Origin of the sequence: Psychromicrobium xiongbiense, assembly GCF_030271165.1 — a bacterium.
GTDB lineage: Bacteria > Actinomycetota > Actinomycetes > Actinomycetales > Micrococcaceae > Renibacterium > Renibacterium xiongbiense.
The window spans coordinates 1-54,488 of sequence record NZ_JASSZH010000040.1; the positions used below are offsets into that span (position 1 = coordinate 1).

43 protein-coding genes and 2 riboswitches are annotated in these 54,488 nt (G+C 62.7%); of the genes, 33 read left to right on the forward strand and 10 right to left on the reverse strand.

What is annotated here, in order from left to right; genetic code table 11:
* Positions 1-28: 28 nt before the first annotated feature.
* Positions 29-481: a TM2 domain-containing protein gene (locus QQM37_RS13075; protein ID WP_285728056.1), complete on the reverse strand. Its 453-nt coding sequence runs from the start codon at positions 479-481 to the stop codon at positions 29-31.
* Positions 482-846: 365 nt separating this feature from the next.
* Here QQM37_RS13075 and groL point away from each other — a divergent pair, with 365 nt between their 5' ends.
* Together groL and QQM37_RS13085 are read left to right on the forward strand one after the other, a co-directional pair.
* The gene (gene groL / locus QQM37_RS13080; RefSeq protein WP_285728057.1) at positions 847-2,484 is read left to right on the forward strand and encodes a chaperonin GroEL; all 1,638 of its coding nucleotides are present in this window, start codon (positions 847-849) and stop codon (positions 2,482-2,484) included.
* Between the two features lie 189 nt (positions 2,485-2,673).
* Positions 2,674-4,239 carry a PucR family transcriptional regulator gene (locus QQM37_RS13085; protein ID WP_285728058.1) on the forward strand — a complete coding sequence of 522 codons (1,566 nt, stop codon included), beginning with the start codon at positions 2,674-2,676 and terminating at the stop codon, positions 4,237-4,239.
* Between the two features lie 10 nt (positions 4,240-4,249).
* Here the strand turns inward: QQM37_RS13085 and QQM37_RS13090 are convergent, their stop codons facing one another.
* Positions 4,250-4,702 (reverse strand): PPC domain-containing DNA-binding protein, encoded by a 453-nt coding sequence (locus tag QQM37_RS13090; protein WP_285728059.1) that lies wholly within the window; start codon positions 4,700-4,702, stop codon positions 4,250-4,252.
* The gene (locus tag QQM37_RS13095; protein WP_285728060.1) at positions 4,699-5,718 is read right to left on the reverse strand and encodes an adenosine deaminase; all 1,020 of its coding nucleotides are present in this window, start codon (positions 5,716-5,718) and stop codon (positions 4,699-4,701) included. The genes QQM37_RS13090 and QQM37_RS13095 overlap by 4 nt, the downstream gene beginning before the upstream one ends.
* A 366-nt stretch (positions 5,719-6,084) precedes the next feature.
* Here QQM37_RS13095 and QQM37_RS13100 point away from each other — a divergent pair, with 366 nt between their 5' ends.
* The 9 genes from QQM37_RS13100 (at position 6,085) to pglX (ending at position 20,993) form a co-directional block, all read left to right on the forward strand.
* Positions 6,085-7,344: a metal-dependent hydrolase family protein gene (locus QQM37_RS13100; protein WP_285728061.1), complete on the forward strand. Its 1,260-nt coding sequence runs from the start codon at positions 6,085-6,087 to the stop codon at positions 7,342-7,344.
* A gap of 78 nt (positions 7,345-7,422) precedes the next feature.
* The gene (locus QQM37_RS13105) at positions 7,423-9,036 is read left to right on the forward strand and encodes an ABC transporter substrate-binding protein (protein ID WP_285728062.1); all 1,614 of its coding nucleotides are present in this window, start codon (positions 7,423-7,425) and stop codon (positions 9,034-9,036) included.
* A 53-nt stretch (positions 9,037-9,089) separates the two neighbouring features.
* Positions 9,090-10,112 (forward strand): ABC transporter permease, encoded by a 1,023-nt coding sequence (locus tag QQM37_RS13110; protein WP_285728063.1) that lies wholly within the window; start codon positions 9,090-9,092, stop codon positions 10,110-10,112.
* Between the two features lie 3 nt (positions 10,113-10,115).
* On the forward strand, positions 10,116-10,913 hold the full coding sequence (locus QQM37_RS13115) for an ABC transporter permease (RefSeq protein ID WP_285728064.1): 798 nt from the start codon (positions 10,116-10,118) through the stop codon (positions 10,911-10,913).
* Entirely contained in the window at positions 10,910-12,580 is a 1,671-nt protein-coding gene (locus tag QQM37_RS13120; RefSeq protein WP_285728065.1) for a dipeptide ABC transporter ATP-binding protein, read from the forward strand. Before QQM37_RS13115 ends, QQM37_RS13120 begins: the two co-directional genes overlap by 4 nt.
* 1,061 nt (positions 12,581-13,641) lie before the next feature.
* Entirely contained in the window at positions 13,642-14,277 is a 636-nt protein-coding gene (locus tag QQM37_RS13125; RefSeq protein WP_285728095.1) for a DUF1819 family protein, read from the forward strand.
* 74 nt (positions 14,278-14,351) lie between these two features.
* The gene (locus tag QQM37_RS13130; RefSeq protein ID WP_285728066.1) at positions 14,352-14,882 is read left to right on the forward strand and encodes a DUF1788 domain-containing protein; all 531 of its coding nucleotides are present in this window, start codon (positions 14,352-14,354) and stop codon (positions 14,880-14,882) included.
* Positions 14,879-18,397, forward strand: coding sequence for a BREX system P-loop protein BrxC (brxC, locus tag QQM37_RS13135; protein ID WP_285728067.1), 3,519 nt, complete (start codon positions 14,879-14,881; stop codon positions 18,395-18,397). The genes QQM37_RS13130 and brxC overlap by 4 nt, the downstream gene beginning before the upstream one ends.
* Before the next feature lie 16 nt (positions 18,398-18,413).
* Positions 18,414-20,993, forward strand: a complete 2,580-nt coding sequence (pglX, locus tag QQM37_RS13140; protein ID WP_285728068.1) for a BREX-1 system adenine-specific DNA-methyltransferase PglX — start codon at positions 18,414-18,416, stop codon at positions 20,991-20,993.
* A gap of 35 nt (positions 20,994-21,028) precedes the next feature.
* Here the strand turns inward: pglX and QQM37_RS13145 are convergent, their stop codons facing one another.
* On the reverse strand, positions 21,029-22,183 hold the full coding sequence (locus QQM37_RS13145; RefSeq protein WP_285728069.1) for a BREX-1 system adenine-specific DNA-methyltransferase PglX: 1,155 nt from the start codon (positions 22,181-22,183) through the stop codon (positions 21,029-21,031).
* Positions 22,184-22,244: 61 nt separating this feature from the next.
* Here QQM37_RS13145 and QQM37_RS13150 point away from each other — a divergent pair, with 61 nt between their 5' ends.
* From QQM37_RS13150 to QQM37_RS13225, 16 genes are all read left to right on the forward strand, one after another.
* Positions 22,245-23,462, forward strand: a complete 1,218-nt coding sequence (locus QQM37_RS13150; protein WP_285728070.1) for a tyrosine-type recombinase/integrase — start codon at positions 22,245-22,247, stop codon at positions 23,460-23,462.
* A 100-nt stretch (positions 23,463-23,562) separates the two neighbouring features.
* Entirely contained in the window at positions 23,563-24,513 is a 951-nt protein-coding gene (locus tag QQM37_RS13155; RefSeq protein WP_285728071.1) for a BREX-1 system adenine-specific DNA-methyltransferase PglX, read from the forward strand.
* On the forward strand, positions 24,510-25,754 hold the full coding sequence (locus QQM37_RS13160) for a Shedu immune nuclease family protein (RefSeq protein WP_285728072.1): 1,245 nt from the start codon (positions 24,510-24,512) through the stop codon (positions 25,752-25,754). Before QQM37_RS13155 ends, QQM37_RS13160 begins: the two co-directional genes overlap by 4 nt.
* The gene (pglZ, locus tag QQM37_RS13165) at positions 25,751-28,264 is read left to right on the forward strand and encodes a BREX-1 system phosphatase PglZ type A (protein ID WP_285728073.1); all 2,514 of its coding nucleotides are present in this window, start codon (positions 25,751-25,753) and stop codon (positions 28,262-28,264) included. Before QQM37_RS13160 ends, pglZ begins: the two co-directional genes overlap by 4 nt.
* 32 nt (positions 28,265-28,296) lie before the next feature.
* Positions 28,297-30,444 (forward strand): BREX system Lon protease-like protein BrxL, encoded by a 2,148-nt coding sequence (gene brxL, locus QQM37_RS13170; RefSeq protein ID WP_285728096.1) that lies wholly within the window; start codon positions 28,297-28,299, stop codon positions 30,442-30,444.
* A 10-nt stretch (positions 30,445-30,454) separates the two neighbouring features.
* Positions 30,455-30,808: an ArsR/SmtB family transcription factor gene (locus QQM37_RS13175; RefSeq protein ID WP_285728074.1), complete on the forward strand. Its 354-nt coding sequence runs from the start codon at positions 30,455-30,457 to the stop codon at positions 30,806-30,808.
* Positions 30,805-31,785: a TIGR03086 family metal-binding protein gene (locus QQM37_RS13180; RefSeq protein WP_285728075.1), complete on the forward strand. Its 981-nt coding sequence runs from the start codon at positions 30,805-30,807 to the stop codon at positions 31,783-31,785. The genes QQM37_RS13175 and QQM37_RS13180 overlap by 4 nt, the downstream gene beginning before the upstream one ends.
* A gap of 26 nt (positions 31,786-31,811) precedes the next feature.
* Positions 31,812-32,291: an SRPBCC family protein gene (locus tag QQM37_RS13185; RefSeq protein WP_285728076.1), complete on the forward strand. Its 480-nt coding sequence runs from the start codon at positions 31,812-31,814 to the stop codon at positions 32,289-32,291.
* Positions 32,292-32,336: 45 nt separating this feature from the next.
* A complete protein-coding gene (locus QQM37_RS13190) occupies positions 32,337-33,818 on the forward strand; it encodes a hypothetical protein (protein ID WP_285728077.1) in 1,482 nt (493 codons plus the stop codon).
* Positions 33,800-35,245: a hypothetical protein gene (locus QQM37_RS13195; protein WP_285728078.1), complete on the forward strand. Its 1,446-nt coding sequence runs from the start codon at positions 33,800-33,802 to the stop codon at positions 35,243-35,245. Before QQM37_RS13190 ends, QQM37_RS13195 begins: the two co-directional genes overlap by 19 nt.
* A 22-nt stretch (positions 35,246-35,267) precedes the next feature.
* Positions 35,268-36,206 carry a ribonuclease HI family protein gene (locus QQM37_RS13200; RefSeq protein ID WP_285728079.1) on the forward strand — a complete coding sequence of 313 codons (939 nt, stop codon included), beginning with the start codon at positions 35,268-35,270 and terminating at the stop codon, positions 36,204-36,206.
* 96 nt (positions 36,207-36,302) lie between these two features.
* The gene (locus QQM37_RS13205) at positions 36,303-37,901 is read left to right on the forward strand and encodes a radical SAM protein (protein ID WP_337250253.1); all 1,599 of its coding nucleotides are present in this window, start codon (positions 36,303-36,305) and stop codon (positions 37,899-37,901) included.
* A gap of 16 nt (positions 37,902-37,917) precedes the next feature.
* Positions 37,918-38,229 (forward strand): hypothetical protein, encoded by a 312-nt coding sequence (locus QQM37_RS13210; protein WP_285728080.1) that lies wholly within the window; start codon positions 37,918-37,920, stop codon positions 38,227-38,229.
* A complete protein-coding gene (locus tag QQM37_RS13215) occupies positions 38,210-39,061 on the forward strand; it encodes a prolipoprotein diacylglyceryl transferase (protein WP_285728081.1) in 852 nt (283 codons plus the stop codon). Before QQM37_RS13210 ends, QQM37_RS13215 begins: the two co-directional genes overlap by 20 nt.
* On the forward strand, positions 39,058-39,579 hold the full coding sequence (locus QQM37_RS13220) for a hypothetical protein (RefSeq protein ID WP_285728082.1): 522 nt from the start codon (positions 39,058-39,060) through the stop codon (positions 39,577-39,579). Before QQM37_RS13215 ends, QQM37_RS13220 begins: the two co-directional genes overlap by 4 nt.
* A gap of 100 nt (positions 39,580-39,679) precedes the next feature.
* Positions 39,680-39,985 carry a hypothetical protein gene (locus QQM37_RS13225; protein ID WP_285728083.1) on the forward strand — a complete coding sequence of 102 codons (306 nt, stop codon included), beginning with the start codon at positions 39,680-39,682 and terminating at the stop codon, positions 39,983-39,985.
* An 18-nt stretch (positions 39,986-40,003) separates the two neighbouring features.
* Here QQM37_RS13225 and QQM37_RS13230 read toward each other — a convergent pair whose 3' ends face one another.
* The 5 genes from QQM37_RS13230 to QQM37_RS13250 all read right to left on the reverse strand — a co-directional run bounded on the left by QQM37_RS13230 (position 40,004) and on the right by QQM37_RS13250 (position 47,337).
* Complete coding sequence (locus QQM37_RS13230; protein ID WP_285728084.1) at positions 40,004-41,500, reverse strand: sensor histidine kinase; 1,497 nt, start codon at positions 41,498-41,500, stop codon at positions 40,004-40,006.
* 2 nt (positions 41,501-41,502) lie between these two features.
* Positions 41,503-42,213, reverse strand: a complete 711-nt coding sequence (locus tag QQM37_RS13235) for a response regulator transcription factor (protein WP_285728085.1) — start codon at positions 42,211-42,213, stop codon at positions 41,503-41,505.
* Between the two features lie 78 nt (positions 42,214-42,291).
* Positions 42,292-42,951 (reverse strand): cadmium resistance transporter, encoded by a 660-nt coding sequence (locus QQM37_RS13240; protein ID WP_285728086.1) that lies wholly within the window; start codon positions 42,949-42,951, stop codon positions 42,292-42,294.
* 221 nt (positions 42,952-43,172) lie between these two features.
* The gene (locus tag QQM37_RS13245) at positions 43,173-44,819 is read right to left on the reverse strand and encodes a DNA repair helicase XPB (protein ID WP_285728098.1); all 1,647 of its coding nucleotides are present in this window, start codon (positions 44,817-44,819) and stop codon (positions 43,173-43,175) included.
* A 31-nt stretch (positions 44,820-44,850) separates the two neighbouring features.
* Entirely contained in the window at positions 44,851-47,337 is a 2,487-nt protein-coding gene (locus QQM37_RS13250) for a helicase-associated domain-containing protein (protein ID WP_285728087.1), read from the reverse strand.
* 161 nt (positions 47,338-47,498) lie between these two features.
* Between QQM37_RS13250 and QQM37_RS13255 the strand changes: the two genes are divergently transcribed.
* Together QQM37_RS13255 and QQM37_RS13260 are read left to right on the forward strand one after the other, a co-directional pair.
* A complete protein-coding gene (locus QQM37_RS13255; RefSeq protein ID WP_285728088.1) occupies positions 47,499-47,885 on the forward strand; it encodes a cold-shock protein in 387 nt (128 codons plus the stop codon).
* Positions 47,886-47,891: 6 nt separating this feature from the next.
* Complete coding sequence (locus QQM37_RS13260) at positions 47,892-48,416, forward strand: DUF3027 domain-containing protein (protein WP_285728089.1); 525 nt, start codon at positions 47,892-47,894, stop codon at positions 48,414-48,416.
* Positions 48,417-48,452: 36 nt separating this feature from the next.
* Here QQM37_RS13260 and serC read toward each other — a convergent pair whose 3' ends face one another.
* Positions 48,453-49,583: a phosphoserine transaminase gene (gene serC, locus QQM37_RS13265; RefSeq protein ID WP_285728090.1), complete on the reverse strand. Its 1,131-nt coding sequence runs from the start codon at positions 49,581-49,583 to the stop codon at positions 48,453-48,455.
* Between the two features lie 235 nt (positions 49,584-49,818).
* Between serC and QQM37_RS13270 the strand changes: the two genes are divergently transcribed.
* From QQM37_RS13270 to QQM37_RS13285, 4 genes are all read left to right on the forward strand, one after another.
* Positions 49,819-50,514: an iron-dependent transcriptional repressor DtxR gene (locus QQM37_RS13270; protein ID WP_285728091.1), complete on the forward strand. Its 696-nt coding sequence runs from the start codon at positions 49,819-49,821 to the stop codon at positions 50,512-50,514.
* A gap of 101 nt (positions 50,515-50,615) precedes the next feature.
* Positions 50,616-50,780, forward strand: a riboswitch (cyclic di-AMP (ydaO/yuaA leader).
* Between the two features lie 98 nt (positions 50,781-50,878).
* A complete protein-coding gene (locus tag QQM37_RS13275) occupies positions 50,879-52,102 on the forward strand; it encodes a peptidoglycan DD-metalloendopeptidase family protein (protein WP_285728092.1) in 1,224 nt (407 codons plus the stop codon).
* 241 nt (positions 52,103-52,343) lie between these two features.
* Positions 52,344-52,514: riboswitch (cyclic di-AMP (ydaO/yuaA leader) on the forward strand.
* Positions 52,515-52,516: 2 nt separating this feature from the next.
* Positions 52,517-53,254 carry a C40 family peptidase gene (locus QQM37_RS13280; RefSeq protein ID WP_285728093.1) on the forward strand — a complete coding sequence of 246 codons (738 nt, stop codon included), beginning with the start codon at positions 52,517-52,519 and terminating at the stop codon, positions 53,252-53,254.
* 90 nt (positions 53,255-53,344) lie between these two features.
* The gene (locus QQM37_RS13285; RefSeq protein ID WP_285728094.1) at positions 53,345-54,097 is read left to right on the forward strand and encodes an NlpC/P60 family protein; all 753 of its coding nucleotides are present in this window, start codon (positions 53,345-53,347) and stop codon (positions 54,095-54,097) included.
* Positions 54,098-54,488 lie beyond the last annotated feature (391 nt).

Below are 54,488 nucleotides of genomic sequence, written 5' to 3' on the forward strand. Positions count from 1 at the left end.
TTCGATGAGGTGCAGTACACCCGTGGAATCAGTCTTTGAGCGGGACGCCGTTGACGTCCGTCTTGAACCCATCCACGCCGCACAGGATCAGGATGCCTTCAATGAATCCCCACAGGCCGGCGATGCCGAAGGTGACAATGCTCAGAATGAGCTGGATGACACCGATCTTGGTGTAACCAAGGTAGAAGCGGTGGATGCCGAGGCTGCCCAGGAAGATGCCGAGGAGCCCGGCAACGATCTTGGACTTCTGCTCGTAACCAGCGGCATACGGCTGTGCATAGCCGGGCTGGGTGTAGCCCTGCTGCTCGTAGCCAGCCTGGGGCGCCTGCGGCTGCGCATACTGTGCTTCCGGGGCGGGCGGAGTTCCGTAGCCCGGAGCGGGTGCGTCGTAGCCGGGCTGGGTGTAGCCCGGGGTGGCCGGGGGAACATTGGCCGACTCAGGGTTGGGGTTGTAGCCAGGGTTCTGGGGAGTTTCGCTCATAATTGTCCTTTCACAGTGATGACACAGTCGACGGTAGTCGACTGGCCGCGCTGACTGAAGAGCAACGCACCATCAAGCCGTACTGTGACGGAGGAAGTGCGGAGGCCAGGTGGTAGAAAAATCGGCGGAGTGCCGGAGCCGCTTGCCACGTTCGCTTGCACTCTCACCCCTCGAGTGCTAATTATTGAGTTAGCACTCTCCCGTCTCGACTGCTAAATGGTCGACGGCGGGCAGGGAAGGCTGGTGGGCGAGGCGTTGAACTTCAGGCACCGATTGCCGGGGGCGCAACGCCGTCCGTCGCGGGCGTCGCACTGGCTTGGTATCTGTGAGTTTCTCTGATACGTCCCGAAAGGACTGAAGCCTCCATGGCCAAAATCATTGCATTTGATGAAGAGGCGCGTCGCGGCCTCGAGCGGGGTCTGAACATCCTCGCCGACGCTGTCAAGGTCACCCTTGGCCCGCGCGGCCGTAACGTCGTGCTCGAAAAGAAGTGGGGCGCCCCCACGATCACCAACGATGGCGTGTCCATCGCCAAGGAGATCGAGCTCGAGGACCCTTACGAGAAGATCGGCGCTGAGCTGGTCAAGGAAGTTGCCAAGAAGACCGACGAGGTCGCTGGCGACGGTACCACTACCGCCACCGTTCTGGCTCAGGCTCTGGTGCGTGAAGGCCTGCGTAACGTTGCAGCCGGTGCCGATCCGCTGAGCCTCAAGCGCGGCATCGAGAAGGCTGTGGCCGCCGTCACCGAGCAGCTGCTTTCTGACGCCAAGGAGATCGAGACCAAGGAAGAGATCGCCGCCACCGCGTCCATCTCCGCCGCTGACACCCAGATCGGCGAGCTCATCGCCGAGGCTCTGGACAAGGTTGGCAAGGAAGGCGTCATCACGGTCGAGGAATCCAACACCTTCGGCCTGGAGCTTGAGCTCACCGAGGGCATGCGCTTCGACAAGGGCTACATCTCGCAGTACTTCGTCACCGACGCAGAGCGCCAGGAGACGGTTCTGGAAGATCCGTACATCCTGATCGTGAACTCCAAGATCTCCAATGTGAAGGATCTGGTTCCCGTTCTGGAGAAGGTCATCCAGTCCGGCCGCGCACTGCTGATCATCGCTGAAGACGTTGAGGCTGAGGCTCTGGCCACCCTGATCGTCAACAAGATCCAGGGCCGCTTCAAGTCCGTTGCCGTCAAGGCTCCCGGTTTCGGTGACCGCCGCAAGGCTCAGCTCGCCGACATCGCCATCCTCACCGGTGGCCAGGTCATCGCCGAAGAGGTGGGCCTCAAGCTGGAGAACGCCACGCTCGACATGCTCGGACAGGCACGCAAGGTCGTTGTCACCAAGGACGAGACCACCATTGTGGAAGGTGCTGGCGACCCCGAGGCGATCGCTGGCCGCGTGGCCCAGATCCGTGCCGAAATCGACAACACCGATTCCGACTACGACCGCGAGAAGCTGCAGGAGCGCCTGGCCAAGCTGGCTGGCGGCGTGGCAGTCATCAAGGCCGGTGCCGCCACCGAGGTGGAGCTCAAGGAGCGCAAGCACCGCATCGAGGATGCCGTGCGCAACGCTAAGGCTGCCGTCGAAGAAGGCATCGTCGCCGGTGGTGGTGTGGCCCTCATCCAGGCTGGCAAGGTCGCCTTCGACAGCGCAGCGATCACCTCGCTGACCGGCGACGAGGCCACTGGCGCCAACATCGTCAAGGTCGCCATCGACGCTCCGCTCAAGCAGATCGCTATCAACGCAGGCCTCGAGGCCGGCGTTGTGGTGGACAAGGTGCGCGGGCTGCCCGCCGGTCACGGCCTCAACGCCGCAACCGGTGAGTACGTGGACCTGCTGGCTGCTGGCGTCAACGACCCGGTCAAGGTGACCCGTTCCGCTCTGCAGAACGCCGCCTCGATCGCTGGCCTGTTCCTGACCACCGAAGCTGTGGTGGCGGACAAGCCGGAGAAGAAGTCCGCTGCCGTTCCCGGCGGCGACGACATGGGTGGCATGGGCGGTTTCTAGTCCCAGAGCTATCGGTGAAGGCGCTCCCGCTTCTGCGGGGGCGCCTTCCGCGCATCCGGCCTAGGCCGGACAAACCCGGCCCAGGCCGGACAAACACCGCTAGGCCGGACAAACCCCTCGGGGCGGGTGTCTCAAGCACAGGCGCTACAGTGAAGGGCAACGACGGAGGAAAGCAGGAGGCGCAGCGCCATGAAACTCGCGGAGCTGATGGCGCGTGAGGACTTCGGCCTGAGCGCAGTGGTGCTGGTCCCCGAGGCCGTAGGACGCACACTCGCGGAACCCTACATCACCGATCTGCCGGACCCCAGGCCCTTTCTCTCGGAGGGCGATCTGGTCCTGACCTCGGGAATGTGGCTGACCCATCCCGGCGGCACCGAGCGCTTCGTGTCAGCGGCGGCTGAGCGGCGGGTGGTTGCCGTCGTCATCGGCCTCCTGGCGATCGGTAGCCTGCCAGAGGCACTCATTGAGGCCTGCCGGGCACACCAGGTCACCCTGCTCACGGTGCCCAGCCATGTCTCGTTCAAGTCGATTGCTGAGGCGGTCCATGGTGAAGCGCAGAGCGAGGCGCTCCTGGAGCGCAGCATCGCGGTCAACCGGCGGCTCCGCCATCAGATGGGGCGCGATGACGCAGCCCAGACCGCGCTGGACCTGCTGGGCGAGGAATTCGGCATCGACGCCTACACAGTCGATGGGGCAGCCCAGCTCACCGCGCGGCACGGCCAGGACCTGGACCTGCCGTTCATCGCCACGTTATGGGCCCGGATGCTCAGCTCCCGCACCAGGGAGACGGTGACGCTCTCCGATACCTCGGGCCGGACCCTCTCCGTCTGGCCGCTCGAGCTGGCGGGAGGTCAGTTCGGTGGCTTTGTGGCCGCCCACGGTGATCACCGCCAGTGGCGTTCCGAGGTTCTCATGGTGGTCGATGTCGTCATTGGAGCGCTGCGCTTCGATGCGGAACTGGCTGCCCGGCGCAGGCAGCTCCGCAACGGGCACGTGGTGGAACTCGTCGAAGCGCTGAGTGCGGATTCGATCTCTCCCGGGGATCTGTCCGCCCATTTGCGGCTGGAGGGGGCCAATCCTCTGGAGCCGTTCACGGTGGTGGTGGCCCGGGCGGACGAGGACACGGTGCCCTTGCAGGCGCTCCAGGCTCTGGTGCGGGGGTTGTTCCCGCACCACGTGGACCGGATGGTGGATTGCTCCACGGAGGATTCTGCAGTGCTGCTGGTCAACGGCGAGACCGGGCCCGAGGGGATCAGCGTGGACCCTGAGGGACGCGAGACACTGATGATCTGGTGCGCGGGACGCCGGGTGCGGATCGGGGTCAGCGATCCCGTCCCCCGGGCGAGTGGCCTGGCCGGGGCGGTCCGCCAGGCGCGTCATCGGCAGGAGACGGCGACCGGCACCTCGGAACTGGTGATCGCCCTGACCGACGCGCTGGTCGATTCGCATCGTGGGCTGTTGGAAGCGACCAGCCGCCAGGCTCGCAGGCAGTTCTCGCAGACCCTGCTCAGCCCCGTCCTGGAGTACGACCGCCGGCACGGCAGCGCCCTGCTGGAGACCCTGGAAGTGTTCCTGGACAGCTGCGGGGTCTGGCAACGAGCCGCGGAAACCCTGTTTCTGCATCCCAACACACTGCGCTACCGGATGGCCAGGGTCGAGGAGCTCACCCACCGGGACATGGCGTCGATGGGTGACCGGGTGGATCTCTACCTGGCGCTGAACTGCCTCAGGGACACGGCTGAAGAACCTAGCTGATCTGTAGCACCTAGCTGATGTGGAGCACGGGGACTCCGTATTCTCCGGCCGGCCGGCTCAGCGTGGGGGAGAGAAGCTCCTCCAGCACGATCTCCGCCACATAGTGGGTCTCTGCGGAAAGCACATGACCGGAGTAGGCGGCGGAGCGGTGCGCCTTTTCGCCGACCGCGGCGTGGAGGTGCACGCTGTGTGTGCCCTGGTCCGCATCGAAACTGACCGTCCCGTTGCCCATGCCTTCGGTGTGGTGGAGGGTGACGGCATCGGGCATCGGGGCATCCCAGTTGCTGGGCTCACCCTCGGTGCCGATCATGGTCACAGTGCGGAAGGCACCCAGAAACACTGGGATGCTGGCCTGACGGATGCCGTGCTGACGGCAGGCCTCCGCGATCGATTCCAGGACGTCGTCGCCCGGGTCCAGGACCAGCAGAATCCGGCGGCCCAGTTGTAGTTCGGTACTGTTCATCGGGTGGCATCACGCTCTGCGGGTGCGGCCTGCTGTGTTGCACAGGCATCAACCAGAGCGCAGAGCCGATCCTTCTCCGCCTCGGGGAGGAAGGCCGAGCGGAAGGAATTGCGGGCCAGCCGCGCCAGGTCCGTCGTGGAGAGCCCCAGTGCGTGTTCCAGGGCGGCGAAATTGTCATCAACATAGCCTCCGAAGTACGCGGGATCGTCGCTGTTGACGCTGACCAGCAGGTTCTCCTCCAGCATCCGGCGCAGGGGATGCTCGGCAAGATCGGGCGAGGCCGTTTTCAGGCTCAGGTTGGACAGTGGGCACACGGTCAGCGGGATCTGCTTGTCCCAGAGCGCGGTCACCAGGGCTGGGTCCTCCAGCGCACGGTTGCCGTGGTCGATGCGTTCCACCTGGAGCAGGTCAAGTGCCTGCCAGACGTAATCGGGGCCGCCCTCCTCGCCGGCATGGGCCACCCGATGCAGGCCCTCGGCGGCGGCCCGGGCATATACATCGGTGAACAACGATGGCGGGAAGCCGATTTCCGAGGAATCCAGGCCCACGCCGATGAACTGGTCCCGGTAAGGCAGGGCGAGGCTGAGCGTGTCCTGCGCAGCTTCGGGGCCCAGATGGCGCAGGAAGCACAGGATCAGCTCTGCGGAGATGCCCAGGGTCTTGCGCCCCTGCTCGAAGGCTGCAGAGAAGCCCTCGAAGACTGCGGCCAAGGGCACGCCGTTCTCCAGATGGGTCTGTGGATCGAAGAACGCCTCCACATGCTGGACGCCCCCGGCCTTCGCCCGCTGGAGGTAGCTGTAGGCCAGATCGTAGAAGTCCTCTGCCGTACGCAGGACGGAAAGATTGGCGTAATAGATGTCCAGGAAGGACTGGAGATCGCTGAACACGTACCGGGAGCGCAGCTCCGCCGGATCAGAACTGGGCAGAGCAAGGCCGTTCCTGCGGGCCAGGCTGACCAGCAGTTCGGCTTCCAGGGTTCCCTCGAGGTGGACATGCAGTTCAGCGGTGGGCCACACACGGGCCTCCTGGTTCGCTTGGACGTGCCGCACCAGGACCTCAGGTGCGGCATCTGGGTGCGGCAGTGAATCCGCGTCAGCGGTGCTGTCAGCGGAACGCAGCTCACTCAGACAGAGTCAGCTAAGCACGGGGGCGTCCTCCGCGGCATCGTGGCTTTTGCCAAGATTGTGGGCTCCGGTCGGGGGATCTTTGGATGATTCGGCAAAGGTCAGGGGGTGCGGTGGCCGTCTCTGACCTCGTCTGAGCGCACTCGTAGCGGGTGTCACTTGCCGATATCACTGAAAATTGGCAGGAGCCGCGAATCATCTCCTCTGTTTTGACGTGGAATCCACCGGTGCGAGGTGGTTGGATGAGGACGATAGGCCATGACTAACCCACAACTCTTCCAGGAGGGTGCGCCCGTGAACTCCGCCGCAAACACCGCGCCCGAGGTGCAGCAGCTCGACGGCATCCCGCTCTGGGACGGCGTCTCCAGCGTCGGGCCGGCGACACTTCGTTGGCGCGGCGACCGCATCGAGCAGGTCACCGCGGATTCCACCGCGCCTCGGAGCGAACTGAGCATCATCCCCGGGCTGGTTGACACTCACGTGCACCTCGGATCTTCGGCAAGCGCAGTCAAGGGCGACTGGGTGTCCTGGCCGCTGATCACCCCGCCGGAAGAGCGCGCCCTGCACATTGCTGCCAATGCGCAGCAGGCGGCACGGGGAGGCGTGACCACACTGCGCGATCTGGCCGGAGATGAACTTCAGCTCTCCGTATCCCGCGCCTTTGACTCCGGTATCCTGGCGGGCCCACGCCTGCTGGTGAACGGCCAGGTCGGCATGACGGCCGGTCACGGAGACCTGTTCATCCCCCCGCACTACCCTCACCGACCCCCCGTTGCGGACAGCCCGGACGAGTGCCGCAAACTCGTCCGGCACTGGGCCCGCGTGGGCGCCCATGGCGTGAAGATTTACACCAGCGGTGGCGTCCTCTCGATGGGGGACCGGGTGGGGTGGCGCAACCAGACGATGGCGGAAATCCTGACCACGCTGGACGAGGCTCACGCCCTGGGCCTGAAAGTTGCTGCACATACCCATAGCAGCGAAGGGGTCGACATCGCCCTGGAGGTGGGTGTCGATTCCATCGAGCACGGCACCGGGGTCACCTCGGCCCACTGGGAGACCCTGGTGGCCCGGAACCTCCCGGTGGCTCCGACCCTGCTGATCAACGACGCCATCGCCGATGGGCGCGTCCCGATCTCCGCGGAGGCGCAGGCCAAAGCGCAGGAGGTCGTGGCGGATCGCAATCGCAATTTTGCCGGGGCCGGCGCGGCGGGGGTCCGCTTCGTCCTGGGCACGGATGCGAATGGCTTCATGGTCCGCTTCGGCGACCAGCATGAAGAAGTCCGGCTGATGGCTGAGATGTTCGAATGGTCCGCTGAACGGGCGCTGCAGGCTGCAACGTCCGATGCCGCCGATGCCGTGGGGCTCGGTGCCTCGGTGGGTCGCCTGCAGGAAGGCTACGGGGCAGACTTCATCGTGCTCCGCGGCCGGCCGTGGGAGACCATCGATGACCTGCGTCCGGAAAACATCGTGGCCGTCGTCTCCCGTGGCGTCGTCGTCTCCGGCTCACTTCCGCTCTAAATCACTCACCTGCGCTCCCGCCGGATCTTGAGACCGCATCTTGATCACCGGCGGGGGCACCCGCGAAGGACACACACCGTGAAACTCTCTCTCCAGGCCGCCCCTCAGGGGCTGCTCCGCACCGGGGCTCTTGCCCTGGCTGCCGTTTTTGCCGCCGGCATGCTGGCCAGCTGCTCCTCGGGATCCTCCGATGCCTCGTCCACCGCGACCAAGGACGAAGCAGTCTTCGCCCTCAAGGAGGATCCGGGCTGCCTGGATCCCCAGCAGGTCACCCTGACCACGGCTCTGAACGTGAGCCGTCAGATGGTCGACTCTCTGCTCGATCAGGACCCGAAGAGCGGGAAGATCGTCCCCTGGCTCGCCACCACGTGGAAGTCCAATGACACGCTGACCGAGTTCAGCTTCACTCTCCGCGATGGCGTGACCTTCAGCGACGGCTCCGCGCTCACCGCAGACGCCGTCAAGGCCAACTTTGATGCACTGGCAAAGCTGGGACCGGCGAAGGCCTCGCTGGCCTCGCAGTACCTGGCCGGCTACACAGGCACCACGGTGACCGATCCCAAGAGCTTCAAGGTCACCTTCTCCGCACCGAACGCCCAGTTCCTGCAGGGCTCCACCACCACCACCCTGGGCCTGGTGGCGCAGAAGTCCACCGAGGCCACGGCGGATCAGCGCTGCCAGGGCATTGTGGGCAGCGGCCCCTTCACCCTGACCTCCTACACCAAGAATGACTCGGTGAACATCGCCCAGCGGGCCGGCTACAACTGGGGCTCCGAACTGCGCGGCCACCAGGGCGTCACGTACGTCAAGAGCGTGCGCTTCCCGATCATCGCGGAGAACAGCGTGCGTACCGGCGGCCTGGCCTCGGGCGAATTCGACCTGATCCAGGATCTGCCCTACGCCGATGAGGCACGGTTCACCAATGACAAGTACCATCTCTTCGCGGCCGCCAACCCCGGTGTGCCCAACAGCCTGATCGCCAACACCACCAAGGGATTCCTGGGGGATGTGAACGTGCGCAAGGCGCTCATGATGGGCACCAACCGCCAGGAGATCAACGACCTGACCGGTTCCAGGAGCGGCAAGGCACCCACCAGCGCCCTGACCTCCAGCACCCCCGGCTACACCAGCCAGGCGGATCTGATGAAGTTTGATCCGCAAGGTGCCAAGGCGCTCCTGCAGAAGGACGGCTGGACCCTCGGCTCCGACGGGTACTTCGCCAAGGACGGCAAGAAGCTCACCCTCACGGTGACCGCCTTCTACGCCCAGGATGTCTTCGAGGCGGCCCAGATCCAGCTCAAGAAGGTCGGCATCGACCTGCAGCTGAAGATGGTGACCTCCGGTGATTTCTTCGGTGCGATCGCCAGCGGCAACTACGAACTCATCGGTGGCGCGCTGACCCGTACCGACCCGGATGTGCTGCGTGTGCTGCTGTCCAAGAACGCCAAGTCACACTGGGGCATCATCGATGACCCGCAGCTGGAGGATCTGCTGGCCAAGCAGGCACAGACGGCTGATACCGCGGCCCGCCAGAAGCTCATTGACGATGCTCAGAAGCGCATCATCGACCAGGCCTACCTGGTGCCGCTGCTGGAAACCGTGCAGTTGCACGGCGCCAGCGCCAAGACCACAGGGCTCGTTTTCGATTCCGCCTCGCGGATCAACCTGTACGACCTGCGCGTCGCACCCTGAGTGCGGCCTCGCACCGACTGGTCTGACAGGGATATATCCAGCAAGGAGAAGTTGTGAACGCGCGCCGATCCTCTTCGGGATCCGGGTGGCCCGGGGTACTGAAATCCGTGGGTCTGAAGGTCCTGCAATTCGTCTTCGTCGTGTGGGCGACCTACACGGTGACCTTTGCCCTGATCCACTTCCTGCCGGGTGATCCGGTGCTGGCGGCACTTTCGCTCAAGGGCGGAGAGGCCACCAGCACCGACCCTGCGGTGCTCGATGGGTTGCGCAAGCAGTACGGCCTGGACGGCTCGCTCTGGGATCAGTACATCCGGCATTTTGTGGCGCTGCTGCACGGTGACTTGGGCATCTCCATTGCAACCGGCCAGCCCGTGGCCACCATGGTGGCCCGCGTGCTGCCGAACACGGCCGCCATCGCCGGTCTGGCATTGCTGATCGGCATCCTGCTGGCGGTGGCGGTCACCTACTTCGCCTTTGTCACCAAGAGGGCGTGGCTGCGGCAGACTCTGCTGCAGCTGCCCCCGCTGGGCGTGGCCATCCCCGCGTTCCTGATGGGTCTGGTGCTGCTGAGCATCTTCTCCTTCGGCCTGGGCTGGCTCCCGTCCTCGGGGACCAGGAACCCGCTCAGCGTAGTGCTGCCCTCGATCACGCTGGCACTGCCGGTGGGTGCGATTTTCTTCCAGGTGTTCTCTGCCGCGGTGTTTGAAGCCGCTGGCGGTGCCTATGTGTTCACCGCGGTAGCGAAGGGTCTGCCGGAGCAGCGGATCTTCTTCCGTCACGTGCTGCGCAACGCCATGCTGCCGTCGGTGACCATTCTGGGCTTGCAGATCGGCTACCTGGCCGGTGGCACCGCGGTGGTGGAGACCGTGTTCTCGCGGGACGGCATCGGGCGTCTGACCGTGGAATCGGTGCTGGCTCGCGATGTCAACACGCTCAGCGGGGTCGTGGTGGTGGTGGCGGTGGTCTACGCCGCCGTGAACCTGCTGGTGGATCTGTCCTACCGGCTGATCGACCCGCGCACTCAGCGCCGGGCCACGAAGACCCCGGTGCCCACGGCCGTTGCGAAGGAGGCCTGAGCCATGACCTTTCTGAAGAAGCCCGGGCTCATCCTGTCCGCGCTCATCGTGCTCCTGGCGCTGCTGGCTGTGGCGCTGCCTGCGCTGCTGAGTCCGCAGGATCCCTTTGCCAGCATCGCCCGGGAAAAGCTGCTGCCACCGAGCCCGCAGCACTGGTTCGGTACCGATCATCTGGGACGTGACCTCTACGCCCGGGTCATCTACGGGGCACGGCTCTCGCTTGCTGCCGCGGCGGTCGCCGTCGTGATCGGCGTGCTGGTCGGGGCGCTCGTGGGTGCAGTCTCCGGGGCGATCGGTGGCGCACTCGACTTTGTGCTGATGCGCATTGTGGACGTGCTGGTGGCGGTGCCCGGCATCCTGCTGGCGCTCATCGTGGTCGCCTCGCTAGGCTTCGGCCCCTGGTCGATGGCGCTGGGTGTGGGCCTTGGTGCGGCGGGTTCCTTTGCGCGCGTGATGCGGGCGCAGGTGCTCAAGGTCCGCCAGGAGGAGTATGTGGAGGCGGCTACCGTGATGGGTATTCGCCGGCCGGTGGTGCTGCTGCAGCATGTGCTGCCCAATGCGGCCCGCCCGGTGATTTCGATGGCGGCGCTGGAGTTGGGGACGGCGATTCTGTCCGTCTCCGCGCTGAGCTTCCTGGGATTTGGTGCCCAGCCGCCAGAGCCCGAATGGGGTTCGCTGGTGGCAGCTGGACGTGATTATGTGGCCACCTCGCTCTGGTTGAGCCTGTTGCCCGGCGTGTGTGTGGTGATCGTGGTGCTGGCGGTCAATAGGCTGGCCCGGCAATTGGGAGCAGACCGATGAATTCTTTGGATAGTATTTCTGGGCGCGTCCTGAAAGTGCGTGGGCTCACCGTGGATTACCACAGTGGCGGCAAGGTCTTCCACGCCGTCCGGGGGATCGACTTTGAGGTCCCCTCCGGCGAAGTGGTGGCGCTGGTGGGCGAATCGGGCTCCGGCAAGAGCACGGTGTCCGCCTCGCTGATCCGCAGGCTGCCGGTGGGCGGCAAGCAGGTCTCCGGGGAGATTCTGTTCAGGGATCTGAACCTGAGCACTGCCAAAGAGCGGGTGCTCCGGCAGGTCCGCGGCGGCAGGATCGGCTTTGTCCCGCAGGATCCGTCCAATTCGCTCAACCCGCTGATGAAGGTCGGGGAGCAGATCGCGGAGGCATTGCGTCTGCACCGCGGACTCGACAAACAGGCGGCTGCGGAACGGGCCGTGCAGATCCTGGATGAGGTGGGTATTGCGCAGCCGGCGGCTCGCGCCATGCAGTACCCGCATGAACTTTCTGGGGGCATGCGGCAGCGCGTGCTGATCGGCATCGCCTGGTCCTGCGAACCGGAACTCGTCATTGCGGACGAGCCGACCAGCGCCCTCGATGTGACGGTGCAGCGCCAGGTGCTGGACCGGATGGAGCGGCTGGCTGCGGAGCACAATACTGCGGTGCTGCTGGTGACTCACGATCTGGCGGTCGCGGCGGACCGGGCCAGCCGGGTGCTGGTGATGCACCAGGGGAAGATTGTGGAATCCGGTACCTCGGCTGAGGTGCTGAGTAACCCGCAGCACGAGTACACGCGGCGGTTGGTGGCTGCTGCGCCGGGACTCAACAGCGGGCGGATCACGGCTTCTGTTGCTTGTTCTTCTGCTGATTCTGTTGCGGCTGCTGCCGGGGCTTCTGTCGGGGCGGCATCGAGCATTCTCCGGGTGGAAAACCTGTCCAAGACTTACACGCTGGCCGGCGGTGTGGCGCTGCGGGCGGTCGATGACGTCAGTTTTGATCTGCTGCGCGGCCAGACCCTGTCGATTGTGGGGGAGTCCGGCTCGGGCAAGACGACGACGGCGCGGATTGCGGCGCGGATTATCGGCGCGGATTCCGGGCGGGTCTTTTTTGACGGCCAGGATGTGACGGCCGCGAAGGGCGAGCAGCTGCGCCAGCTGCGACGCCGCGTGCAGGTGGTGTATCAGAATCCTTTCGGGTCCCTGGACCCACTGATGTCGCTGGGGCGGATCATTGCCGAGCCGTTGCGCGCCTTTGGGGTGGGGAACCGGGCGTCTCAACGTCAGGCCGCTGCGCAGTTGCTGGATAAGGTGCAGTTGCCGGCGGACTTTGTAAGCCGCCGTCCGGCGCAGCTTTCCGGTGGGCAGCGGCAGCGTGTGGCGATTGCCCGGGCCTTGGCGCTGACCCCGGACCTGATTCTGCTGGACGAGCCGGTGTCCGCCCTGGATGTTTCGGTCCAGGAGCAGATTCTGCAGTTGCTGGTGGATCTGCAGGCCGAGTTTGGCCTGAGTTACCTGTTTATCAGCCACGATCTGGGTGCGGTGCGCCAGATTTCTGATCAGGTGGTGGTCATGCAGACCGGCCGCGTGGTGGAGGCGGGCCAGGCGGAGGAGTTGCTGTCCGCGCCGCGCGAGGAGTACACCCGGGAGTTGCTGCGCGCCGTGCCGGGCGCGGTGGCCAGCACGGGGTTGTAGACGGGGCTTCCTCCGGGGGCCTCTGAACGTTCAGGGCGTCCCGGAGGAAGGCCTTGCGGTTATTCCTCGCCGTCCACTCGCCGGGTCCAGCGGCGCTTACGGCCAATTGCTTTATTGACAGCCCAAGGAGACTTACGGGCTTTGCCCTGCCCCTTCCACTGATGAGGCTTACAGAGCGCGCATCCCTTGATGCGCCGGTGCGGTGAATGAGCCATAGCGGCTTCCTTTCCGGAACAACTCCCGCCCGGATGGGCAGGATAGCTCTGGAGGACGCGGCTTCATACGTGGATCTTAGCGGTGTCTTGCCTAGAAGACCGGTCACCGCGACTGCCTATGTGCGGCGTTCCGCGCAGGGCTGTCCGGTGACTATGTGGACCATGGCATCCGTCTGACGTTGATGGACCTTGAGCTTGAGTTCTAGGACGCCGCCTTTCGGCAATCTTTCGGCAAACGGTGGGTCCTGCTGTTGGTCTTATGAAAGCGCAAAGGTGGCTGACCTGCGGAAACACGGCTCGAGGCAGGGCTCTTTCTTTCATGTTGCGACATTTCATTCGGCACGTTCCCATGATCGCGTGGTTCGCGAGCCGCGGTTCTGGATCCGCCACTCGCGTTTCATCGTGGTTAGGAGGTTCGAGATTTTCACACGCTTCTGGTCGTCCGGTAACGCTCTGCTTCAGAGCCGAGGCAACTGGGCATCGATGTCTTTGCCCGAGGCAGAGCAGGAATGGGTGCACCCCTCTGCACCGGATTAAGCGCCAGCACGTACCCAGCTTTGTCGGTCGGCCGCCGTCGCGAGAGTGGCGTGGCGGCTTCCGCGGAGATCTTCGCGTGGCTGGACACCTACTTATCTGAGTGCAAGGATGGACACGCAGCGACGTATGTACATACGTCGCTGCGTGCGAGCTTGATCACGTGATGATCGAGCTCGCTTCTTGTCTGCACTGAGTGGGAGAACGCATGTCTGACGCCGCACTGGTTCCCATCGGGACGACGTGTGCTCAGCCTGACGGTGCGGTCGATGCCAGCCAGAGTTCGGTGCCCGGCAACTTGGAGCAGTTGTGATGGTGGCTGACCACCCACGATCTCGTTATGCTTTGTCGTTCACCAGCGGTGGCCTCTTGGCCCGTGAGGGTGAAGCAGTCGCAGAAATCTATCTAGCTACCCGCGACTGGAGCGTGACCCGTGCTCGCGTCATGGAGACGAATGTTCTCCAAGCCCGTACCGTCTCATCGAGCGAACGCCTCGGGCGTGAGACGATCCAACGGATCTCCGTACTCAGCGATAAAGAACTGGAATTGCTCACCGAGGCAAGCTATACCGAACAACGTCACCTGATGTGGGCCGCGGCCTGTCGCCGATATGACATCATCGGTGATTTCGCAGAAGAAGTTCTTCGCGAGCGCTTCCTATTGATGACCCCCACGCTGAGCATTGATGACGTCGAACGCTTTCTGACTGGAAAAAGTCTGTGGCATCCCGAACTTGATGAAGTGAAACCCTCAACCCGACAGAAGCTCCGAAGGGCGTTGTTCCAGATGCTCCGGGAAGCGGGACTCCGGACCTCGAATGGAGACATCCTTCCCGTGGCGCTCTCCACCCCTGTTGCCGAGCTGTTAAGGCGTAGGACTCCGAGTGACCTACGGTTCTTCCCAACGACGGCTCAAACGACGCCGTCAAATTTCAAGGTGCAGCAATGAGATCAGGCCAACGAACCCTCGTCAGCGATGAGAAGCATCTCTATGAGGTGCTGCGAAGCGACAGATTCCTGAAGATGGAGGGTCTGTCCAAGGAGGTACCGTTCTTCATCTACCACTTCCCTCCGGATCAAGCGCTCGGCGTCGAAGATCTACGAGCCCGTGTGCGGACCAGGCTCCAAAGCGACGACGGCCTCAGCGTAGTGGAGATCAACCTCTATGATCTCGCGATCCAACTGCTCAAAGAACGCGGTGTCTGGGAACGTGTCCTTGATATAGAGCCGACCAGGGACAAATTGGAGTTTCGTGATGTGCTGCAGGACATGCTTGACCCGCACGATCACCTCGCCCCTGCTATTCGGGCGGCCCTCCATGCTCAGCCCAGCGATATGGTCTTCCTCACCGGCTCCGGCGAGGTGTTCCCCTTCATCCGCACCCATACTGTGCTAGAGAACCTGCAAAGCGTAGTGCTCGGGCGCCCGATGCTTACCTGGTTCCCCGGCACCTTTGAGTTCACACCGGCCGCCGGTCACCAGCTTCGCGCGCTGAACCTCAGCATCAGGGATAGCTACTACCGGGCCAAAGACATTATGGAGCAAGAAGCATGAGTACTATCAACGAGATTTTCGCCAAGCCGATCGACCGGTCGATCGAGGGTGTCATCAAAGCTGATGACAACTCCCAGCTTGCCACAGAGGTCGAAGAGTACGTCCTTACCAACGAGGCAGCCAAAGGCCTGGAGCATGTCCTGGAGGCTTACACCAACCACACCACCGCCAACGGTGTCTGGATCTCGGGTTTTTTCGGTTCCGGTAAGTCGCACCTGCTGAAGATGCTTGCCCATCTGCTCGGCGATATCGAAGGGCACGACTACCCGCGCCCCCAGGTCTCTGAACAGTTCCGGGCGAAGGCTAGCGGCGCATTCCTGCCGGCCTTGATTCAGAAGGCCGACGGTATCGCGGCCAGGAGCCTGCTGTTCAATATCGATCAGAAGGCCTCGCTGATCTCGAAGGATCAGAATGACGCGCTGCTTAAGGTGTTCGTCAAGGTTTTCAATGAGTCGAGAGGCTACTTCGGCAACCAGGGCCACATCGCCCGATTCGAACGGGATCTCGATGCGCGAGGCCAGTACGCCGCGTTCAAAGATACCTACGAGCGGCTGGCAGGGATTTCCTGGTCCCAGGGGCGTGAACAATCGACGCTGGAAGCCGGAAACATCGATAAAGCCTTCGCCGAAGTCAACGGCACGGAGAGCCCGGGCATCATCCGTCAATACGGCGCCAACTATTCAGTCTCGATCGAGGACTTCGCGGAAGAAGTCGCCACTTGGCTGCGACGTCAGCCGGAGGGCTACCGGCTGAACTTCTTTGTTGACGAGGTGGGCCAGTTCATCGGCACTAATACCCAGCTGATGCTGAACCTTCAGACCATCGCTGAGTCCCTGGCCACCAAGTGTCAGGGGAGTGCCTGGATCTTCGTTACCTCGCAGGAGGATATGGAGAAGGTTGGCGGAGACCGCACCAAACAGCAGGGGAACGATTTCTCTAAGATCCAGGCCCGCTTCCGGAATCACCTCAAATTGACCAGCCAAGATGTCGAAGAGGTCATCCGCAAACGCTTGCTTGCTAAGACCGCGATTGCGGCCACTGAAGTCGCGGCAATCTATGATGCTGAGCACGCGAACTTCAAGACCTTATTCGATTTCATCGAGGGGCGCCATTACCCGAGCTACCGGGACAAGAGTCACTTTGTGGGTACCTACCCGTTTGTGAGTTATCAATTCCCTCTGTTTCAGTCCGCGATTGAGGGGATCAGTGACCACAACATCTTTGAGGGCCGGAACAGCTCAGTCGGTGAGCGCTCAATGCTCGGCGTGGTCCAGCAGGTTGCCAGCCAGGTGGCTGGCGAATCGCTGGGAACTCTGGCTTCCTTCGACCAGATGTTTGAGGGTATCCGCGCGGCGCTGAAGTCCGCCAACCAGCGGGCCATCAACGACGCTGAGAATGCGGCCCGCAATGGAAAGCTCAGCGCACTGGCCGTGAGGCTGCTCAAAGCCTTGTTTCTGGTCAAATACGTGGACACGTTCAAAGCCAGCGCACGCAATCTCACGGTCTTGGTCTACGACCGCTTCGGCACTGACCTCATCCAGCTGGGCAAAGACGTCAATGCTGCTCTGAACGCGCTGGAAGCCCAGACCTACATCCAGCGCAACGGCGACTTGTATGACTACTTGACCAATGAAGAGCAGAAGATTGAGCAAGAGATCAAGAACGTCGATATCGACAGCGCCGATGTCGCCAAGAGGCTGAATGAATTGCTCGCCGGTTCGGTGGTCAAGACGACCAAGATAGCGTACAAAAATGGGCAGATCTTCCCGTTCGGATACAAGCTCGATGGAACCCCTTACGGTAAGCAGCATGAGTTGTCACTGCATTTCACCAGCCCCGATACGGAGTTCAGCGTCGAACAGATCAAGGCGCACAGTGCCGGGCTGGACGAGTTGCGTGTCGTTCTACCCGAGGACACCAGCCGGACCCTGACCGACCTGCGCCTGTTGTTGAAGACAGAAAGCTATGTCAAGCGGGCCCAGAGTTCCAGTCGCACTGAGATCGAACAGAAGATCCTGGTGGCGAAGGCCACACAGAATGCAACGAGGGAGAGCCGAATCATCGAACGGCTGCGTACTGCAGTCGGTGCCTCAACGTTGATTCACAACGCGTCCGTGCTCGACGTCAATTCCTCCGATGCGCAGACCCGCGTCAGCGACGGTTTCCAGCGGGTCATCGCCGCAACCTACACGAACCTAGGCATGCTGGGTGGAAAGGCTTTTACCGAGCAGGGCCTCGGTGGGCTGGTGAACCCGGTGGAGGACGCCCTATTTGAACAGAGCGTCCTCGACGTCCCAGGCAGCGATGTCCTCGGCCAGCTGGAAATGCGCGGCAAGAACCACGAACAGGTCACCATGCGTCAGCTCATCGACCGATACACGGCGAAGCCGTTCGGCTGGGATCAGTGGGCCGTGGTGGCGGTGGTGGCCTACCTGGCCGGGCAGTCTAAGGTCGAGATCCAGCTCAATGGCAAGGTCCTGGCCCGCACCGAGATCACCGGTGCGCTCAGGAACCCGCAGAGCCATATGGCAATGGTGGTCGCGCCGCAGCGGGTATTTGACCCGAAGACCGTGAACGCGTTCCGCAAGTTTGTCGTGGCGTTCACCAACGACGGAGGCATCACGAAGGATTCGCTTGAACTCGCCCGTGTTGGTAAAGAACACCTGGTGGTCAAGCTCACTGAGCTGAAGGCTCTGCGTTCTGCAACACCTTTTCCGTTCATCGATCAGCTTGATATGCCGATTCAGATGCTCGCTGAGTTGTGCAATCACAAGCCGGACTGGTTTATTACCGATTTCCGTGACGCCGATGACCTTCTTGACGCCAAGGATGATGTCATTGACCCGATCAAGGCCTTCTTGCACGGCAACCAGCGGGGTATCTTCGAGAACGCGCTTGCGTTCGTGCAGACCAATCAGTCCAACATCGCCTTCCTCCCCGCAGGGGCTAGCGATACCGTCGGGTTCGCACTGGAGGACACGCAGATCTTCCGTGGAAAGAGGACACAACAACTCGGGCAAGCTGTGCATGAGCTGGAAATGCAGTTGCAGAGTTTGCTTGAAGCGGAGCGAACGGCGGCCACAGCCAGAATCAACGACTACTGGCGGCAGGTACCGGAGGGTCAGGCCTACGCACAAGCCAGTGAGGGTGCACAGCAGTCGGTCAGACGACAGGCTGAGGATGTGCTTGATCGCGTGCAGCACGAGACTCAGATCCCGACCATCAGGAACCTCGCCAGTCATTTTGCTGACACGGTCTACCCGGCGATGCTAGACGAGCTGGCGGCGACCAAACCTGCCTCTGTCCCGGTTTCCGCGCCGAACCAACAGCCAAGCGAAGACGAGGTGTCCGCGCCTTCGCCTGTACCGGCCAAGCAGACGATGTCAATTAAGAAACTCGCGCTTCCAGGAACCGGCTGGGTCCTGGAGACCGAGGACGATATCGACGGCTACCTCGGCAAGCTTCGCGTATTGTTGATCGCCACGATCAACGAGAACAAGCGCATCACGCTCTGAGACAGAAGAGAAAAACATGGACACCAAGCCTCTGGAGCGGTTCGCAGCCGGCGCCCGTAGGGAACTGCTCGCTTCCGTTGCGGCCCGGGTCTCCTCAGTACTGGCCATCGGCTCTGTTGCGCGCAGCGAACGCGGCGAGACTGTGAGGCAACTCGAAGCCGAGATCGCGAAGTACGGACAACAGCAGGTGATCGACAAAGTTGCGTACACCTGGTTCAACCGTCTGATCGCGCTGCGCTATATGGATGCCTGTGGATACACCGACAGCGGCGTAGTCTCACCCGCCCACGGCCATAGCCACGGTCAGCCTGAGATCCTCGCCGATGCCAAGCGCGGTCACCTCGATACTGAGGTCGTCACAACCGCCCGTTCTGCTGAGGCAATCATGGGCCTGCTCGATGGCACCCGTCGCAGCACCGACGCCGAGGGCGAGGCCTACGCGCTACTGCTGACGGAATACTGCCGCTACTGGAACAAGGCCATGCCGTTTATGTTCGAGCGTGAAGGTGACTACACGGAGCTGCTCGTCCCGTCGGGGCTCCTGGCAGACGGTGCGATCCTGACCCGTGCGCGCGAGGTGCTGACGGCGGATGTCTGTGATGACGTTGAGGTGATCGGCTGGCTTTACCAGTTCTATGTTTCCGAGCGCAAAGACGAGGTGTTCGCGGGGTTCAAGAAAAATCAAAAGGCTGGCGCAGATGAGATTCCTGCAGCCACCCAACTCTTCACCCCGCACTGGATCGTCCGCTACCTGGTGGAGAACTCGGTCGGCAGGCTATGGATGCTCAACCGGCCCGCCTCCCGGCTCGTCGACCGCATGGACTATTACATCGCACCCATCGACGATGAAACCGACTTCCTGAAGGTCTCGGGGCCAGAGGAGCTGACGGTGATCGATCCAGCCTGCGGGTCGGGTCACATGCTCACCTACGCCTTCGATCTCCTCTACGCGATATACGAGGAGGAAGGTTATGCGCCCTCGGAGATCCCGAGCCTGATCCTCAGGCACAACCTCCACGGCACCGAGATCGACCCTCGTGCAGGCTCGCTTGCGGCCTTCGCGCTCACGATGAAGGCGCGCTCCAAGGACAGAGGCTTCTTCAAAAAGCGCATCGAGCAGAAGATCTGCGTGATCGAGCCGATCCACTTTGCGCCGGATGAACTTGATGATCTGTGGACGATTACGGGTGGCCCCGATTCTGCCGATGCGCGCCAATCACGGCAGAAGACCGAGTTTGAAAACTTCTGGAAGACCTTCCAACATGCCGATGTTTTCGGCTCACTGATTCAGCCTGACGCGGACCGGACGCATGGGTTCGTTGAACTGTTCACCGGGTCGAACCTGGGCGGCGAATCGGCTTGGACCAGCGCGACCATCGAGAAGGCTCGCTGCGTTCTTCACCAAGCAGCGGTTCTGGCCCGAAAGTACGCCGTGGTCGTTGCGAACCCGCCATACATGGGCGGGAAGCAAATGAACGCCCTCCTTTCACAGTTCATGAAGGACGAATACCCGGAGGTCAAACAGGACCTCTACGGCGCCTTCGTGGTCCGTGGGATCGACCTCGCCTCGAGCAACGGATTACTCGCCATTGTGATCGGCGACACCTGGATGTCCATCAAATCGTTCGAAGCTATGCGAATTCGGCTGCTCACAGGCCACGCCTTTGACTCCTTCGTCCACATGCGGGATGTGTCCAACCACCCCGACATTTTCGGAGCCAACGCGGCATTCGTTCTTTCGATGGCTGGCACACAAGACCGGCGCGCCCCATTCATCCGCCTGGAGCCGCTCGGATCAGAACGCAAAGAACAGAACCTCCGCGTTGCTCTCAAAGAACGCAGGGCCGACTCCGGGTTCCACCTCGCATCGGGTGAGGATTTCGCCGCGATCCCAGGATCTCCCATTGTCTACTGGCTTAGTGAAAAGATGCGGAGATCCTTCGCAACCGGCCGTCCGCTGAACGAAGTCGCGAATCTCCGGCAAGGGCTCGCGACGGCTGACAACAATCGGTTTCTTCGTCTGTGGTGCGAGGTCCCGAGTCGGCGCACCGCGTTCCCCTGCAGGTCACGCGAAGAGGCTGTGGCTAGCGGCGCCCGCTGGGTCCCCTACCACAAAGGTGGCGACTTCCGGAAGTGGAACGGCAACCCCGAGTACGTAGTCAACTGGGAACATGAGGGCGCAGAGAGTGTCGACGTCAAGCCACGCTCCGTGATTCGTACCCCCAAAACTTACTTTTCACCGTCAGTGTCATGGTCCAAGATCAGTAGCGGCGCTCCGGCTTTCCGGGCCTATCCTGCTGGGTTCATCTACGATGTCGCAGGGACCTCGATTTTCGCGACCACAGATCGTGAGCGGGCGGGCCTGCTGTCCTTCGTAAACTCGCAAATAGCACTCGAGCAGTTGGCTGCGATCGCTCCAACGCTCAACTACGAGGTGGGACAGGTCTCTGGTCTGCCTATCGCAGACGCAACCGTGGACTACGGAGCTACCCGCGCCGCAATAGCAATCGGCGAGGCTAAGGCGGATTGGGACGACTTCGAGATTTCCTGGGAGTTCACACAGAACCCGCTGGTCACCCTCTTCGGCGCGAAGTAGAAATCGGCTCCATGGCACCCGCTGACCCCACATGGTCAAGCAAGTGCGACCAGGGGATTGCGCTCAAAGTTCCACGATGTCTCGGACAGGTCCCAGTCCTCTCGGGATGTCTCGACCAGTTCCTCGGCAGCTCTGGCGGGAAGCTCTCTCACGCCGGGTGCAACCGGGACCAGCCCGACGTACCCGATATGGAAGTGCATAGTCGGCGCGAGCACCTTCATGACCTCCATGACGTATCTTGAGTTCAAGAGCAGCACGGTTTTCCCGAGAATGGTCTCCGCTCCAAAGCCTGAGTGGCCCGTTGAATCGTGGACGAACCCCGCGGGGTAGCGCCTGAAGGCAGCCTCTCCTGACGAGATGTCGGACCATGACACTGACGGTGAAAAGTAAGTTTTGGGGTTACGAATCACGGAGCGGGGCTTGAAGTCGACAATCTCGGCGCCATCATGTTCCCAGGTGACTACGTACTCGTGGTTGCCGTAACCCTCCAGGAATTCGCCACCTTTGTTGGAGGGGAACCAGCGGGCGCCGCTTGCCACAGCCTCTTCGCGTGACCGGCAGGTGAACGCGGTGCGCCGACTCGGGACCTCCCACCACAGACGAAGAAACCGATTGTTGTCCCCCGTCTGGAGACCTACGGCCAGCGAGGCAACCTCGCCAAGCCGGTCACCAACACTGAAAACGGCCCGCATCTTTTCACTAAGCCAGTAGACAATAGGAGATCCTGGGATCACGGCGAAGTCCGTCTGCGACACCTCGTAGCGGTTGTAGGCGGAGTCGCGGAACAGCGCCTCGACCGCCGATACTGACCTGACGTCCACATGCTGCTCAAAGAGCCGCCGATATACACCAATCGCTGAGTTGGCTGGAGCGCTGTCGACCACGAAAGCGACGGATCCGAAGTCAGACCCAAAGATGCCACGTCCAAGGTGGAGCATGGACACGATCCGCTGATCTCCAAGCAGATCGCGCCGCAGTTCCTCGAACGACTTCAGTGCCATCCATGATGGGAGATTGATCATCGCCCAGGTGCCGCGATGAACCGCGAGTTCTTGCGAACGGACCATAAATGCCGCCATTAGATCGGCTTTTCCGGTCGGGTACTCGTCCTTCATGAACTGTGTTGTGGTCGGCTGCCCTCGTGTCGTGATGCCTGCCTCTACAACATGTGGCACCGCTTCAGCACCCATCATCGATGGCTACCCTGATGGCTACCCTGCAGGCCGGGGCAATCGTGCGTACCATGGAGCCATGCATAGGGGCAAACAGCGCCGTAAGGGAACTGGGTCGGTCTATCAGAACTCCCGGGGCCAATGGGTTGCTTCGATCGAGACCGGATGGACGGCGCACGGCGCACGGCGCCGCATCACGGCGAAGGCCCGTACGGAGGCTGCGGTCCGCACCCGACTCGCAGAGGTACAGCGACGGATTGCGGATGAGGGATCTGCCGCCCAAATGGGCGGCAGTATCACGGTGAAGCGATGGTCCGATCGATGGCTCGAACAGCGGCAGCGCGTCGTTCGGCCCGGCACCTACGTCTCTGACCGCTCGGGAGTCAACAGGTGGATCGTTCCGGCTATAGGGCATCTGCGCCTCGATGCTCTTGTGCCTGCTGACATTCGCAAGGTCACGGCGGCCCAGGAAGATGCAGGTCTGGCACTCGTCACCATGCAGCGCACACATGCGGTGCTCAGCAAGATCCTCTCCGAGGCAGTTGCAGAGGGGTACCGGGTCCCGCAACACGCCCGGGAGGCGGGCAGCCCAGGTACCGGGCACTCCCCGCGACAGTCCCTGAGCGCACACGCCGCGGAGAAGTTGCTCGCTGTGGCAGTCACCCGCCCCGATGCCTCGCGATGGGTTGCGGCGCTCGTAGAAGGGTTGCGCCCTGCGGAGGCGCTGGGCCTGACCTGGGAAATGGTGGATCTCGAGGCCGAGACGATGACGCTTGCATGGCAACTCAAGGCGCTGCCATACGTTGAGTTCAGACAACCTGAGAGCGGGTTCCGGGTTCCTCGCGGGTTTGAGTCCCGCCAAGTCCATGGCGCCTACCATCTGGTCCGGCCTAAGACACGAGCCGGGAGTCGCGTCATTCCGATCGTGCCTTGGCTTGTCGAGGCGCTCACATCCTGGGCGGAACGCGCTCCTTCGTCTCCGTGCGGGCTCGTCTGGCCCCGTCACGATGGCAAGCCGCGATCGGCGGAACAGGACCGCCGGGAGTGGTACGAGATCGCTAGAGAGGCAGAGGTAACGGTCACACTCCCCGACGGCAGCAGCCGGAGGCCGCTACTGTACGAGGCACGTCACACCGCCGCGACCCTGATGCTGGCCAACGGGATCGACGAGACCACGATCAAGGCAGTACTCGGGCACTCCTCAGTGTTGAGTACACAGTCCTACTTGCACACAGACAGAGCGAGGACCCGAGCGGCGCTTGCGGTGTCCGCGGAAATGGTCGGACTTGGAAGGTAGTCTGAGAGACGTACTTCGGCTACCCCTATGGCTACCCTTCTGTCCCTGGGCCGGTCGACTGTGTATTTGACAACCCGGCGACGCCTCTTAAGGAGCCCCGTTGAAGACGCTTGAACAGACCGTTGCTCAGCATCGAGAAGAGTGGGCGGCGCGCTCACGCAGGCAGCAACAGCTGGAGATCGAGAATAACGAGGCCGTCGCGAGACTCTACGGACTCGAGGACGAGGTCAGCTCACATGTACCGCTTGAGCGCGTGTCACTCACCAACAATTCAGCCTTCCGGTGGCCGAACAAGACACCTGAGGAGCGCGAGGTCCTGTTCACGGAGTCGGCCATTGTCGATCTGATCTCCTACGCCGTAGGCTGCATGCTAGGTCGTTATAGCCTTGATGAGCCCGGACTGATGCTGGCGGATCAGGCGGCAACCCTTGAGGACTATCTCGCTAAGGTTCCCTCTCCCACATTCATGCCGGATGCCGACAACGTGATCCCTTTCGTCGACGATGGCTGGTTTGAGGACGACATCGTCGAACGCTTCCGCCAGTTCCTGCGCGTTGCTTTTGGTGCCGAACATTTCGAGGAGAATCTGCGCTTCGTCGAAGAGTCACTCGCCGTGAAGACTATGCGCGATTACTTCATCACGAGGGCAGGCAAATCCAAGTTCTACGACGACCACCTGCAGCGCTACAAGAAGCGCCCGATTTATTGGATGTTCTCTTCGCCGAAGGGCTCGTTCAACGCACTGATCTACCTACACCGCTACACGCCTTCAACCGTCTCTACAGTGCTGAATGAGTATCTGCGCGAGTACCGGGGCAAGTTGGAGGTGGTGCTTCACCGTGCGGAAGAGGGCACTGCATCTCCGAAGGAGCAGAAGGAGGCGGACCGGCTGCGCAAAGTTCTTGTGGAGCTGCGCGACTACGAGCACGACGTCCTCTACCCACTCGCCACCCAGCAGCTCGCCATCGACCTAGATGATGGTGTGAAGGTGAACTACCCGAAGTTCTACCCGGCACTGCGGAAGATCACCGGGTTGGAGGTGGCTGAGTGATCACCTTCCAAGATGTACAAGGTCAGGTCGTGTTGACCTACTCCCCGGATCAGTTTGGACCGGAATGGCTTGACTCGAAGCTGAGGGCCGGTGGGGAAGCCACCCTCGTGAGAACCTTTACAGTACGGAAGGCGGACGCTCTGCCGAGTGGCAATGACGAACGTAAGTTCGTGGTCGGCACGATTACTCAGGGCTATCGCAGCATCCGCAAGGAGGTTCTCCAGATTAAACACGATCTGCTCATCGATGTTGAGTGTTCGTTGAGTCCGAAGACATTCGTAGCGGAACGAAGCATCTCGGTCTTCCGTCACATCGACGAGCTAGTTGATCAGCAAATCGTCATTGGCGGAGAGCGGGACGATTCAATGCCGGTCAGCGAGTTCGTGCGTTTATTGAACAATTTTCCCTCGTCCACTGAGCTCAAGTATTATGCGGAGACTCGAATCACGCGGGTGCTCAAGGAATATTTTGCAACGGTGTCGGACGCGGAATTGCGCCTTGCGAAGCATATGGATCGAAGAAGGAAGTCCGCAGCCTCAGCACCTGCTCGGATGCATGGTCGGGCCCCGGCAGCGAACGAGTTGGAGTTCGAAAAACTTATCTACATCCGGACTCGCCTGCAGGAGATGCTGGTCGAGGCTGAAAGCTATTCTGAGGCAGAATGGCAGGCAGCCGTTTCGGATCTGTTTTTGCTGATCTTCCCTCAGTATATAGCAGTTCTCGACAACGTTTTAGTAAAAGACCAGTACTCAAACGCGGATAAGTCGACGAATCGATATATCGATCTCATGCTCGTCGGAGTGAACGGCTACGTGGATATCATCGAGATCAAGAAGCCATTCGATCGCGGACTCGTGTCGTCGCGCCGCTATCGGGACAACCATGTACCCGTGCGTGAACTATCGGGTTCGATTATGCAGGCAGAGAAGTATCTTTTTCACCTCAATAAGTCGGGACGGGAGGGCGAGCGTAAAATCGCTGCGAAGCATGCAGGTGCCTTGCCATCGGGTGTTGACGTGCGCATCGCCAACCCGAAGGCGTTCATCTTGACCGGGCGTGACGCCAACCTATTGCCAGGCGAACGTTTCGATCTGGAGATCATACGGCGCAAGTATTCCAACGTGGTCGACATCATCTCTTATGATGATCTGTTGCGCAGGCTGGAGAATTCGATCGCGGCCATTTCGAAACGCTTGGTGCTGGACAGGCCCGGCGACTCTGTAGGAGAAGCCGCGGAATGAGTAATCCAGCCACCATCGCGAGCCACCTCGCTGCGCGGTTCGCCGAGAAGCGGATCGTGGTCTGGCACGATCATGACGGCGGCCATGAGCCCGATCTTGAGAACCAAGTGCCAAGCGGCGTCACAGTGCTGCGGGTCGTGGACAACGAGTTTGCCATTAAACACCGCATCCTCCGCCAGGACCCCACGGCTCAGTTCCTGCTCTACCGTTCGGGCCCCGTTCTCGAAGGAGTCGACAACTGGCTGCTCGATGTGGAACTGGCCTATGGGCCAGCGTTCACAGCAGACCGTGGTGCGTTGATGAGCGCCAGCCTGGGGCTGACTTCGCACGGTGCTGATGCCGAGGCACTGATCGCAGAGCATGCCTCCTTCTTCGCAGACGCCACGCTGGTTGAAAAACTGAAGAAGTTACTCATGCCAGGCGACGATCTCAAGACGGTGAGGGCAAAGATGTCCGCCGTGGTGATAGGGCAGAAGGAACACAGCTTCTCTGAACTGACCCGGACGTTGTTGATCGAGCACACTAAGGGTGGCTCGACTGAGGTCGGAGCTTTGTCGGAATTTGGTCTTACTGACTTCCACTGGGACGGTGCGAAGAAGATCTACGGGTACAGCTCAGACTCGCCGACCATGCCTGGCTTCATTCTGTGGATGTTCCAGCAGGCTCGCGATGGCTTCGATGTCGCGTCCTCGAGTGGTGCGCGAAACCTCGCAATCGACTTCCGCAGCTTCAGGGATTCCAAACGTAGCGCGGACGCGATCAAGGCGCTGGCCAACAAGGCTGAGGTCGATATCAACTACAAGGATCACGTTGCTGAAATCGCTTGGCAGTCCCTCAAGGAGACTGACATCTTTGAAGCGACCGAGCGAGAGGTAATCCGTCGCTTGGTCGAAGCGATCGCCACTCAGACGTTGCCGCAGCGAGACATCCTTGAAACCATCAGCGCCCGCCGCCGTGACAGCTTCTGGTTCGATGACTACGCGGCACTCTACGAAGCACTGACGGCTGCAGCTGAACTCCTGCCGATGATTCGCACGGCGCGCTTGGACTTCACCAGCTTCGACGAGGGGCTGAGCCGGTATCGAGATGAGTTGTTCCGCATCGATCAGCTCTATCGCCAATTCACCTACGCCTATCAGACCGCAGAGTTCAAGCAACCCCTCGACATGCTGGCGGAGCGAGTCGAGGCTGCCTACGTTACCGACTTTCTCTCGCCGCTCGGTATGAGCTGGCAGCAACAGGTTGACACGGTGGATCAGTGGAGTGCTCGTGCTTTAAGTGCGCAGTCGTCGTTTTACCAGAAGCATGTGGCCACGCTCGTGAAGGGTGGCCATAAAAAAGCCGTGGTGGTGATCTCCGATGCGCTGCGTTACGAGGTCGCCAAGGAGTTAGAGTCAAGGATTCTTGGCCTGGACAAGTTCAATGCGAAAACTGAGGCCATGCTGGGAGTGCTGCCCAGCTATACACAGCTAGGCATGGCGGCCCTCTTGCCTCACGACACGCTGGCTCATTCGCCGGATGGCGATCCAGTCCTGGCCGATGGCTTGAGGTCCGACGGCCTGGCGAACCGTAACAACATCCTCAAAAGTGTCGATGGCGCTGCGATCCAGGCAAAAGACTTCGTTGACATGAGAAATGACGAGCGGCGCGAGCTGTACTCCTTGCATCAAGTGCTCTACGTGTACCACGACACGATCGATGCGACCGGTGACAAGGCCGCCTCGGAGCGCCGCACGTTCAAAGCTGCCGCAGAGGCAATCGATGAGCTCATCGATATCGTAAAGAAGCTCGTCAACGCCAACGCGACCAATATCTTTGTGACTGCCGACCACGGATTCCTCTACCAGCGTTCTAAGCTTGCGCCACAGTTCAACTTGACCGTAAAGCCGCAAGGAGACAGCGTCGTTGTGGAGAACCGTCGTTACGTTCTCGGTCGTGGGCTGAAGGAGAACGCCGCCTTCAGAACTTTCCAACCCAGACAGCTCGGCTTGTCGAGCGAGCTTGAAGTTCAAATTCCCAATTCGATCCACCGGATCGTCAAGCCCGGCGCCGGGTTCCAGTTCGTGCACGGGGGCGCCTCGCTCCAGGAAATTGTGGTGCCAGTCGTCGCAATCAACAAGGGGCGCTCCACCACGGTCGAACCAGTGAACGTTGACATCTACCCTGAGACGGACAAGATCACCACGGGTCAGATCGTCGTCAAGCTTCAACAATCGATGAAGGTTGAACCTCAGCGACCGGCGCGGCGCCTGCGCGCGGGTCTCTACTTCGGTGAACTGCTGATCTCCAACGAAAAAGAGATGGTGTTCGATTCCGAGAGTGCTGAAGGTCGGGACCGCTTTCAGAGCGTCAGGCTTCTGCTGAGCATGGATGCGGGTCAGGCGAACAACCAGCGAGTTGAGTTCCGCCTCTCGGAGCCAATCGACGGTACCGACCAGTGGAAGAAATACAAGAGTGCGCCTTACCTGATGAAGCGCGCCTTCGCGAGCGATGACGGGTGGGATTTCTGATGAGCGATGAGATTGACCGTACCTTCGAGGCAATGATCGCTGATGGTCTCGACGACGTATTCGAGAAGTCGCCGATCGAGCAGAGCGCGCTCGACCGCAAGATCAATGAGCATTTCGCTGGCGCGGTCGTGCGCAAGGACCTCGTCAAGTCGGTTAAGGGCAACGCGATTGTTCCCTCCTACGTGCTCGAGTATCTGCTCGGTCAATATGCCGCGACTGATGTCGAAGTCGGCATCCAGGAGGGTATTGACACTGTCCGCCGGATCCTTGCGGAGCACTACGTTCACCGCAGCGAGTCAGAGCTGATTAAGTCCCGCATCCGCGAAAAAGGCCGCTTCCGGATCATCGACAAGGTCAGTGTCACCCTCAACGAGAAGGAGGACGTCTACCAAGCGTCTTTCTCGAATCTCGGTATCGGTGGGGTGCTCGTTGACCCAAGCACCGTGACGGCGAATCAGAAACTGCTCGTCAGCGGAGTTTGGTGCCTGTGCGACATCGAATATTTCCATGGCGACGATTCCCGGGTGGTCCCGTGGATTCTGGGGTCGCTTAAGCCTATCCAGATGGCCAACTTCGACTATCAGGGGTACCTCGAGGCGCGGGCGAATTTCACAACCGATGAGTGGATTGATCTGCTGATCCAGTCCATCGGATTCAATCCGGAAATGTTCGGGCGGCGTGCCAAACTGCTTCAGCTCATTCGCCTGATTCCTTTCGTGGAGCGCAACTACAACCTCGTCGAACTGGGACCTAAGGGCACCGGCAAGTCGCATATTTACTCGGAGTTCTCGCCCCACGGCATGTTGATCTCCGGCGGTGAGATCACTGTCCCAAAGTTGTTCGTCAACAATGCCAATGGCCGTCTGGGCCTAGTCGGCTACTGGGACGTCGTTGCCTTCGATGAGTTCGCAGGAAATAAAAAGCGAACCGACAAGGCGCTCGTCGACATCATGAAGAACTATATGGCCAACAAGTCATTCTCCCGTGGCGTCGAGCCGCTCGGTGCAGAGGCATCGATGGTGTTCGTTGGTAACACCTCACACACAGTGCCGTACATGCTCAAGCACTCCGACCTGTTCGATGAGCTGCCCGAAAGCTACCACGATTCGGCCTACCTGGACCGCCTGCACTTCTACATTCCTGGCTGGGAGATCGACACGATCCGCAGTGAGATGTTCTCGAGCGGCTATGGCTTCGTCGTGGACTACATCGCAGAGGTACTCAAATCGATGCGGAACTTTGACTACTCTGACCGATACCAACAGCACTTCACCCTCGGCACGGATATCTCCACCCGTGATCGGGACGGCATCCACAAGACTTTCTCTGGCCTGATGAAGTTGCTCTATCCACATGAGCAAGCCACTGCCGAAGAGATCGAAGAGATCCTGCGCTTCGCGATTGAGGGTCGCAAACGTGTCAAAGACCAGATCCTCCGCATCGACGACACCATGAGTGCCGTGGATTTTGGCTACCAGTCCCTGGCCGACGAATGGACCGCGGTTACCACCCTGGAGGAGGACGAATACCCAGGTTACTATCACCGTGGGCGGTCTGGAATGTCCGCTGACGAAGCTGTGATGGAACCGGAAAGGGTAAACGCTTCAGTAGGAGGTAGTTCGTCAAGCGAGCCAACTCTGCTGCCCTCGGAGCCTGCCCAGGCCGAGCTGTTTCAAGGGCAGCGCGACTTCGTCGAGAACCAGCGAGGAATTTCGTTTGAGTCTTTGCTGATGCCCTACCTAGCGGGCGCTACCGTGATTGAGCTCCACGATCCTTACATTCGTCTGAGTCACCAGGGCCGCAACCTCGTGGAGTTGCTTGCCGTGATCGCCGCTGCGAAAGACCCAGCCGATGAGATTACTTTCAGGTTGTTCACACTGCTCGATGAGGATCCGGACTACCAGAAGAAGCAACTCCAGATGCTGAGCGAGATCGTGCGCGCGGCCGCTCAGCAAGGCATCAAACTCGAGATTGCCAAGGATCCAGGTGCTCATGACCGCTGGATCCGGGCCGACACCGGTTGGCGCATCAACCTTGGCCGCGGCCTCGATATCTTCCAGAAGTCCGATGGCGGCTGGTTCGACTTCGGTAGTAGTCGCCAGGAGTTTCGCCAAGTGCGGGCATTCGGCGTGACGTACATCCGTGAACACCCCTTGACACAAAGCGTTAGTACTCACTAACGTATCAATCATGCCAGACACCCTGGAGGTCGCCGCGGAGCCGAACAGAAGGAAGCTCCTGCACCTTCTGGCTGCTGGCGAAACCACTGTCACGGAACTGGCCGGGCATTTCACGGTGACCCGTTCGGCCATTTCGCAGCATCTGCTCCTCCTCGAAAGCGTGGACCTTGTCGTGGCCCGCAAGGAGGGGAGAAGCCGCTACTACCGCCTCAATCCCGCTGGCATGTCTCAGCTGCGCAGCCTGGTGGAACAGTTCTGGAATACCGAGCTGGATCTGCTGGTGCGGGATGCCGAGCGCCTCGCCGCTGGCGCAACAAAAGCAACGCAGTCAGCCCCAGAAACTCATCCCAAGGATTCGCCATGAAATACAGCAAAACAGTCCTCCTGCCCGTCAGTCCCGACCAGGCTTTCGCCCTGGTCACCGAGCCCGAACGCCTGCGCCGCTGGCAGGCTGTGGTGGCCCGCGTTGACCTGCGCGTCGGCGGCGAATACCGCTGGACCGTCACCCCGGGCAACCACGCCGTGGGCACCTTCCGTGAGATCGAGCCGGGCAAGCGCGTGGTCTTCGGCTTCGGCTGGGAGGGTGACGCTATGGGCCTCGCCCCCGATTCCTCCACCGTCACCGTGACCTTCACCCCGGCAGGAGAGGCCACGGAGGTGCTCTTCGAGCATGACGGCCTCACTGCCGAGCAGCTGCCCGGCCACACCGAGGGCTGGGATCACTTCATGGAGCGAATGGTCGCAGCTGCCACGGACGATGACGCCGGCTTCGACCCGTGGTCGGCATACCCTGCGGAGATGACGCTGCTGCGCACGGCCGAGTCGGGCCTCGCCGTCCTGCTGAACGTCCTGCGCCGGGTGACGCCAGGGGATGTAGACAAGCCCACCCCCTGCAGCGAATACACAGTGAGCCAGCTGCTGGACCATCTGGCAGGTTCGCTCCTCTCGGTCGGCAGGGCGGTCGGTGCCACCGTGGAAGACGACCAGAATGCGACGCCAGAGGAGCGGATCGCTGTTCTGGCTCAGGCCGCGTTGGAGGCCTTCACCCGTCGTGGACTCGAGGGAACCGTGAAACTCCGGGCCGAGCTGCCGGCAGAGGTGGCGGCGGGCATTCTCAATATCGAGTTCCTGGTGCATGCCTGGGACTTCGCGCAGGCTTGCGGTATCCCGCTGACCGTCGCGGAGGAGCTCAGCGCTCAAGTGGAGACGATCGCCCGCAACGTCATTTCCCAGCCGGTCCGCGACTCGGGCAGTTTCGCGCCCGCGCAGGACATCAGCGAGGCCGCAGACGGTCTGAGCCGCCTGATCGCCTTCACCGGCCGTCAGCCCGTAACCGCGTAGAAACCCGGAAGGCCTATGCTGAGCCCATGTCTACCTTCGCCGTGAGCCGCAGTGCATTCATTCCCGCCTCCGCTCAGGAGGTCTTTGAACAGATCAATGACTTCCACCGCTGGACCGCATGGTCGCCCTGGGAGAAGCTCGATGCCGAGATGGCCAAGAGCTACTCCGGCCCGGATGCGGGCCCGGGTGCCCGCTATGAGTGGGCTGGCAAGAAGGCGGGATCAGGCTCGATGACGATCGAAGCCTCCCAGGCGCCGGCCAGCTCCGCGGACGGCAGCGGCAGCATCGACATCGACCTTCACTTCCTGAAACCCTTCAAAGCCAATAATCACACCCTGTTCACGGTGGTTCCGCAGGGCGACGGAACCACCGTGACCTGGACGATGAGTGGGGAGAATAAGACACTCTTCTCCCGGATCTTCGCCAAGGTATTCAGCATGGACAAGATGGTGGGCAAGGACTTCGAATCCGGACTTGAGGGTCTGAAGCAGGTACTCGCCCGGTAGCGTCTCCGCTGGACCCCAAAAATTCCAGCAAATATACTAAGCGGCATGATGAAGCTCTCCGCCCGGCGGTTCCCTGCGCGGGTGACGGTGTTGCTGATGGTGATCGCGGCACTGCTGGCAACCGCCGGGTGTGGCGTGAACCGCGGCAGCCAGGGCGCGGCCGACTTCAAAGCCGCGATGGAGGCCATCGCTGGCGTGGACAAGGTCACCACCGGCGGCACCAATGACCTGCCGTTCGCTGGAGCAGTGAGCGGCACGGTTATCCTCCAGGCTGATCTGAGCCCGGATGCGGTGGAAACCGTGGTCCATGAGGTGGGGAAGTACCTCAATGACCACTCCGGTGCCGGTCTCTCTTTTCGGGACGTCAGCGTGGCGGCGGATGACTTCACCCTTGCCGTAGCGCAGTCACGGGAGACGAACACCGGGATCGTGGGCCTGTACCGCAAGCTCCGGGCAGACCCGGACATCGTGGGGGCGGATCTTGGCATCAGCGGCCCGAAGGGCGAGGGCGCCTTCTCGCTGCGCAGCTCGGTCAGCGATTTTCTGGGCGCCTACCGGAAGGCCGTTGAGCTACGTGATACCCATCCGGTTGCCCGGACTTGGTCCGTCACGGTCACTAGCACCAACGCGAAAGTCAGCCTCAGCGAAGTAGACAGCCGGGGCGTCACCGGCGCGGTGGATGCGGCTGTGGCGGCTTACCAGGCTGCGCTCGCCGTGGCGCCGGTGACGTCCGCAACGCTGGATCCCGCGTCGGCCGCACTGGTCATCGGGTCCCCGGCCCTGGTCGTTTCGGCGTTCGATGCCGCCACCAAGAGTTCCCCCGCCCTGACAGTGCGCGTCACCGGCGGGGCCATCACGAGGAGTGGTGCCGCCGGCCCGGCGCCAACGGATGCCCTGCTGGCCGATGCGGTAGCCCACCCCGGCCTGGTCAGCCTCACGCTGACCGAGAAATCCACCTGGTATGAACTGCCGTTGCAGACTCCGGAGCTGCGGGCCGCCTCGGTGCGGGATCTGACCAGCAGGCTGCTGACGATCCCTCAGTACACGCAGCTGACACAGATCGGCATCCGGGCTGGGCAGGAAACCTCGCGAGGCGACTTCTTCCAGGTGTCCGCCGCGCCCTCGCAGCTTGCCGATCGGGTGCGGATCGCCACCGCCGTCGCCGCCTATAACCCCAAGTTCTTTGATCCCACCGGTTCGTCTCAGCTCTTTCCGCAGACCGGCCCAGGTCTGCTTCTGCGCCTGCCCGCTACGCTGGCTGATGCCACCCCGGACGATCTGAAAGCCCTGGCGAAGTCCCTCAGGCCGGCCGTTCCGGCGGGTTTGCAGGTGGTGGTGCTCAGCTCCTCACCGCCGGTCGGCTCCGCTCAGAACTCGCCGTCTGCCGTCATCGGAGGCTTCACCACCGGGGGGCAGATTTCGGTCAGCCATCCTCAGGGCGGCTGCGGGTCCCGGTGCCCCGCGATACCTCAGACTGTGACCACCCTGGCCCAGGCCCTGGAAGATGAATGGAACTCACCCGGATGATCAACACCTCGCTGCGGCGGCTCCCAGTTCTGGTCCTGACTCTGCTGGCCCTTCTCTTCGTCTCCGCCTGTGTCCCAGGCCAGGACCCCCGGAAGGCTCAGGACTTCGAGACCGCCATGCGCGCCATCCCCGGCGTGGCCAGTGTCTCGACGGGTAAAACAGCCACCATCGTCCTGAATGCCGGGCTCGGCCCGGATGCGGTGGAAACCGCGGTCAGTGCGGTGGGTAGCTACCTCTCCGGGCACAAGGGCCTGGCGGATCAGCTGGGCGGCGTGGGCGTGGACGCCTCCGGGCTGGTGCGCGGCCTCACCGGGGATTCCGCCCATGACGCAGCGGTCAAGCGCCTCTACGACACGCTGAAAGCAGACCCCGGAGTAGCTGCAGCGGCGATCGACTCAACGATGGGAGCGTCGTTCCTCGATCAGAGGGGGATCTCGATCCAGGCCAGCGACAGCGATTTCCTCGGGGCACTTCAGAAGGCCTATACCCTGAGGCAGTCGGATCCGCTGTTCGGCACCTGGCCTATTTTTGCGCTCAGCAAGGATCAGAAGCTACAGGCCTCGTGTGAAGGGGCTGCCCTGAAGGGTGGTACCGCAGTCCTCGACCGAGTGATCGCCCCGTACCAGGCAGCCAGCGCGCAGACCGCGGTGCTGGCAGCACGTCTTAAGAACGGCGCGGCTGACCTGACCATTGCCTCCGCATCCCTGGTGCCGCAGGTGTTCAACCAGGCAGCAAAGGCGGATCCCAGCAACCAGTTCGTGACGGTGCGCGGCGGCAAAGTGGTGCGCACGGGGGATGCCGGCCCGGCGCCAACGGACGCCCTGATTGCCGATGCCATCAACAATCCGGGGGTTGCCGCGTTGGAGGTGGTGGGCGCGAAGTCCGCTTACTACGCCCTGCCGTCCCTTCCGGTTGATCAGCGCGGCGCGGCAGCGATCGCCCTGGCCACACACCTGGGCAGCATCCCGGAATTCGCGCAGGTGCCAGGAATCCGGATCGATGGAGCGGCGACCTCAAGCCTTGGCCCCTACCCGAAACTCACCGGCCCGCTTGGCGAGTTTCCCGATTCCTTCCTGGTTCAGGCGAAGCCCGCCGAGCTGCTGACCAAGGTCAGACTGGCGGCTGCCGTGGCCCAGTCCTACCCGGAGTATGGCGACACCCTGGGCCTCCTGGTGCCATGGTCGCCAGCAAACGCCTCGACCGCTGAGCTGACGGCCATGGTGGCCGCCCTCAAGCCGCTCGCTCCGGCCGGACTGCATGTCTACGTCAGGGCACCCACTCTCTCCGGTCATGTGTACCCCTACGGTGCAGATTTCACGGTCGGCAGCACCATCAAGGTGCAGCCCACCCTGGGCAAATTCGAATCAGGCACGGATGCCCAGCAGTTCGCCAAACTCCTTCAGGAGGTCTGGAACGCAGCCTCCTGAAGCAGCCTCCTAAAATGGGATTATGACGATCATTGCTGCAGCGGACGGTTCCGCTTTGGGAAACCCGGGACCGGCTGGCTGGGCGTGGTACGTCGATGACGACACCTGGCAGGCCGGCGGCTGGCCTCACGGCACCAATAACCAGGGCGAACTCATGGCGGTCCTTGATCTGCTCCGAGCCACCGCCCATCTGCCGGAAGAGCCGCTGAAGATCCTCTGCGACAGCCAGTATGTGATCAAGTGCATCACCGCCTGGATGCCCGGCTGGAAGCGCAAGGGCTGGCGCAAGGCGGATGGTAAGCCGGTGCTCAATATCGAGCTGCTCAAGGAGCTCGATGCCGCACTGGCCGGGCGCCGCTACGAGTTCGAGTGGGTGAAAGGCCACGCCGGGCATGAGCTCAACGAAGCGGCCGATGCGCGGGCCCGCGGTGCCGCGACGGCGTACCAGAAGGGTCAGCAGCCCCCAGTGGGTCCAGGGTTCCCCGGACGGCCCCAGCTGAGGAACGCTGAAGCGCTGAAAAACGCTGAATCGCTGAGTGTCAAACCGAGCGAACCCGAAGATCCGCAAACGCAGCTCGATCTTTTCTCCAGCCTGGAGGAGGATCTCTTCGAACCAGCGTCCGTGAGCCCCGCCGAGGCCGTCATTGCGCTCGAACGGCAGCTTCTGGATCCCGCCATCCGGGCGGATGCCAGCCGGGTGGCGGTCCTGTTGCACCCGGACTTCGAGGAAATCGGTGCCTCCGGACGGCTGTGGTCCCGGGATGCCCTGATCGCAACCATGGCAGAAGACTTTGTGGCACCACTGATCGACCAGCTCAACGCCGCTGTTCTGACCGAGGATGCCATATTGCTGACCTACCGCAGCCTGGGCATGAACGGCGCTGCGCTGCGCAGCTCGCTCTGGCTCCGCCACCAGGGCCAGTGGCGACTGCGATTCCATCAGGGGACGCCGGAAGCCTAGAGACCCGAAAACCTGAGCCCGGCAACCATGAAACCCTTTTTAGGTCATTTTCTGGATTAATTGACCGGATTCGCTGGCGACTCTTACGATGACAAGGTGAATCAAAAGCCTGGTCAAGGGATGCCGCTGCGGGACTACCGGGTGCATCGGTACGTGAACGCGTTCTGCCCCAGCTGTCACGAGGAGTCCCCGGACGCGCCCCTCTCCGAGGTTCAGCGGCTCTCCGGCTGGCTCGCCGTCCGGGACGAGCAGGTCTGGCTGGAGCGGGGCTGCCAGAAACACGGCCTGGTGAGCACGCTCTACGACGAGTCTGCGGAAATCCTGTCCTACCTGGAGGAATGGACGGCACCCACCAAGGTGCATGGGCCGGATACCAGGGGCAACTTCAAACCGGTTCCCTCCGCCTATGAGGACGGCCTGCCGGAAATGCAGACCCAGCACACCTGCATTCTCCTCGAAGACCTGACCGATCACTGCAACCTCCGCTGCCCCACCTGCTTCGCCGAATCGAGCCCCGCCGCGAGCGCCGTCGCACCGCTGGCTGAGGTGCTCGCCTCCGTTGACGCCCGGCTGGAACGCGAAAACGGTCGGATCGATGTGCTGATGCTCAGCGGAGGCGAACCCACGCTCTACCCCTGGTTGGAGCAACTCCTCGACCACCTGGTGGCGCGGCCCATTGTGCGGATCCTGATCAATTCCAATGGTTTACGGATCGCGCAGGATGACGCCTTCGTCGAGACCCTGCGCAAGCACCGCGAGCGGGTGGAGATTTACCTGCAGTATGACGGCGAAAGTGCCGAGGCCTCGGCCTATCACCGAGGTGCGGACATCCGCCGCTTCAAGCAGCGGGCCGTGGAGCGCCTCTCCGCAGCCGGCGTCTTCATGACGCTGACCATGACGGCCGCGCTGGGTGTGAACGATGGCGAGATCGGCCTCGTCATCGACCGCGCCATGAACACCCCCTACGTGGGTGGCGTGACGATCCAGCCGGTTTTCGGATCGGGACGCTCGGCCGGCGTGGATCCGCAGAAACGGCTCACCCACGGCGGTGTGCTGAGCCGTCTGGAGGGCCAGACCGGTGGCAGGGTGACCTGGCGGGATCTCACGGCCCTGCCGTGCAGCCACCCGCACTGCTGCTCGGTGGGGTACCTGCTTCGGGACGATGCGGGGGACTGGAAGTCGCTCACCGCACTGATCGGTCATGACCGGCTCAAGGAATTCCTGGATCTGGAACCCAATCTGCTGGCCAACCGCATTGCGGACAATGCCATTCCGCAGGCGCTGCGCAATGCGGTCAAGGGCTCGCTGATGGATCTGCTCAGCGAGCAGTCCTCACTCTCGCACCCCTCGATGCGGGATATCTGGAAGGACATCTGCCAGAACTGCGATCTGGGCATCGGAACCCTCACCGCGCTGGCCACCTCCACCCTGCCCGGTCAGCACAAACGCCTGCGCGCCATGCTCGGCGAGCGCGTCCTGCGCGTGACGGTGAAGCCCTTTATGGACATCAACACCATGATCGAGGAGCGGCTCACCCAGTGCTGCGTCCATGTGGCCACCGTCAATGAATCGACCGGCGGGCACCAGTGCGCACCGTTCTGCGCCGTACAGGCCTGGGCGCCACTGTCCCGACGACGCATTTCCACCGCAACCGGGCGCCGCGAGCTCCCGATCCGGGCCACGACAGCCAGCTGAACCAAAGGGGCCAGCCATGAGCGACTACAGCCATCTCGGTCAGTACGATGCCGCCGTGGGCCAGCCCGCCGCACCGTACGATCCGCTACGCCTGTGCATTTTTGCCACGGTGGCGCTGCTGGCCTGGATCTTCGGGCCGCTGGCCGTGGTGGGCTTCGCGGTGCTGGGCGTCGTGGGGTACGCCAGGGCCCGGCGCAAGGGCCTACTGCGTTCCAAGTGCAAGCTCGGTGACACCCGTCTGGTGATCGCGTATCTGTCCCTCCTCGCGCTCGCGGGAGCGGGCGGCATCGTGGTCTGGATCATGAGCCATGTTCCCCACGCTGCATGACCTGCTGGGCTTCGGCCCCGAGGTGGATACCCATTCGGTCTTTGTGCTGCTCGGGGTGTTCGCGGCGCTGATTGTTTTCTTTCTTGAGGCCCGGCGCCGTGGCCCGATCGACGAGCGGCTTGCCTATGTGGTGCTCGGCGCGCTCGCCGGTGGTGCCGTCCTGATGCGTCTGGGCACCTGGGCGCAGAATCTGGATCCGCGGCAGAATCTGTCGCTGATCGAACAGCTGGCGCATGGCAACGCCTCGATCCTCAGTGGTCTGGTGGGCGCTTGGCTGGGCGCGCATATCGCCAAAAAGATCTCGCACTACCGTGAGCGCACCGGCGACCTGTTCGCCCCGGCGCTGGCCGCTGGGATGGCGGTCGGCAGGTTCGGCTGCTTCTTCACCGAAGTTCCGGGAACGCCGACGGGCGCGGGCTGGGGGATTGTGCTGGATCCGGCGGCTGCCGCACGGCTGGGGGTGCAGGCCGGCGTGCCGCTGCACCCGAGCTTCATCTACGAGATCGTTTTCCACGCGGTGGCATTCGCCCTGTTGTGGTTCTGGCTGCGGTTCCGGCCGATGGCGCCGGGCGCCACCTTTACCCTGTATCTGGCGGCGTACGCCATTTTCCGGTTCCTCGTGGAATTTGTCCGGGGGAACAACCTGGCCTGGGACGGATTCACCCGGCCACAGTTGTTTCTTGCGGTGACCATCCCCCTGGTGCTGGCCCGGATCATCTGGGGAGCGCGTCACGGAGTCTACTCCCGCCCGGCAATTCAGGAGTCAACGGTTCAGGAGCATCCAGTTCAGGAGTCAAAAGCCCAGGAGCAGCCAGTTCAGGAGGCAGTATGAGCGAGAACCAGAATCAGCCCGGGCAGCCAGAGCCGCCGAACCAGCCTGGGCAACAGCAGCCCCCATATCCGCCGCAGCAACCATGGCAGCAGGGGCAACCGCAGCAGTTCCCGTCGCCCGGCGAATGGTCGCAGCCCCCGCCGCAGCAGCCGTATCCCGGTCAGTACCCGCCCCAGCCCGGAATGCCCCAGCCCGGCGTTCCCCAGTACGGAATGCCTCCGTACGGCCCGCCTCAGGTCCGGAAGTCCGGCGGCGGCGCAAATCTGGGGCTCGGCTCGGCAGTTGGCGCCGGTATCCTGTTCGTTGCCGCCATTCTCCAGTTCAACCTCATTGGCAAGACGCACAGCTTCTTTCTGCTCAACATGCCCATGATTCTTCCCATTGCCGTCGGCATCGGACTGCTCTTCAACAAAAAGACCCGAATGTTCGGCACGGGCATGCTGATCGTGCTGTTCAGCGCCTGGATTGTGTTCGTTGGCCCCTGCACCACACTGTTTTCCTCGGTGACGTCGATCTAGCGGTTGCCACTGGGTAGCAGACAATTCAGGATCAGACAGTCCAGGAGACAGTACGAGCGAGAACCAGAATCAGCCAGCGCCCGGGCAGCCAGAGCCCGGCGTGCCGGAATATCCAACAACGCCGTACACCGACCAGACGGTTCGCACGCCAGCAGTCGGTATGGGTGCCGGGGCTGCTGCGGGCGGTGGCATCGCGGTGGCGGGAATGTTTCTGACCGTCTATTTGGCCACAATGGGCCGGGTGCACAACTACTGGCTGGTCAATCTGCCACTGCTGGTGCCCATCGCCGCAGGCATTGTCATGCTCTTCTTCGCTCAGACACGCAGGTTCGCTACCGGCATGCTGATTGTCGTGTTCTCGACCTGGATACTTGTGGTCGGGCCGTGTACTTCCGGCATTCATTAATTCTGGGCACCGAGAAATTCAGCCACCGATTTCCTCGATCCCGTCCACGGCTGAGCCCGCTTCGGCATCGCCGGGCGCCTCCAACGGCAGCAGCACCGTGAAAGTGGCTCCGCCGCCCGGAGTGGCGCTGACCCGGACGCTTCCGCCGTGTGATGCGACGATGCCCGCCACGATGGCCAGGCCCAGTCCCGAGCCGCCGGTATCCCTGCTGCGGGACGATTCGGCACGGTAGAAACGATCAAAGATCTTCGCGGCTTCCTCCTCGCTGATCCCGGCCCCGTGGTCTCGCACCTGGAGGACGACCTGCCGGAGGCCGTCCTCCTCGCGGACCCCCAGGACCAGCTCCAAGGGGCTGTCCTCCGGCGTATAGCGAAGCGCGTTGCCCATCAGATTGGTCAGGACCTGCCGGATGCGGCTCTCGTCGGCCACCGTGCGCAGTTGAGGTGCGGGGCCGCCATCGAGCCCCACCACCGCGATCCTGCGGCGGGGTGCCCTGGCCCGGGCGTCCACCACGGCATCGTGGCCCAGCACCAGCAGGTCCACCGGTCCGCGGGCCAGTGGGCGCTGTTCATCAATGCGCGCCAGGACCAGCAGATCGCCCACCAGGGCGCCCATCCGCTGCGCCTCGCCCTCAATGCGAGCCATGGCCGTTCCCACCTGCTCCTGCTCCACCAGGGCGCCCTGTCGGTACAGCTCGGAGAATCCGCGAATGGTGACCAGCGGCGTGCGCAGTTCATGAGAGGCATCAGCGATGAAGCGCCGCATGCTCTCCTCTGAAGCTTTGCGGACCTCAAAAGCTGATTCGATCCTGGCCAACATGGTGTTCAGCGACTCGGAGAGCCGCCCCACCTCGGTGGCCGGATTGGCCACGTCCACCCGTTGCGAGAGGTCTCCAGCCGCAATCATCGCCGCGGTCCGCTCCACTCGCCGGAGCGGCACGAACGCCCTGCTGACAATGAGAAAGGCCGTCAGGGTACCGACGATGACGATCAGCACCCCGGCTGCGATCATCGCAGTGAGCAGCCTGGTGGCGGATTTGTCGAACTCGTCGTAGGTGATCGCGATCAGCATGTAGCCGGTCAGCGGTGGGGCCGTGGGGTTGAGTCCGCTCAGCGGTACGGGGGCGACGATGAGCGCCCGCCAGGTGCCCGGCCCGCTCTGATCCTTGAGGTCGAAGGGTACGCCGTTGTGCGCCACCGCCTGGTCCAGCGTCAGTTCAGCAAAGACCGGTTTCTGGGTCCCGGGGTTGGAGCTCTCCCGGGAGACCGAGCCATCACTGGAAACAACCTTGGCGTAGAGACCGCCCACCTGGCTGCCCACACTGGAAGGGGTGAAACCCGAGCCGAGAATGGAGGACTGCACGATTCTCAGCTGAGAATCCATCTGATCGACCAGGAACTGGCGCATCAGGGAGTTCGCCACCGCGCCGAAGAAGACCAGCGCCAACACCAACAGAGCACTGATCACGGCCACCAGCTGGGTACGCAGAGAGGCCCGGTGCCAGAGGCGGAACAACGCTACCTTTTTTCGCTCGTACGCAGGACGTAACCCACTCCGCGTTTGGTCTGGATGAGGGGTGGCAGCCCCGGGTCAGTGTCGATTTTGCGGCGCAGATAGGAGATGTAGGACTCGACGATGGAGGCATCGCCATCGAAGTCGTACTCCCAGACGTGGTCCAGGATCTGGGACTTGGACAGCACCCGGTTGGGGTTGAGCATCAGGAAGCGCAGCAGCTTGAACTCGGTGGGGGAGAGCTCAATCGTCTGGTTGCCGCGTCGGACCTCGTGGGCATCGTCATCGAGCTCCAGGTCGTCCACCCGCAGGATCGCGTCGTCATCCTCGGCCGGGCGGGTACGGCGCAGTACCGCGCGAATCCGGGCCACCACCTCATCGAGGCTGAACGGTTTGGTGACGTAATCGTCGCCGCCGACGGTCAGACCGGTGACCTTGTCCTCAGTCTCGTCCCGGGCGGTCAGGAACAGCACCGGGAAGTGCCTCCCTGAGGAGCGGAGGCGCTTGGTCACTGCGAAGCCGTCCATGTCCGGGAGCATGACGTCCAGGACTGCCAGATCCGGGCTGTATTCCTCCGCCGCGGCCAGCGCTTCCCTCCCGTTGGCGGCGGAAACCACCTCAAAACCGGCAAAGCGAAGGGAGGTGGAGAGCAGGTCGCGGATATTGGGCTCGTCATCCACCACGAGCAGCCGGGCTTCGGGTCCATTCTTCTTCATCTACCCATTATCTGGTGATTTCCTGAGAGTCGGCTGGACGTTTGCCGGAGGTGTGAGGTGCAAATTCAGGGACTCGGCTCAGGCGGTGAGGATCAACCCGATAACCCCGGAGCGGAGCAGGATGACGATGCCGAGCGCGAGATAGACCGCGGGTATGGCCCAGTGCCCGGCCCTGCGGCACAGCGCACCTACTGCCGGGTGCACGGTCAACCAGAAACCGGCAGCGCACCACAGGGCGATCATCACTGCGAAGATCAGCACCGTGAGGCTGGCCTCGAGCGGCGTCAGGGAGTGGAACAGTGGGATGTACACCGAGAGATTGTCGCCGCCGTTGGCCACCGTCACGGCGGCGATGGCGGGCAGGGCGAGCGAGCGCGGTGCCGCTGCGGGTTCCTGCCGGGCCGCGGCATCCTGAGCCCCGGCATCCTGGCCCCCGGGGTCGGGACGGTGCCTCGCGCCGATCAGCCGGATCAGGCCATATGCTCCCAGGCACAGCGGCACCAGACCGAGCAGGCCCACCCAAGGCATCGCCACGACGGTGAGTGCCTCGGCGCCGAGCAGGGCGGCAACGGTCAGAATGCCAATGCCGAGGTACTGGCCAACCCAGATTCGCCAGAGGCCGGGGGAGGGCAGGCTGCGAGCAGAGACGAACAGCACGGACAGCACCAGGAGGTCATCAAGGTTCGTGGCGGCAAAAGCACCCACTGCCGTGAGCACGGTGCCGATCAGGGTGTTCATCTATTCCGAGGGTATCCGTTCCAGCTAGCGTCTCGCCCGGCCGTCTGTGTTAAGCCCGGTATCCCGGCTCAGGGGCGTCAAGGTTTTAAGCACTTACCAACTCGCACCGCTACCAGATCACTGAATTCCCGGGGTCCTCCTGCACGCCGCTCCCAGTAAGTGCTTAAAACTTTGACACTTCCCACTACAGGTGGTCAGAGATCGCTGGTCAACCTCTATGTTTAGCCTTCGGCAATCGCATCCTTCGCGTCCAGAATCCGGTAGGCATAACCCTGCTCGGCCAGGAAGCGCTGCCGCCGCTGGGCAAACTCCTGGTCCAGGGTGTCCCGGGCCACCAGCGTGTAGAACCTGGCCGAGCGCCCATCAGCCTTGGGCCTCAACAGCCGGCCCAGCCGTTGCGCTTCCTCCTGCCGGGAGCCGAAAGAACCGGAGACTTGGATGGCGACCGAGGCCTCGGGCAGGTCAATCGAGAAATTAGCCACCTTGGAGACCACCAGAGTGTGGATCTCCCCGGCCCGGAAGGCATCAAAAAGGCGCTGCCGCTCCTTGACCGGGGTGTTCCCCTGGATCGTCGGAGCATCGATCAGCGTGGCGATCTCATCCAGCTGATCCAGGTACTGGCCGATCACCAGCAGCTGCTCGCCCCGGTGAGATTCCACCAACTGTTCCACCACCGTGGTTTTGGCCGGTGAGGTCGCGCAGAGCCGGTACTTATCGGCATCATCCGCTATCGCGTAGGCCATCCGCTCGTCCTGCGGAAGATCCACCCGGACCTCCACACAGTCGGCGGGCGCGATGTAGCCCTGGGCCTCGATGTCCTTCCACGGTGCGTCATAGCGTTTGGGGCCGATCAGTGAGAAGACCTCGCCCTCCCGGCCGTCCTCGCGGACCAGGGTGGCGGTCAGACCTAGCCTGCGCCGGGCCTGCAGGTCCGCCGTCATCCGGAAGATCGGTGCGGGGAGCAGATGCACCTCGTCGTAAATGATCAGGCCCCAGTCGTTGTCGTTCAGCAGCTCCAGGTGCGGGTAGAGGCCGCCACGTTTGAGGGTCAGCACCTGGTAGGTGGCGATCGTCACGGGGCGCACCTCCTTGACCGAGCCGGAGTATTCGCCGATCTCCCCTTCGGTGAGCGACGTGCGCCGGAGCAGCTCCTCGCGCCACTGCCGGGCGGAAACCGTGTTGGTGACCAGAATCAGCGTGGTGCTACTGCTGGTTGCCATGGCGGCCGCGCCCACCAGCGTCTTCCCCGCACCGCAAGGGAGCACGACGACGCCGGAACCCCCAGCCCAGAAGTTTTCCACCGCGAGCTTCTGATAGGGGCGCAACTGCCAGTCCTGCTCCTCCAGACTGATCAGATGCGGAGTGCCGTCGACGTATCCGGCCAGATCCTCGGCCGGCCAGCCGATTTTCAGCAGCAATTGCTTGAGGGTTCCGCGCTGAGATGAGTGCACCACCACGGTGTGCGGGTCGATCCGCGGGCCCAGTAGTTCGCCGATCTTCTTGGCACGGACGACTTCCTCCAACACCGGGAAGTCATCCGTGCGCATCACTAGCCCGTGCACCGGATCCTTCTCCAGGCGGAGTCGGCCGTAGCGGCTCATCGTCTCCTCGATGTCGATCAACAGTGAATGCGGAACCGGGAAACGCGAATACTTCAGGAGTGAATCGAGGACCTGTTCGGCATCCAGCCCGGCCGCGCGGGCGTTCCACAGCCCCAGTGGCGTGATCCGGTAGGTGTGCATGTGTTCCGGAGCGCGCTCCAGCTCGGCAAAAGCCGCCAGGGTATGCCGGGCTTCAGTGGCCAGAGGGTGGTCCACCTCGAGGAGTACGGTCTTATCACTCTGCACGATGAGCGGGCCCTGGGGCACCTGTGGTCCTTGTGCCGAGGGCTGGGAGGGCTCATTCATGGGCGGGGCCTTTCACGGCATCGAGCAGATCGACGTCCAGGATCCGGTGGATCGACATGAGGCGTTCGGTGTCCCGCACCGGGTCAAAGACCCTGACCCGGCCGGAATTCACCGACAGTGGAACAAGGCGTAGCCGTTCCTGATTCCCTTCAGAGTCCACCACGGTCAAAGCCACCTGCTTCCTGGTCCGGATCGCCTCACGCAGGGTTTCCAGACCGACCTGGGGAACCAGGGTGGAATGGAACGGTGCGCTGGAAGGGCCCTGACGAAGACGGGTCAGCTGGATTTCCCATTCAGCCCCAGTCTCATCCGGAGGGTGCCCGTCCAGACGGGACTCCAACTCAGTTTCCAGGGCAGACGCCTGAACGGTGACCTCAGCCGAGGAGCCCGGTCGGCCAGCTGCAGGTTCCAGCACCGGGGAATGGCCCACAGCGCGAAGTCTGCGGGACAGTTCGGCCGGGCCGACGGGGCTGATCAGAACTCCTGGTGCCATCTCGCGCAGACCCAGATCGCTCAGCGCCGAGTCGTGGGCGACGGCCAGCAGCCCAGCGGCATCTGCTCCGGTCAGCACGGTGGCGGCAGGGGTCAGCCGGATGATGCCATGCCGGCTGGCGGCATCCCGGATCAGATACTCGAGCGGCTGCGGGATGGGCGTGGCACTGTGCTGCGCCAGAAAGGCGAGGACGCCCTCTGCCTCCCGTCCGGCATCGAGCGCCCTGCGAAGGCTGTCTGCAGAGAACCGGTAGAAGGCTGCGGGTCCGCGGCCCTCCCGGTCCGCCAGCAGCGCCAGCTCCCGGCTGAGCGCGGGTTCCAGGTATCCGGGCGCGACGGCGGTCAGATCGGCCTGGAGAAGTATGGTGCCCAGAGGAGCCGGCAGGCTGGTCCGCAGTGTCTCCTCGGCCTGGCTCTGTTCACCCCGGGCGAGGAAGGCACCGAAGCTGCTCAGCGTTCCGGCTCCGGTGATTCCCAGCGCCTCGGCTTCCGCGAGTACGTCCTCGGCAAGTCTGCCGACCCGACGCCAGAGCCGTGGCCGCAGCCAGGCAGCCTGGCGGAGAAGTTCTGAGGGCTGTTCCGGGTTGGCAGATGTGCCCAGAACGTCCAGCAGTAGGCTGCGCAGCGCCGGCGCATCGGCACGGCGCACTTCAGCGGACAGGGCATTGATCGTAGGTGCTGCGGGCCGTCCTGAGATGGAGGCCTCGGCTCGTCCGATGAGCGACGGCGCGCGGTCCATCTGCAGCCAGGCCTGAGTCAGTGCGGACCACTGCTCGACGCGGGGAAGGACAAACCACAGAACGTCCGGACCCGGGTGGGCTGTTGAGCTCCGGGCCGCACTCCACTGGGAGGTCTCCGCCAGGAGCTCGATCATGCCGGAGGCCGCGAGTAACTCCAGGAGAAAGGCAGCCCTGCTCTCGTCCACGCCAGCCTGCTGGCTGAGACTGCGCAAGGCACGCACTCCCACCCCGCCGTGACGCAGAGTCGGTACGGGAGCGTGCGTCACCGATTCCATGAGGATGGAGGCATCGTGCAGCAGCTCGGTGACAGCAGCCAGGGCGGCATTTTCCCGGCGAAGAACTGAGAGGGGCGCGCTCGCCGCACCGTGGCCTGGCGCTGCGGCCGGGAAGGTCGCAGAGAAATCAGTGACCACCGCACCTTCGCGCCAGCGAAGACCTGCCTCCCGGACCAGTTCAAGATGCGCTCCGCCCAGCGGAATGAGAAGGCCTTCTGCGAGCAGGAATCCCACGGGGCTCTGCGAATCGGCTGAATCGTCGCTGTCCGCGGGATCCTCGGTGGCGGCGGGGTTGAGGGGACGCTCCACAAGAGGTGCCGGAAGGGTGGCCAGCGGCTGAGACTCCAGACGGGTCAGAAGTTCAGAAGTTCGTTCCGGCGCCCGTTGCAGCAGCTCCGACCACCACTGTGGCTCGGCAAAGCGGTCGGCCAGGGCCTCGGAAGCCTGCGAGGCCTGGGACGCCTGAGAGACCAGTGAAGCCTGAGCCTCCACCGCGGGCTGGGTTGTCGGCAGTAGCCCCAGGCGGGTGGCGGTCGCTACCAGGAAGTCACCGCTGATCGCTGACAGGGTGTGATAACTACGGCCCAGCCCAGCGGGGTAGGTTCCCAGTACCTCGTGGAGGGCACCGACGGGGAGCAGGCCGCCCGGCACCTGGTAGAACAGTGCAAGATCATGGAGTCGATTGAGCGCGCTGGTGAGGGTGCGCTGGTTGGACCCGCGCAGCAAGGGTTTGAGAGCGGCTGGGGTGACCGGGCCGTTGAGCACCAGCGACGCCTCAATGATCTGAATCTGCGCGGTCGTGAGCCGGTCCACGGCGCGGTGCACGCTCAGCCGCGAACAGGCCCGGGCAGCGAGCGCTGCAAAATCCGGCACTGGCGGTGAGATCAGGTCCGGGCGGTCCGCACACAATGCGTGGAGGGCGGCATCGCTGCGCTGCTGAAGCTCCAGGCTGAGGGCGGCAATAGCAGACACCCTTCCCACGCTACCGCTCCGGGGCGTAGCCGTGTAGCGGGGGTGCCGATGCTCGAAGCACTCGGAACGGCTAGGCTAGAGGCAGAATACTCACCACATGCCCGCACGATGCTGCCCTCGGCACCATCTGGCGGGCATTCGATCACAAAAGAGGTAGTGACGTGCCCACCGGCAAGGTCAAATGGTTCGACACCGACAAAGGCTTCGGTTTTCTGGTCTCTGATGATGGTCAGGAGGCTTTTCTGCATATCAATGCCCTTCCCGCAGGGGTCAAGGAGATCAAAGCAGGCACTCGGGTGGAGTACGGCATCGCGGACGGTAAAAAGGGCGCTCAGGCGCTGAGCGTGCGCATCCTGGACACCCCGCCTTCGGTGGTCAAAGCCACGCGTAAGCCGGCTGCGGACCTGGTGGTGCTCGTGGAGGATCTGATCAAACTGCTCGAAAGGACGGCCAACGGTTTGCAGGCGGGCAAGTATCCTGACAAGGCCAGCGGCAACAAGATCGCGGCGGTGCTTCGTGCCGTGGCCAGCGATCTGGACGGTCAGTAGATCGTGATGTCCGAGGCACCCGACGTTCGCGCCGAGGCTCAGGGTTCCGGGACGCGTTCCGGGTCACAGCGGGGTAAGTACGGGGTCCCGGTCTGGCGTGTAGGCAAGCCGGACGCTGTGATCAGTCAGGCGGTCGATGTCGCCCGGAACGCTCTGCTCTCGATTGCCAAGGACGCGCAGATCGGCGCTCATCTGGGCGCCAAGAGCGAAGGCGAGCGGGTTGCCACCCATCTCTTTGAGTGCAAGCTTCCGGGCTATGTCGGGTGGCAGTGGTTCGCCGTCCTGACGCGCGTTTCGCGGAGCAAACACGTCACCGTCGATGAGGTCGGGCTGCTGCCCTCGGATCATTCGCTGGTGGCACCGGAGTGGCTGCCCTGGTCAGAGCGGGTCCGCCCCGAGGATGCGCAGACTGAGGACGCGTTGGCAGAGGATTCCTCGGAAGGGAGCGCTCCAGAAGAACTGGAGCCGTCCGCTGATCACGAGCCGGACGTCCTCAGCGCCCATGACACCGCTGACGAGTCAGATCTCTGAGCGCCGTACTCTGAGCGCCGCTCAGCTGGTTGTTTTCTAGCGGTTCGCCAGCAGGTAGTCGAGGCAGCCCAGCAGAGCGCTGACGTCATCGGGCTCAATGGAGGCGAAGGTGGCGATCCTCAGTTGGTTCCGCCCCAGCTTGCGGTAGGGGTCGACGTCCACCACGCCATGGGCCCGCAGGCTCCTGGCCAGCCAGGTCGCGTCCACCTCATCCACAAAATCGATCGTGGTGATCACGGGGGAGCGGAACTCCGGTTCCGTGACAAACGGAGTCGCCAGCGGGTTCTCCTGCGCCCAGGTGTAGATGCGGCTGGAAGATTCCCGCGTGCGCCCTGCCGCGAAGTCCAGGCCGCCCTGGGCGTTGAGCCAGCTGATCTGATCCGCCAGAGTGACCAGGGTGGCCAGCGCTGGGGTGTTGTAGGTCTGGTTGAGCAGTGAATTGTCCACCGCGGTCTGCAGGTTCAGGAAGTCCGGGATCCAGCGGCCGCTGGCCGCAATGCGGGCCACCCTCTCCAGCGCAGCCGGGGAGAAAAGCGCCAGCCACAGGCCGCCGTCGGACCCGAAATTCTTCTGCGGGGCGAAGTAGTAGATGTCGGTCTCGGCAAGGTCAACGGCCACTCCACCGGCGGCCGAGGTCGCATCCACGACGACCAGTGCGCCATCATCTGCGCCTGCCACGCGCTGAACTGGGGCAATGACGCCCGTTGAGGTCTCGTTCTGTGGCCAGGCGTAGACATCCACACCCGCTTCCGCGAGCGGGGTGGGGCGTGAACCGGCGGGGGCGGTGATCACGGAGGAACTCTCCAGGAACGGTGCCTGATCCGTGGCCTTGGCAAATTTGGCCCCGAACTCGCCAAAGCTCAGGTGCTGTGCTTTGCGCTCCACCACGCTGAACGCGGCGGCGTCCCAGAATGCGGTGGATCCACCCACGCCAAGGATCACCTCGTACCCCTCCGGTGCGCTGAAGAGGGTGCGCAGGCCTTCGCGGATATCGCCCACCAGGTTCCTGACCGGCGCCTGACGGTGCGAGGTGCCCAGGATGTTCGCGGAGGCGATCAGGGCATCCAACTGGGCCGGACGGACCTTGGACGGGCCGGCACCGAAACGTCCGTCGACCGGGAGCAGGTCCGCGGGAATGGTGGGAATGCTCGGCTGGCTCTCGCTCACAAGGGCTCCATCGGGTGGGGGATTTGCTGTTGCCATTCTGCCCCAGGGCGCTGCCTGCTCCCAAGCCAGGGGGGGCGGAGCCGGAGATATACCGAGATATACGGCATCGGTGGGAAGGAAACGCTGGGGGCGATAGGTTAGTACCAATGAACGTGAGGCTGCCGTACCACGATCTGCTCGTTGTCGGTGCGTGAGTCTATGGTTGGCAAGCCTTTATGGCGGGAATGGGGCTATGGTGACCGATCTGATTGATACGACTGAAATGTATCTGCGGACGATCCTCGAACTTGAAGAGGAACATATTGTGCCTTTGCGGGCGCGCATTGCCGAGCGCCTGCATCACTCGGGACCGACGGTCTCCCAGACCATTGCCCGGATGGAACGTGACGGTCTGGTGGTGGTCTCAGGGGATCGCCACCTTGAACTGACGGAGCATGGGCGCCAGCGCGCCACAGCGGTGATGCGCAAACATCGCCTGGCGGAGAGGTTGCTCGCTGATGTCATCAAACTGGAGTGGCCATATGTCCACGAAGAAGCTTGTCGCTGGGAGCACGTGATGAGCGAGCGGGTGGAGGCCCATCTGTTCGATCTCCTCGGCCGCCCGAGCGAGTCGCCCTATGGCAATCCGATTCCCGGCCTGGAGTTCCTCGGTGGGGACAAGGCTCCTGACTTTTTTGACGGCGTCGTGAACTTGATCACGGCGATGGACGACTACCGTGACGATTCGACCGTCTCCATTGCCCGTCTGTCCGAGCGTATCCAGGTGGACCCGGAGTTGCTCGGACAGCTGGAGGATGCCGGGCTCACCCCTGGCGTCACGGTGTCTCTGGAGCGAGTGGGTGAGTACATTTCGGTTCGTGTGCCGGGCGTCGACGGCGCCCTGGAACTGCCTCCGGAGGTGGCGCAGCACGTATTTGTCACCGTGATCTGAAGATCACGGAATTATTACAATGACTCACGTTTGACGTATAGTTGTTCCTTGGCGCCGAGTTCGTGGCGTCCTCTCCAGACGACACTTAACCTTGCCATCGAATGGAGTTTTCATCTGTTCCAAGGGCAAGGATGGGGGAACCAATCTGGCTCGTTGACGGGCCTTGGGGTGAAGTCCTCAGCGCGGCGCGATGCGCCGTGGTGCAGGGCCGGATTGCTCTGATCCGAATCCGACAGCTAACTCCGTAGGTGCCCGAGAGGAAACTATGACTGCGAGCCTCGATGAGGTACGTGCTCCCAGCCAGCACGGTCGGCGTCGCGCCGCACTTCCTGCCCCGCTTCACGCTGCGGGGCTTAATTCTGTAATGCTTAATTCTGTGGGGCTTGAACCCTCTGGGCTGCCACACGCTTCAGTCGATGGCACCCTCGCTCACACTCCCGGCCCGAGGCGCGCACGCCGCCTGGATGCCGTTACCACTTCCGTCACAGAGCCTTTCCCGCCAGCCGAGCCTCCAGTCGCGCAGAGTGCCGGCTCCAGCCTGCGCCCGCGGGATGCGGCACGACGGGCTCGTCAACTCGAATCGGCAGGCCTGACGTCGGCTGGCCTGAAGTCGGAGCCCACCCCCGCAGTAGCCAGCAGCCCGGTGGTCGCTGTCGCTCCTCGGGTCGCTGAAGAACCTCGTCTCTCGCTGACCGAAGCCGTAGCCGCAGCTCTGTCCGAGCAGGAGCCGCTCCGTCGTCCCCGTGAGCGACAGGCTGCCAGGATCGCGCCGGTGGCGATCGGTACGCCTTCCGCTCAGGCCCATTCTGCTCAGGCCCAGCCTGCCCCGGTTCAGTCGACGTCCTCTCAGGCTGCTCTGCGAAGGGCCCGAAATACCCTGGGTTCCCGCACAAAAACCCATTCTGGCTCCCGCTGGATCACGGTGCGGACGGCTCAGCGTGGCAGCATTGTGCTGGCCGCAGCGGGCCTGGCTCTCGCCGTCGTGGTGCCGTCCTCCGCTGGCCTGCTGCCGGCATCGGCGACTTCCGCCCAGGCCGAGAGCGCGCCCCAGCCGTCGTCCTCCCGGGTTACAGCGGATGCGAAGGTCACGCTGAAGTTCGATGGCGCTCAGGCAGCCAGCTCGACGGACCCGGACAGCAAACTCCATGACGCTCTGAAGGTCTCGGCGGACAAGGTAACGGCAGCGGCTGCCAAGGGCGTGCTGGCCGCACCTCTGGCGCCTCCTCTGGTACCCACCTCTCCCTTTGGCTACCGGGTCAATCCGTTGACCGGGCAAATGGGAGACATGCACACCGGTCAGGATTTCGCGGTGGCCTGTGGTACTCAGGTGTTCGCTGCAGCGGGCGGGACGGTGACTTTCGCCGGATGGTCCAATAATGGTGGTGGCAACCGGGTGGAGATCGATCACGGTAACGGTCTGACCACCACGTACAACCACAATTCCGCGATCAAGGTCACGGTTGGCCAGAAGCTGAACCGTGGAGATCTGGTTTCCTTGAGTGGCACTACCGGTGCATCCACCGGCTGCCATCTGCATTTCGAGGTGCTGATCGACGGCAAGCCGGTTGATCCACTCGGCTGGTTGTAGACATCGGTTCCTGAGAGTTTCCTGGTTTCCTGGGAGATTCCTGAGTGGCCTGCAAGCGGTGCGTTCGCAGTGCTGGCGCGGGATTCGCCGCGCGACCTCCGTCATCCTTTCGATACTTCGGCGCCGAATGATCTCCTTTTCCGTGACCTGAATGTGACATTGCTGAAGAGGTACGGTAACGTCTTCAGTGCGCGGTCGTTTACCGACGACCGCGCCTCTGGGCGGATTGCTTAGCTCTGCCACCGACCAGAGTCCGTTCGCACATTCGTCTGGCAGAGGCGGGGGAACCAATTGTGGGCTTCTGTGAAGCCCTTGGGGTGAAGCCGCGTCATTCTCCTAACGGAGAAGAACGCGGCCGGGTGACTCCCATCCGAATCCGACAGCTTACCTCGCAGGCTTTGGGAGAGGTTTAGTGTGTCTTCAACGACATTGAATGCCCGGCACCGCGCTGCCGGTAGTGCAGCCAGTCCGCTGACTGCAATTTCCAAAGCGGTAGCCTCCAATGCAGGCTCCTTCGGTCGCCAGGCGGCCGTCGTTGTGGCCGCAGCAGGCCTGGCCGCAAGCGTGGGCATCCCCGCAGCGGTCGCTGCTCCTGCAGATCTTCCGGTGGGTACCGTTGCTGCAGTTGATACTGGCGCTCAGGCTTCCGCTCAGATTATTGTTCCCAGCTCCGCACAGGTTGCGTTTGAGCAGGTTCAGGTTTCCTCGGCAGCTCCCGTTGTCCAGAAGGTCGCCGCTGCGGCTCAGCAGGTCACTCCGACTGTAGCCAAGCCTGCTGCTACCAAGGCTCCGGAAGCCCCTGCCGCTCCTGTGGCTGGCGGCAAACTGGGTGCGGTGGCTGCTGCAGCTTATGGCGGCATCGGCGTTCCCTACGTCTGGGGAGGCACCACCAAAGCCGGTTGGGATTGCTCCGGATTCGTCCAGTGGGCTTTCGCTCAGGCGGGAATCAGCATTCCTCGCACCAATCAGTGGTCCGTGATGGTCCAGACCTCAAACCCGCAGCCTGGCGACCTGGTCGTCCAGAATGGCGGATCACACGTGGGTGTCTATGTCGGTAACGGCATGGAGGTCAACGCTCTCAACCCCAGTCAGGGCACGCAGCTCACTTCGGTGGCCGCTGTTGGTTCGGCTGTTTTCTACACGCTCCCTTAGAGGCCTGGCCTGGCGGGTGCGACAGCCCGCGGAACACCTCCTGTCGCTCCCCGCAATCCATAGCCACAGAGAATCGAAAGTGAGCACTTCATGAGCAATCGCGCAGGAATTGCCCGGCACCGTTCGGCGGCTCCCAAGACCAGCTCCCTCGCCATCATCGCCAAGGCCGTCGGCGACAACGCCGGCGGCGTTGGGCGTCAGGCCGCCGTGATCGCTGCAGCATCGGGCCTGGTGCTCACCACTGGACTCGCTGCGAACGCTGCGACGACCACTGAGCCGCAGCAGGTCGACAACAAGGCGACCCTCGCGGTGGACAGCACCGCGCCGGTGGTGACTGCCTCCTCTACCGTCAAGATCGAGTTTGAGCAGGCTGTGGTGTCCTCGACGCCGTCGCCCAAGCCTGTTGTCACGGTTCAGACTCAGGCCGCGAAGCCGGTTCAGCAGGCCGCAGCTCCTGTCGCTGCTGCCAAGCCCACAGCCGCTCCGGCCACCCCCGCCCCGGCGGTGGGCTCCGGTGTGGGCGCCATCATCGCTGCTGCTGCCTACTCGCAGCTCGGTGTGATGCAGGACTGCACCGCACTGGCCTCCAACTCGCTCGCTGCCGCTGGTATCTTCTACCACGGCTGGCCGGCAGGTTACCTGTCCTTGGGTCGTACGGTCAGCCAGGCTGAAGCTCAGCCCGGCGACCTCATCTACTACGCTAATGGCGGTGCCGGCGCGGCTCATATTGCTGTCTACGTGGGCAACGGCATGGCTGTGCATGGTGGATTCAACGGAAACCAGACCAAGCTCTTCACGGTCAACGTGGGCAGCGGTCCGGTCTTCATCGCTATCGGTCACTGATCATCGTTGGTCGATCAGGGCAGTAGCTCCTGAGTAACGACGTCGTAGTAGGGCTCTCACCTCCGGGTGGGGGCCTTTCTACGTTTTCTGGACACAGTCCGCCACACTTCACGGGTTTAGCCCTATAACCCTTAGCCGCCGTCTGCTGTCACCAGGTCCCGGTTCGTGGAGTAGTGAAGCGGGCCCGGGGGACCGCGGTCGCCCGGGCCAAGGCCGGATCCTCCAGTGCGGGTACTGCACTAGGGGAGCCTCTGCGCAGTTTGAGCAGCCTGCAATCTGGTTCGTAGGCCAGCTAGTTCGTGGGGAGGCCGAAATTCCGCGTGTTTTCAGGGTTTTTAGACTGGTGCTGGGGTTGGGTTTGTGTTGGGGGGTGGTGTGGTGGTAGTGTTTT

Excerpts from the sequence above, each read along its gene's own strand:
- QQM37_RS13075 (WP_285728056.1), bottom strand. The coding sequence starts at position 481 with ATGAGCGAAACTCCCCAGAACCCTGGCTACAACCCCAACCCTGAGTCG.
- groL (WP_285728057.1), top strand. The coding sequence starts at position 847 with ATGGCCAAAATCATTGCATTTGATGAAGAGGCGCGTCGCGGCCTCGAG.
- QQM37_RS13085 (WP_285728058.1), top strand. The coding sequence starts at position 2,674 with ATGAAACTCGCGGAGCTGATGGCGCGTGAGGACTTCGGCCTGAGCGCA.
- QQM37_RS13090 (WP_285728059.1), bottom strand. The coding sequence starts at position 4,702 with ATGAACAGTACCGAACTACAACTGGGCCGCCGGATTCTGCTGGTCCTG.
- QQM37_RS13100 (WP_285728061.1), top strand. The coding sequence starts at position 6,085 with ATGACTAACCCACAACTCTTCCAGGAGGGTGCGCCCGTGAACTCCGCC.
- QQM37_RS13115 (WP_285728064.1), top strand. The coding sequence starts at position 10,116 with ATGACCTTTCTGAAGAAGCCCGGGCTCATCCTGTCCGCGCTCATCGTG.
- QQM37_RS13120 (WP_285728065.1), top strand. The coding sequence starts at position 10,910 with ATGAATTCTTTGGATAGTATTTCTGGGCGCGTCCTGAAAGTGCGTGGG.
- QQM37_RS13125 (WP_285728095.1), top strand. The coding sequence starts at position 13,642 with ATGGTGGCTGACCACCCACGATCTCGTTATGCTTTGTCGTTCACCAGC.
- QQM37_RS13130 (WP_285728066.1), top strand. The coding sequence starts at position 14,352 with ATGGAGGGTCTGTCCAAGGAGGTACCGTTCTTCATCTACCACTTCCCT.
- brxC (WP_285728067.1), top strand. The coding sequence starts at position 14,879 with ATGAGTACTATCAACGAGATTTTCGCCAAGCCGATCGACCGGTCGATC.
- pglX (WP_285728068.1), top strand. The coding sequence starts at position 18,414 with ATGGACACCAAGCCTCTGGAGCGGTTCGCAGCCGGCGCCCGTAGGGAA.
- QQM37_RS13145 (WP_285728069.1), bottom strand. The coding sequence starts at position 22,183 with ATGGGTGCTGAAGCGGTGCCACATGTTGTAGAGGCAGGCATCACGACA.
- QQM37_RS13150 (WP_285728070.1), top strand. The coding sequence starts at position 22,245 with ATGCATAGGGGCAAACAGCGCCGTAAGGGAACTGGGTCGGTCTATCAG.
- pglZ (WP_285728073.1), top strand. The coding sequence starts at position 25,751 with ATGAGTAATCCAGCCACCATCGCGAGCCACCTCGCTGCGCGGTTCGCC.
- brxL (WP_285728096.1), top strand. The coding sequence starts at position 28,297 with ATGATCGCTGATGGTCTCGACGACGTATTCGAGAAGTCGCCGATCGAG.
- QQM37_RS13175 (WP_285728074.1), top strand. The coding sequence starts at position 30,455 with ATGCCAGACACCCTGGAGGTCGCCGCGGAGCCGAACAGAAGGAAGCTC.
- QQM37_RS13180 (WP_285728075.1), top strand. The coding sequence starts at position 30,805 with ATGAAATACAGCAAAACAGTCCTCCTGCCCGTCAGTCCCGACCAGGCT.
- QQM37_RS13185 (WP_285728076.1), top strand. The coding sequence starts at position 31,812 with ATGTCTACCTTCGCCGTGAGCCGCAGTGCATTCATTCCCGCCTCCGCT.
- QQM37_RS13190 (WP_285728077.1), top strand. The coding sequence starts at position 32,337 with ATGATGAAGCTCTCCGCCCGGCGGTTCCCTGCGCGGGTGACGGTGTTG.
- QQM37_RS13195 (WP_285728078.1), top strand. The coding sequence starts at position 33,800 with ATGGAACTCACCCGGATGATCAACACCTCGCTGCGGCGGCTCCCAGTT.
- QQM37_RS13200 (WP_285728079.1), top strand. The coding sequence starts at position 35,268 with ATGACGATCATTGCTGCAGCGGACGGTTCCGCTTTGGGAAACCCGGGA.
- QQM37_RS13210 (WP_285728080.1), top strand. The coding sequence starts at position 37,918 with ATGAGCGACTACAGCCATCTCGGTCAGTACGATGCCGCCGTGGGCCAG.
- QQM37_RS13215 (WP_285728081.1), top strand. The coding sequence starts at position 38,210 with ATGTTCCCCACGCTGCATGACCTGCTGGGCTTCGGCCCCGAGGTGGAT.
- QQM37_RS13220 (WP_285728082.1), top strand. The coding sequence starts at position 39,058 with ATGAGCGAGAACCAGAATCAGCCCGGGCAGCCAGAGCCGCCGAACCAG.
- QQM37_RS13235 (WP_285728085.1), bottom strand. The coding sequence starts at position 42,213 with ATGAAGAAGAATGGACCCGAAGCCCGGCTGCTCGTGGTGGATGACGAG.
- QQM37_RS13240 (WP_285728086.1), bottom strand. The coding sequence starts at position 42,951 with ATGAACACCCTGATCGGCACCGTGCTCACGGCAGTGGGTGCTTTTGCC.
- QQM37_RS13260 (WP_285728089.1), top strand. The coding sequence starts at position 47,892 with ATGTCCGAGGCACCCGACGTTCGCGCCGAGGCTCAGGGTTCCGGGACG.
- QQM37_RS13275 (WP_285728092.1), top strand. The coding sequence starts at position 50,879 with ATGCTTAATTCTGTGGGGCTTGAACCCTCTGGGCTGCCACACGCTTCA.
- QQM37_RS13285 (WP_285728094.1), top strand. The coding sequence starts at position 53,345 with ATGAGCAATCGCGCAGGAATTGCCCGGCACCGTTCGGCGGCTCCCAAG.